The sequence below is a fragment of the Aeromonas sp. QDB34 genome, from assembly GCF_027705405.1.
Taxonomy (GTDB): Bacteria; Pseudomonadota; Gammaproteobacteria; order Enterobacterales; family Aeromonadaceae; genus Aeromonas; species Aeromonas hydrophila.
Genome location: NZ_JAPDBT010000003.1, coordinates 170,006 through 227,078, shown reverse-complemented (window position 1 = coordinate 227,078; position 57,073 = coordinate 170,006). Strand labels below are relative to the sequence as shown.

General features: G+C 62.2%; 52 protein-coding genes and 2 tRNA genes (1 of these 54 only partly in view). 29 read left to right on the top strand and 25 right to left on the bottom strand.

Going from position 1 to position 57,073, the window contains the following annotated elements:
* Positions 1-27: 27 nt before the first annotated feature.
* Both OKC29_RS07020 and lpcA read right to left on the bottom strand, forming a co-directional pair.
* Positions 28-807, bottom strand: coding sequence for a class II glutamine amidotransferase (locus OKC29_RS07020; protein WP_029301368.1), 780 nt, complete (start codon positions 805-807; stop codon positions 28-30).
* Positions 808-946: 139 nt separating this feature from the next.
* Positions 947-1,525 (bottom strand): D-sedoheptulose 7-phosphate isomerase, encoded by a 579-nt coding sequence (gene lpcA / locus OKC29_RS07015; RefSeq protein WP_011705469.1) that lies wholly within the window; start codon positions 1,523-1,525, stop codon positions 947-949.
* Positions 1,526-1,769: 244 nt separating this feature from the next.
* Between lpcA and fadE the strand changes: the two genes are divergently transcribed.
* A complete protein-coding gene (fadE, locus tag OKC29_RS07010) occupies positions 1,770-4,226 on the top strand; it encodes an acyl-CoA dehydrogenase FadE (RefSeq protein WP_073349623.1) in 2,457 nt (818 codons plus the stop codon).
* 166 nt (positions 4,227-4,392) lie between these two features.
* Positions 4,393-5,910, top strand: a complete 1,518-nt coding sequence (locus OKC29_RS07005; protein ID WP_270669111.1) for an HD domain-containing phosphohydrolase — start codon at positions 4,393-4,395, stop codon at positions 5,908-5,910.
* Positions 5,911-5,991: 81 nt separating this feature from the next.
* Here the strand turns inward: OKC29_RS07005 and OKC29_RS07000 are convergent, their stop codons facing one another.
* Positions 5,992-7,257 (bottom strand): TIGR03503 family protein, encoded by a 1,266-nt coding sequence (locus tag OKC29_RS07000; RefSeq protein ID WP_011705466.1) that lies wholly within the window; start codon positions 7,255-7,257, stop codon positions 5,992-5,994.
* Positions 7,254-7,988: a DNA polymerase III subunit epsilon gene (dnaQ, locus tag OKC29_RS06995; RefSeq protein ID WP_011705465.1), complete on the bottom strand. Its 735-nt coding sequence runs from the start codon at positions 7,986-7,988 to the stop codon at positions 7,254-7,256. Before dnaQ ends, OKC29_RS07000 begins: the two co-directional genes overlap by 4 nt.
* Positions 7,989-8,040: 52 nt before the next feature.
* On the opposite strand from dnaQ, the gene rnhA reads away from it, so the two are divergent.
* Positions 8,041-8,505, top strand: a complete 465-nt coding sequence (gene rnhA, locus OKC29_RS06990; protein WP_073349621.1) for a ribonuclease HI — start codon at positions 8,041-8,043, stop codon at positions 8,503-8,505.
* Positions 8,506-8,560: 55 nt separating this feature from the next.
* On the opposite strand, the gene OKC29_RS06985 is transcribed toward rnhA, so the two are convergent.
* Positions 8,561-9,283 carry a class I SAM-dependent methyltransferase gene (locus OKC29_RS06985; RefSeq protein ID WP_016350242.1) on the bottom strand — a complete coding sequence of 241 codons (723 nt, stop codon included), beginning with the start codon at positions 9,281-9,283 and terminating at the stop codon, positions 8,561-8,563.
* A 71-nt stretch (positions 9,284-9,354) separates the two neighbouring features.
* Here OKC29_RS06985 and gloB point away from each other — a divergent pair, with 71 nt between their 5' ends.
* Both gloB and OKC29_RS06970 read left to right on the top strand, forming a co-directional pair.
* Entirely contained in the window at positions 9,355-10,119 is a 765-nt protein-coding gene (gene gloB, locus OKC29_RS06980; RefSeq protein WP_073349620.1) for a hydroxyacylglutathione hydrolase, read from the top strand.
* 70 nt (positions 10,120-10,189) lie between these two features.
* Positions 10,190-11,737 (top strand): LysM peptidoglycan-binding domain-containing protein, encoded by a 1,548-nt coding sequence (locus OKC29_RS06970; RefSeq protein ID WP_011705461.1) that lies wholly within the window; start codon positions 10,190-10,192, stop codon positions 11,735-11,737.
* An 86-nt stretch (positions 11,738-11,823) separates the two neighbouring features.
* Here the strand turns inward: OKC29_RS06970 and OKC29_RS06965 are convergent, their stop codons facing one another.
* Entirely contained in the window at positions 11,824-12,669 is an 846-nt protein-coding gene (locus OKC29_RS06965) for an endonuclease/exonuclease/phosphatase family protein (protein ID WP_016350239.1), read from the bottom strand.
* Positions 12,670-12,780: 111 nt separating this feature from the next.
* Here OKC29_RS06965 and OKC29_RS06960 point away from each other — a divergent pair, with 111 nt between their 5' ends.
* Positions 12,781-13,005: a hypothetical protein gene (locus OKC29_RS06960; protein ID WP_005299261.1), complete on the top strand. Its 225-nt coding sequence runs from the start codon at positions 12,781-12,783 to the stop codon at positions 13,003-13,005.
* A gap of 6 nt (positions 13,006-13,011) precedes the next feature.
* Here OKC29_RS06960 and yciA read toward each other — a convergent pair whose 3' ends face one another.
* The 5 genes from yciA to OKC29_RS06935 form a co-directional block, all read right to left on the bottom strand.
* Entirely contained in the window at positions 13,012-13,407 is a 396-nt protein-coding gene (yciA, locus tag OKC29_RS06955) for an acyl-CoA thioester hydrolase YciA (RefSeq protein WP_005299258.1), read from the bottom strand.
* A gap of 129 nt (positions 13,408-13,536) precedes the next feature.
* Entirely contained in the window at positions 13,537-14,349 is an 813-nt protein-coding gene (locus OKC29_RS06950) for an NAD-dependent epimerase/dehydratase family protein (protein WP_073349618.1), read from the bottom strand.
* Positions 14,350-14,607: 258 nt separating this feature from the next.
* On the bottom strand, positions 14,608-15,606 hold the full coding sequence (locus OKC29_RS06945) for a LacI family DNA-binding transcriptional regulator (protein WP_024943788.1): 999 nt from the start codon (positions 15,604-15,606) through the stop codon (positions 14,608-14,610).
* A 179-nt stretch (positions 15,607-15,785) separates the two neighbouring features.
* Positions 15,786-17,702 (bottom strand): transglycosylase SLT domain-containing protein, encoded by a 1,917-nt coding sequence (locus OKC29_RS06940; protein WP_073349617.1) that lies wholly within the window; start codon positions 17,700-17,702, stop codon positions 15,786-15,788.
* An 84-nt stretch (positions 17,703-17,786) separates the two neighbouring features.
* Positions 17,787-20,303, bottom strand: coding sequence for a putative bifunctional diguanylate cyclase/phosphodiesterase (locus OKC29_RS06935; RefSeq protein WP_073349616.1), 2,517 nt, complete (start codon positions 20,301-20,303; stop codon positions 17,787-17,789).
* Positions 20,304-20,674: 371 nt separating this feature from the next.
* Here OKC29_RS06935 and hpf point away from each other — a divergent pair, with 371 nt between their 5' ends.
* Positions 20,675-21,013 (top strand): ribosome hibernation-promoting factor, HPF/YfiA family, encoded by a 339-nt coding sequence (gene hpf, locus OKC29_RS06930; protein WP_016350234.1) that lies wholly within the window; start codon positions 20,675-20,677, stop codon positions 21,011-21,013.
* Between the two features lie 81 nt (positions 21,014-21,094).
* Here the strand turns inward: hpf and OKC29_RS06925 are convergent, their stop codons facing one another.
* Entirely contained in the window at positions 21,095-21,610 is a 516-nt protein-coding gene (locus OKC29_RS06925; RefSeq protein ID WP_073352387.1) for a VC2046/SO_2500 family protein, read from the bottom strand.
* 125 nt (positions 21,611-21,735) lie between these two features.
* Here OKC29_RS06925 and OKC29_RS06920 point away from each other — a divergent pair.
* Together OKC29_RS06920 and OKC29_RS06915 are read left to right on the top strand one after the other, a co-directional pair.
* Positions 21,736-21,820 (top strand) — tRNA-Tyr (locus tag OKC29_RS06920).
* 51 nt (positions 21,821-21,871) lie between these two features.
* Positions 21,872-21,956: transfer RNA gene (locus OKC29_RS06915), tRNA-Tyr, on the top strand.
* Between the two features lie 126 nt (positions 21,957-22,082).
* Here OKC29_RS06915 and tamB read toward each other — a convergent pair.
* A complete protein-coding gene (gene tamB / locus OKC29_RS06910) occupies positions 22,083-25,868 on the bottom strand; it encodes an autotransporter assembly complex protein TamB (RefSeq protein ID WP_073349615.1) in 3,786 nt (1,261 codons plus the stop codon).
* 144 nt (positions 25,869-26,012) lie between these two features.
* Entirely contained in the window at positions 26,013-27,788 is a 1,776-nt protein-coding gene (gene tamA / locus OKC29_RS06905; protein WP_073349614.1) for an autotransporter assembly complex protein TamA, read from the bottom strand.
* 574 nt (positions 27,789-28,362) lie between these two features.
* Here tamA and OKC29_RS06900 point away from each other — a divergent pair.
* The gene (locus tag OKC29_RS06900) at positions 28,363-28,737 is read left to right on the top strand and encodes a hypothetical protein (protein WP_073349613.1); all 375 of its coding nucleotides are present in this window, start codon (positions 28,363-28,365) and stop codon (positions 28,735-28,737) included.
* Positions 28,738-28,818: 81 nt separating this feature from the next.
* Positions 28,819-29,097: a peptidylprolyl isomerase gene (locus OKC29_RS06895; RefSeq protein ID WP_011705448.1), complete on the top strand. Its 279-nt coding sequence runs from the start codon at positions 28,819-28,821 to the stop codon at positions 29,095-29,097.
* Between the two features lie 14 nt (positions 29,098-29,111).
* Here OKC29_RS06895 and OKC29_RS06890 read toward each other — a convergent pair whose 3' ends face one another.
* A complete protein-coding gene (locus OKC29_RS06890) occupies positions 29,112-29,672 on the bottom strand; it encodes a peptide-methionine (S)-S-oxide reductase (RefSeq protein WP_073349612.1) in 561 nt (186 codons plus the stop codon).
* A gap of 51 nt (positions 29,673-29,723) precedes the next feature.
* On the opposite strand from OKC29_RS06890, the gene OKC29_RS06885 reads away from it, so the two are divergent.
* The 8 genes from OKC29_RS06885 (at position 29,724) to mltB (ending at position 38,503) form a co-directional block, all read left to right on the top strand.
* Entirely contained in the window at positions 29,724-30,398 is a 675-nt protein-coding gene (locus tag OKC29_RS06885; RefSeq protein ID WP_073349611.1) for a DUF1499 domain-containing protein, read from the top strand.
* 11 nt (positions 30,399-30,409) lie between these two features.
* Positions 30,410-30,991, top strand: a complete 582-nt coding sequence (locus OKC29_RS06880; RefSeq protein WP_073349610.1) for a carboxymuconolactone decarboxylase family protein — start codon at positions 30,410-30,412, stop codon at positions 30,989-30,991.
* Complete coding sequence (locus OKC29_RS06875) at positions 30,991-33,144, top strand: FAD-dependent oxidoreductase (RefSeq protein WP_073349609.1); 2,154 nt, start codon at positions 30,991-30,993, stop codon at positions 33,142-33,144. Before OKC29_RS06880 ends, OKC29_RS06875 begins: the two co-directional genes overlap by 1 nt.
* A gap of 20 nt (positions 33,145-33,164) precedes the next feature.
* Complete coding sequence (locus tag OKC29_RS06870) at positions 33,165-34,349, top strand: ABC transporter substrate-binding protein (protein WP_162275651.1); 1,185 nt, start codon at positions 33,165-33,167, stop codon at positions 34,347-34,349.
* On the top strand, positions 34,349-36,019 hold the full coding sequence (locus OKC29_RS06865; protein WP_073349607.1) for an ABC transporter permease: 1,671 nt from the start codon (positions 34,349-34,351) through the stop codon (positions 36,017-36,019). The genes OKC29_RS06870 and OKC29_RS06865 overlap by 1 nt, the downstream gene beginning before the upstream one ends.
* 29 nt (positions 36,020-36,048) lie before the next feature.
* Positions 36,049-36,687, top strand: coding sequence for an ATP-binding cassette domain-containing protein (locus tag OKC29_RS06860; protein ID WP_073349606.1), 639 nt, complete (start codon positions 36,049-36,051; stop codon positions 36,685-36,687).
* A gap of 14 nt (positions 36,688-36,701) precedes the next feature.
* Positions 36,702-37,304: a CDP-alcohol phosphatidyltransferase family protein gene (locus OKC29_RS06855; protein WP_073349605.1), complete on the top strand. Its 603-nt coding sequence runs from the start codon at positions 36,702-36,704 to the stop codon at positions 37,302-37,304.
* A gap of 95 nt (positions 37,305-37,399) precedes the next feature.
* Positions 37,400-38,503, top strand: a complete 1,104-nt coding sequence (gene mltB / locus OKC29_RS06850) for a lytic murein transglycosylase B (protein ID WP_011705439.1) — start codon at positions 37,400-37,402, stop codon at positions 38,501-38,503.
* A 77-nt stretch (positions 38,504-38,580) separates the two neighbouring features.
* Here the strand turns inward: mltB and OKC29_RS06845 are convergent, their stop codons facing one another.
* On the bottom strand, positions 38,581-39,246 hold the full coding sequence (locus OKC29_RS06845) for a peroxiredoxin-like family protein (protein ID WP_073349604.1): 666 nt from the start codon (positions 39,244-39,246) through the stop codon (positions 38,581-38,583).
* A 112-nt stretch (positions 39,247-39,358) separates the two neighbouring features.
* Here OKC29_RS06845 and OKC29_RS06840 point away from each other — a divergent pair, with 112 nt between their 5' ends.
* The gene (locus tag OKC29_RS06840; RefSeq protein ID WP_162275650.1) at positions 39,359-39,949 is read left to right on the top strand and encodes a TetR/AcrR family transcriptional regulator; all 591 of its coding nucleotides are present in this window, start codon (positions 39,359-39,361) and stop codon (positions 39,947-39,949) included.
* Positions 39,950-39,973: 24 nt separating this feature from the next.
* On the opposite strand, the gene OKC29_RS06835 is transcribed toward OKC29_RS06840, so the two are convergent.
* Positions 39,974-40,456 (bottom strand): MarR family winged helix-turn-helix transcriptional regulator, encoded by a 483-nt coding sequence (locus OKC29_RS06835; protein ID WP_011705436.1) that lies wholly within the window; start codon positions 40,454-40,456, stop codon positions 39,974-39,976.
* A gap of 96 nt (positions 40,457-40,552) precedes the next feature.
* Here OKC29_RS06835 and OKC29_RS06830 point away from each other — a divergent pair, with 96 nt between their 5' ends.
* Complete coding sequence (locus OKC29_RS06830; protein WP_073349602.1) at positions 40,553-41,434, top strand: DMT family transporter; 882 nt, start codon at positions 40,553-40,555, stop codon at positions 41,432-41,434.
* 84 nt (positions 41,435-41,518) lie between these two features.
* Here OKC29_RS06830 and pgm read toward each other — a convergent pair whose 3' ends face one another.
* Together pgm and seqA are read right to left on the bottom strand one after the other, a co-directional pair.
* Complete coding sequence (gene pgm / locus OKC29_RS06825) at positions 41,519-43,168, bottom strand: phosphoglucomutase (alpha-D-glucose-1,6-bisphosphate-dependent) (protein ID WP_073349601.1); 1,650 nt, start codon at positions 43,166-43,168, stop codon at positions 41,519-41,521.
* 57 nt (positions 43,169-43,225) lie between these two features.
* Positions 43,226-43,735 carry a replication initiation negative regulator SeqA gene (gene seqA, locus OKC29_RS06820; RefSeq protein WP_073349600.1) on the bottom strand — a complete coding sequence of 170 codons (510 nt, stop codon included), beginning with the start codon at positions 43,733-43,735 and terminating at the stop codon, positions 43,226-43,228.
* A 292-nt stretch (positions 43,736-44,027) separates the two neighbouring features.
* Here seqA and OKC29_RS06815 point away from each other — a divergent pair, with 292 nt between their 5' ends.
* Genes OKC29_RS06815 through fldA form a run of 4 tightly spaced genes read left to right on the top strand, consistent with a single transcriptional unit; the run spans position 44,028 to position 45,950 of the window.
* The gene (locus tag OKC29_RS06815; protein WP_073349599.1) at positions 44,028-44,792 is read left to right on the top strand and encodes an alpha/beta fold hydrolase; all 765 of its coding nucleotides are present in this window, start codon (positions 44,028-44,030) and stop codon (positions 44,790-44,792) included.
* 55 nt (positions 44,793-44,847) lie between these two features.
* A complete protein-coding gene (locus OKC29_RS06810) occupies positions 44,848-45,069 on the top strand; it encodes a DUF2788 domain-containing protein (protein WP_011705431.1) in 222 nt (73 codons plus the stop codon).
* A gap of 20 nt (positions 45,070-45,089) precedes the next feature.
* The gene (gene ybfE, locus OKC29_RS06805; RefSeq protein WP_011705430.1) at positions 45,090-45,386 is read left to right on the top strand and encodes a LexA regulated protein; all 297 of its coding nucleotides are present in this window, start codon (positions 45,090-45,092) and stop codon (positions 45,384-45,386) included.
* A 39-nt stretch (positions 45,387-45,425) separates the two neighbouring features.
* Complete coding sequence (gene fldA, locus OKC29_RS06800) at positions 45,426-45,950, top strand: flavodoxin FldA (RefSeq protein WP_011705429.1); 525 nt, start codon at positions 45,426-45,428, stop codon at positions 45,948-45,950.
* 60 nt (positions 45,951-46,010) lie between these two features.
* On the opposite strand, the gene OKC29_RS06795 is transcribed toward fldA, so the two are convergent.
* Positions 46,011-46,493 carry a DUF4442 domain-containing protein gene (locus tag OKC29_RS06795; protein ID WP_162275649.1) on the bottom strand — a complete coding sequence of 161 codons (483 nt, stop codon included), beginning with the start codon at positions 46,491-46,493 and terminating at the stop codon, positions 46,011-46,013.
* 244 nt (positions 46,494-46,737) lie between these two features.
* Between OKC29_RS06795 and fur the strand changes: the two genes are divergently transcribed.
* Positions 46,738-47,166, top strand: coding sequence for a ferric iron uptake transcriptional regulator (fur, locus tag OKC29_RS06790; protein WP_011705427.1), 429 nt, complete (start codon positions 46,738-46,740; stop codon positions 47,164-47,166).
* Positions 47,167-47,299: 133 nt separating this feature from the next.
* Here the strand turns inward: fur and glnS are convergent, their stop codons facing one another.
* The 4 genes from glnS to nagE all read right to left on the bottom strand — a co-directional run bounded on the left by glnS (position 47,300) and on the right by nagE (position 53,547).
* A complete protein-coding gene (gene glnS / locus OKC29_RS06785) occupies positions 47,300-48,961 on the bottom strand; it encodes a glutamine--tRNA ligase (protein ID WP_073349597.1) in 1,662 nt (553 codons plus the stop codon).
* A gap of 100 nt (positions 48,962-49,061) precedes the next feature.
* Entirely contained in the window at positions 49,062-49,199 is a 138-nt protein-coding gene (locus OKC29_RS23030; protein WP_166445549.1) for an Ada metal-binding domain-containing protein, read from the bottom strand.
* A 107-nt stretch (positions 49,200-49,306) separates the two neighbouring features.
* On the bottom strand, positions 49,307-51,970 hold the full coding sequence (locus OKC29_RS06780; protein WP_011705425.1) for a beta-N-acetylhexosaminidase: 2,664 nt from the start codon (positions 51,968-51,970) through the stop codon (positions 49,307-49,309).
* 122 nt (positions 51,971-52,092) lie between these two features.
* The gene (nagE, locus tag OKC29_RS06775; protein WP_011705424.1) at positions 52,093-53,547 is read right to left on the bottom strand and encodes an N-acetylglucosamine-specific PTS transporter subunit IIBC; all 1,455 of its coding nucleotides are present in this window, start codon (positions 53,545-53,547) and stop codon (positions 52,093-52,095) included.
* Between the two features lie 273 nt (positions 53,548-53,820).
* Between nagE and nagB the strand changes: the two genes are divergently transcribed.
* From nagB to nagC, 3 genes are read left to right on the top strand one after another with little or no spacing between them, the layout of a single operon-like run.
* Positions 53,821-54,621 (top strand): glucosamine-6-phosphate deaminase, encoded by an 801-nt coding sequence (gene nagB / locus OKC29_RS06770; RefSeq protein WP_011705423.1) that lies wholly within the window; start codon positions 53,821-53,823, stop codon positions 54,619-54,621.
* Positions 54,622-54,630: 9 nt separating this feature from the next.
* Positions 54,631-55,776 carry an N-acetylglucosamine-6-phosphate deacetylase gene (nagA, locus tag OKC29_RS06765; RefSeq protein WP_017409813.1) on the top strand — a complete coding sequence of 382 codons (1,146 nt, stop codon included), beginning with the start codon at positions 54,631-54,633 and terminating at the stop codon, positions 55,774-55,776.
* 4 nt (positions 55,777-55,780) lie between these two features.
* Positions 55,781-56,995: a DNA-binding transcriptional regulator NagC gene (gene nagC / locus OKC29_RS06760; RefSeq protein WP_016350209.1), complete on the top strand. Its 1,215-nt coding sequence runs from the start codon at positions 55,781-55,783 to the stop codon at positions 56,993-56,995.
* 69 nt (positions 56,996-57,064) lie between these two features.
* Here the strand turns inward: nagC and OKC29_RS06755 are convergent, their stop codons facing one another.
* On the bottom strand, positions 57,065-57,073 hold the 3' end of the coding sequence (locus tag OKC29_RS06755) for a phosphoethanolamine transferase (RefSeq protein WP_073349596.1). 1,608 nt of this gene lie beyond the right edge of the window; the window shows 9 of its 1,617 coding nt (coding positions 1,609-1,617); its start codon lies beyond the right edge, outside the window; its stop codon occupies positions 57,065-57,067.

Sequence of the window (57,073 nt, the reverse complement as noted above, 5' to 3'; positions counted from 1 at the left end):
TTTTTTTATCTCTGGATCAGTTGATTATCACAGCTGATTGGCACCCACCCGCTCCCCCAGTCGAAACAGACTGAACTCACCCGGCGCCATTTTTACCCAGTCTTCATTACCGGTCAGCGGCCGGGTCGCAATCAGGGTCACCACATCGTCCGGAGTCGTCTCGCTCTGAAAGTCGATGGCGACATCTTCATCCAGCAGACGGGCCTCTCCGAACGGAGCTCGCCGGGTCAGCCAGTAGAGGTTGTTGCTGCAGTAGGTCATCACGAACTCCCCATCCGACAGCAGCATGTTGAATACCCCCAGACCGCGCAGCTCGTCGCACAGGGTCGCCAGGTAGCGAAACATGGCGGGGAAGTTGGCAGGGCGTCGGGGATATTTCTGTTCCAACCGATCGAGCAGCCAGCAGAAGGCGTGTTCGCTGTCGGTGTCGCCCACCGGTCGATGGCGGCCGGTGGCCAACCCTTTGTAACCCGTCAACTGGCCATTGTGGGCAAAGGTCCAGTAACGGCCCCACAGCTCGCGGGTAAAGGGGTGGGTATTCTCCAGCGAGACGCAGCCGCGGTTGGCCTGCCGAATATGACTGACCACGGCGCGGCTCTTGATGGGCAACGCCTGCACCAGCCTGGCAATCGGCGACTGGGCGCTGGGCTCGGGATCCTTGAAGGTACGAAAGCCTTTCCCTTCGTAAAAAGTGATGCCCCAGCCATCCTTGTGAGGCCCGGTCTTGCCGCCGCGCAGCATCAGGCCGGTGAAGCTGAAGCAGATATCGGTCGGCACATTGGCACTCATGCCGAGCAGTTCGCACATAGGCTGCGGGCTCCTTGCTTACTTGACCATCTCATTGCCAATCGGCCGGTTCAGCCTGCGCTGACACCGGCCGCGTGCGCAAGATCCCGCCGGGACACGGCCAGACAAGGCACGACTATCCCGGCTCGAGACCCCTGCCTTACTTGGCCATCTCTTTTTCGACCAGCTGGATCAGGATGTGGATCACCTTGATGTGCACTTCCTGAATACGGTCGGCGTAACCAAAGTGCGGCACCCGGATCTCGACATCGGCCAGACCGGCCATCTTGCCGCCGTCCTTGCCGGTCAGCGCAATCACCTTCATGCCTTTGGCGTGGGCAGCCTCGATGGCTTTCAGGATATTGCCGGAGTTGCCGCTGGTGGAGATGCCGAGCAGCACGTCACCGCGACGGCCGACTGCCTCTACGTAGCGAGAAAAGACGTAGTCATAGCCAAAGTCGTTGGACACACATGAGAGGTGGCTGGGATCGGAGATGGCGATACCGGCATAACCGGGGCGGTTCTCACGATAACGGCCGGTCAGCTCTTCGGCAAAGTGCATGGCGTCGCAGTGGGAGCCACCGTTGCCACAGGAGAGTACCTTGCCTTCCTGCTTGAAGGAGTCAGCGAGCAGCTTGGCGGCCGCTTCGATGTCCTTGAGATTTTGCTCATCTGCCAGGAACGCCTGGAGCACGCTGGCAGCTTCGGTCAATTCATTGCGGATCAGTTCTTGGTACATGATGTCTCTTCCAAAATATGGGCCGCGCCATTGTCGCACAAGCCAATCCCGGAGTCGCCCCCTGCCCGTCAAGAGCCCCTCTGCAGGACGTTATGCCGATCACAGAGCCAAGGTAACAAGCTTGTAAACAGCTTGATAAGTTTGTGCGTATGAATTACAACAGGGACCATATCCAACAGGTCAGACCTCTGGATCAGTTCAACCATATTCACCCAACTTCGGCAACTCATGCAAGGAGCGAAAAATGACGACGACCCTCACTCTGCTCGGAGTGATCCTGGTGATCGGCGCCATGGCTTATCGCCGGGCGTCTCTGTTCACCTCCACGCTTGCCACCGCGGCAGCCCTGATTGTCGGCACCCTCTATGGCCACGTCCCCCTGCTGGTCTGGGCGCTGTTTGCCGTGATCGCCATCCCCCTCAACCTGGTGGATTTTCGTCGCAACCAGCTGACCAAGCCGCTGTTCAAACTCTACAAATCCATCATGCCGGAGATGTCCCGCACCGAGAAAGAGGCCATTGAAGCGGGCACCACCTGGTGGGAAGCAGACCTGTTTGCCGGTAACCCGAACTGGAAGAAGCTGCACGCCATTCCGGTCAGCACGCTGTCTGCCGAAGAGCAGGCGTTTATGGACGGTCCGGTTGAAGAAGTGTGCCGCATGGTCAACGACTGGGAAGTGACCCACGAGCGGGCCGACCTATCTCCCGAAGTGTGGCAATACCTGAAGGACCACAAGTTCTTCGCCATGATCATCAAGAAGAAATATGGCGGGCTGGAATTCTCCGCCTATGCCCAATCCTGCGTGCTGCAAAAACTGTGCGGCGCCAGCGCCGTGCTCGCCTCCACCGTTGGCGTACCCAACTCGCTGGGCCCGGGCGAGCTGCTGCAACACTATGGCACCGACGAACAGAAAGATTACTACCTGCCCCGTCTGGCAGTCGGCAAGGAGATCCCCTGCTTCGCCCTCACCAGTCCGGAAGCGGGTTCCGACGCCGGCTCCATCCCCGACTTCGGCATCATCGCCAAGGGTGAATGGGAAGGAGAAGAAGTGCTCGGCATGCGCCTCACCTGGAACAAGCGCTACATCACCCTGGCCCCCATCGCGACCGTGCTGGGTCTGGCCTTCAAACTGCGCGACCCGGATCACCTGCTGGGTGAAGAAGAAGAGCTCGGCATCACCTGCGCCCTCATTCCGACCCACATCAAGGGAGTCGAAATCGGCCGCCGCCACTTCCCGCTCAACGTACCGTTCCAGAACGGCCCGACCCGCGGCAAGGACGTGTTCGTCCCGCTCGACTTCATCATCGGCGGCCCAGCCATGGCCGGTCAGGGCTGGCGCATGCTGGTGGAGTGCCTCTCGGTCGGGCGCGGCATCACTCTGCCCTCCAACAGCACCGGCGGTGTCAAGATGCTGGCCCTGGCGACCGGTGCCTACAGCCGGATCCGTCGCCAGTTCAAGCTGCCCATCGGCAAAATGGAAGGGATTGAAGAGCCGCTGGCCCGTCTCGGTGGCAACGCCTACATCATGGGGGCCGCCGCCAACCTGACCGTGACCGGCATCGACCTGGGCGAAAAACCCTCGGTCATCTCCGCCATCGTCAAATATCACCTCACCGACCGCGCCCAGAAGTGCATCATTGATGCCATGGACATCCACGGCGGCAAGGCCATCTGCATGGGCCCCAACAACTATCTGGCCCGCGGCTATCAGGGTGCCCCCATCGCCGTCACGGTGGAAGGGGCCAACATTCTGACCCGCAGCATGATCATCTATGGTCAGGGCGCCATCCGCTGCCACCCGTACGTGTTGCCGGAAATGCTGGCCGCCAGCCACCCGGATCAGGAGCAGGCCCTCAAGGACTTCGACAAGGCAATGTTCAGCCACGTCGGCTTTGCCATCAGCAATCTGGTGCGCAGCTTCTGGTTAGGGTTAACCGCGGCTCGCTTCGCCGCCGCGCCGTTCAAGGATCAGACCAAGGGCTACTACCAGCAGCTCTCCCGCCTCTCTGCCAACCTGGCCTTCCTGTCAGACATGGCCATGGGCACCCTGGGTGGCGAGCTCAAGCGCAAGGAGCGGGTCTCCGCCCGTCTCGGTGACGTACTGAGCCAGCTCTATCTGGCCTCCAGCGCCCTCAAACGCTATCAGGATGAGGGTCGTCAACACGCCGATCTGCCGCTGCTGCACTGGGCGCTGCAAGATGCCCTGTTCAAGGCGCAGGAAGCCATCGACGAATTGCTGCGCAACTTCCCGAATCGCTGGATTGGCTTGGCTCTGCGCGTCATCGTGCTGCCGCTGGGTCGCGATCTGAAGCGCCCGAGCGACAAGCTGGACAGCCAGGTCGCCCGCCTGCTGCAGACCCCGAGCGAAACCCGCAGCCGTCTGGCCCAAGGGCAGTATCTCACCCGCGAAGAGGGCAACCCCTTCGGCCTGCTGGAGCAGGCGCTGGACGACGTGCTCTCTGCCGAGCCGCTGTTTGAGAAAGTATGCAAGGCTGACGGCATCAAGCGTCCGTTTATGCAACTGGACAAGGTGGCAGAGATCGGCCTGGCGCAGGGAGTACTCAACCAGACCGAAGCGGACCTGCTGCGCCGCGCCGAAGAGAGCCGCTTGCGCACCATCAACGTCGATGATTTTGATCCCATCGACCTGGTGGCCAACAAGGCGCTGTTCGAGCCATCGGCCTATCACAGAGCCGCCTGACAGACACATTGATAGTCAAACGCCTCCCATGTGGAGGCGTTTTTTTATGGGGCTGGAACAGGATGACGACAAAGAGATTTCACAGATCAAATTTTATTTCTCAATAAGTTTCCTATCCTTAGTGAAGCAGTTAATGTAAGCACAGGATCCCAAACAGGATTGCATGATGGATGACCAAATCCTGATTATTGACGATGACGATCTGCCCCTTCTCGATGACCAGCAGGCTGGATGGAAGGTGATGATTGTGGACGATGAACCCGAGGTTCATCGCATCACCAAGATCACCCTGAGCAAGTTTGAATTCGATAATAGACCCATTGAATTTTTGCATGCTTATTCAGCCGCCCAGGCCAGGGAGTTGCTCGCCAAGACCCCGGACGTAGCACTGTTGCTGCTGGACGTGGTCATGGAGGTCGATCACGCCGGCCTCGATGTGGTCAAATTCGTGCGCGAGGATCTGCAAAACAAGATGGTGCGCATCGTGCTGCGCACCGGCCAACCCGGTCAGGCCCCGGAAGATGACGTGGTCACCAACTACGACATCAACGACTACAAGGACAAGACCGAGCTCACCTCCCAGAAGCTGCGCACCCTGCTGCGGGCCAGTCTGCGTTCATACCGCGACATCCGCACGCTGGAGAGCAATCGCCAGGGGCTGGAAAAAGTCATCGAGGCCTCCAAGGGGATCTTCGAGAAACGGACGCTGCGCCAGTTTGTCGAAGGAGCTCAGGAACAGCTCGGGGCCCTGCTCAGTCTGGAAGAGTCGCAAATCTACGACGTGAAGCAGTTCGCCTACGAAGTGCGGGATCAAATTCTGGAGCCCCTGCTGCCGGGCCACCCGTCACTGCGGCTGGCGGACGCTCCCTCCATCCTGCGCCAGGCCATGGCCAATCGTGCCAACGTCTATGACGGCAACCAGATGGTGCTCTACTGCCAGAACCCCCGTCATCACCTGCTGTTTCATATCGAGACCACTCGTCAGCTCAGCCAGATGGACATGGGGCTGCTCAGCCTGTTTACCGAAAACATCATAGTGGCGCTGGAGAACATCCGGCTCAACGAGGTCATCGCCGACAACCAGCGCGAGATCATCTATCGGATCGGCGAGCTGGTGGAAACCCGCTCCAAGGAGTCCGGCCTGCACGTGAAACGGGTCGCCCTCTACACCGAGCTGTTCTGCCAACTGCTTGGCATGAGCGAGGAACAGAGCGAGCTCATCAAACGCGCCTCCCCGCTGCACGACATCGGCAAGGTGGGCATCCCGGATGCCATCCTCCACAAACCGGGCAAGTTGACCCCCGAGGAGTGGGAGATCATGAAGACCCACGCCCAGCTGGGGCAAGACATGCTCTCCGGCAGCGATCTGGCGCTGTTCCAGATTGGCGCGACCATCGCCGGTAACCACCATGAAAAGTGGAATGGCAGCGGCTATCCCCGTGGCCTCAAAGGTGATGACATTCCATTGGAAGGGCGGGTAGTGGCGCTGGCTGACGTGTTTGATGCGCTCGGCTCGGATCGCTGCTACAAGAAGGCCTGGCCGCTGGACAAGGTACTGGCACTGATCCAGGAGGAGAAAGGTCAGCACTTCGATCCCCAGTTGGTAGAACTGATGCTGGCCAACCTCGACAAGTTCCTCGAGATCCGCGATCAACACAAAGACATCTACGTCGGGGAACATTGATGCTGAAGGGTTGCAGCTAACCCGCTTCCCCACAAATAACAAAGCCGCCTCGATGGGCGGCTTTTTCATGCGGTTACCCGGTTATTGTTCGGGCAGGTTCAGATCCAGCTTGGCTTCCGGCTTGGCGCTTTCGCTCTCGGCTTTCTGCGCCGCCATCGCTTTTTTCAGTGCTCGCCGCTTTTGCAGCAAGATGAAACCGACGCCGCCCAGCAAGACCAGCAGGATGCCGACCCCACCCAGCAACCAGATCAGCCAGCCGCTGCTCTGTTTTTCCTCGAATTTCACCTGGTTGGGCACTGCAGCCGAGGTTTCAGAAGCCGCAGAGGCCGCCGATGGCTCAGCCGCCAGCACCGGGAAGATATTGAACGATTTCACCGGCAGCGTGACCTGGATCTCGCGGCCCAGCCGGGTCGTGCCAAACAGGGTGGCAGTCACCTCATACTGGCCAACCTCCTTGATGGCGGATAGATCCACTTCCACCCGGGGTTCGGTCGCCACCGCATTGAACGCCATGCTGGCTCCCACCGTGTTGGTCGCCTTGCCCTCAATCACCACGGAGGCCGGATCCAGCTCATCGGCATCGATCAGGAAGGAGAGTTTGGCGCCAAACTCCTGCGAGGGAGGCGCCAGGGTATAGCTGACCGGCAACGGGTAGATCAGCACGTCCTGATAGCGAGCGCGGGAGAACACCTGATTGCCCGTGCTGTACATGGCCCGGTATTTTCCCGCAGCCACATCCAGCACCGCCTCGGCGGTCATGATGCCGTCACCCGGCACCTCGTCGAGCCCCTTGCCATCGTCACGATAGTGGCCGAGCACTTCGTCAACGATGGGCTCACCCTCCTGCTTGGCGTCGTTGAAACGCTGCAATCGCACCGTCATGCCAAGGTCGGTGAGGTAATAACCGGCCTTGGGCGGTGCATCGTCGATCAGCAGCCAGGACTTGAGCTTGACCCTTTCTCCCTGATAGAGCTGGGTCGGCAGTTGATCGGTTTCCAGCCTGATGTTCGACAGCAGGCGCACCCGGTTGTCCGGGTCCACCTCGCCGATGGCCTGCCAGGGGCCCGGCATGGGATCGCGGATGGTGATGAGATCCTGATCCTTGAGCGCCAGCCAGCCCACATCGGGGGGCGTCACCTTGCCCACATAGAGCTTGCTGCCGTCCGGACGCACCAGGATCACCGACGGGGTGCCCGGCTTGCGCGTCACGATGAAGGTGATCTCTTTCACCCCGTAATCAATGCGAAAGCGATTGTCGAGCAGGGGAATGTCGGAGGGGGCAAACACCTCGTTGGCCGAGGCAGTCAGCGAGGCCAATAACAGCAGGCCGCTCCATAGCTTGCTCATTGCCGCCACAGGCAGGCTCCTCCTTTTTTCTGCACCAGATCCAGCCGCGCTTCGTGCACCGCCTCAATCTCGGCACTGGCACGGATCACCTTGAGCGGTGGGCGATTGCTCTCCAACCGGCGGATGCTGGTGTCCTGGTTGCTCTCATTTTCACTGCTCTCGGTAGCCAGATTCAACTTGGTCTGGCCACCCGTCATCAGCAGGTAGACGTCCGCCAGGATCTCCGCATCGAGCAAAGCCCCGTGCAGGGTACGGTGCGAGTTGTCGATGCCGTAGCGATCGCACAGCACGTCGAGGTTGTTGCGCTTGCCCGGGAACAGGTCCCGCGCCATCGCCAAGGTATCCGTGATGCCGCAGATGTCGGCAGTCTTGAAATTGAGGCCGAGCTTGCCGAACTCATAGTCCATGAAGCTCACGTCAAACGGCGCGTTGTGGGCAATCAGCTCGGCACCGCGGATGAACTCGATGAACTCGTCGGCGATCTGGCTGAACGACGGCTTGTCACGCAGGAACTCGTCGGTGATGCCGTGCACCTGGATGGCCTCGGGGTCCACCAGCCGATCCGGCTTGATGTAGACGTGGAAGTGGTTACCGGTCAGCTTGCGGTTGATCACCTCCACACAGCCGATCTCGATGATGCGGTGTCCCAGATAGACGGGGCCACCGGCGGTGTTCATACCTGTGGTTTCAGTATCCAGAATGATCTGGCGATTCAGTTGGGGTGTGTTCATGATCCAATCTATGTCAAACTTCGGCTTTACCCGCTAGTTTACCCCAAGACTCATGCTAAAAAAGATCGATTTGTATACGGATGGTTCCTGTCTCGGCAACCCGGGCCCTGGCGGCTATGGTGCCGTCATGGTCTATGGCAAGCACCGCAAGGAGCTCGCCGGCGGTTTTCGCCTCACCACCAACAACCGGATGGAGCTGATGGCCGCCATCATGGGGCTGCGCACCCTGAACGAGCCCTGCCAGGTCAGACTCACCACCGACAGCCAGTATGTGCGCCAGGGGATCACCCAGTGGATCATCGGCTGGAAGAAGAAAGGATGGGTGACTACCAGCCGCCAGCCGGTCAAGAACGTCGATCTCTGGCAGGCGCTGGATGCGGAAGTGGCGCGCCATCAGATCGAATGGCTCTGGGTCAAGGGGCACTCCGGTCATCCGGAAAACGAACGCTGTGACGAGCTGGCCCGCGAGGCCGCCAGCGGCAAGCAGCTGGCCGAGGATACAGGCTACCAGCCCTGATCCAAGGCTGCCTCACCCGTCAGGACCGCTCGCCAGCCAGGGCGCCCGAGACTGGCTACCAGCCCTGACGCGCCATGCCCGGCGTCGCAATCGACTCGGGCAAGCGCCAGCGGCGGCGTACCGGCGTCAGCGGAAAGCGCCGCTTGCGCGCCGCTATCACGTAGACTGACGCAAACGGCCTGCAATAATCCCGCCCCACACTCTCCCGCCACCAGCCTATTCGGCTCTGCTTGCCCATGAACGAGTAGCCAAAGCGTTCGTCAAACATCACTTCACACCCGAGCAGCTGCAGCCAGTCGGTGACCCGCGCCGGAGTAAACATGCGAGCCGACCAGGGCAGATGTTGACGCAGGAAAGGCAGGCAGTGGCCGATGCCGACCAGGCTGAGCGGATTGTAGCCGCTGACGATGAGCCAGCCATCGTCGGTCAGCACCCGCTCCGCCTCGCGCAGCACCTGGTGGGGGTCTGGCGAAAAGTCGAGACAGTGAGCCAGCAGGCAGGCATCCACGCTGCCGGTGCGCACCGGCAAGGCCAGTGGATCGCCCTTGAGATCCAGCAGTCTGCCACTGGGAGCGACCCCTATCTGGTGGCGAATGGAAGAGCAGCCGCAGGAGAGTTCGGCGCTCAGCGCCCCGACTTTAAGCAGATGATAACCAAACAGATGTGGGCACCAGCTGTCGAGCCGCTCCTGGATCTCGGCCGCTACCCAGTCCCCCATGGGCAGTGCCGACCAGCTGGTCGGGATCTCGATTTGTTGTTCGGTACGTGCCACCTGCATAATAGGGCTCAACTTGGGGTTCGAACGCCATCCAGTTATATAAGATACCCTCCATAAAGAGAAGCAGACTCATGTATCCAGTGATCACAGTTCCTGCCTTTAACGACAACTACATCTGGTTGATCCGACACGAAAATCACTGCCTGGTCGTCGACCCGGGCGATGCTGAACCCGTGCTGGAGCGACTGGCCTCACTGGAGCTGCAGCTCGACGCGATCCTGCTGACCCATCACCACCACGATCATGTGGGAGGCGTCACCGCCCTGCTCGGCCATTTCCCCCACGCCAGGCTCTATGGTCCCAAACTTGACCCCATGCCCGCTCATCACGGCCAGTGGCTCGATGACGGGGATCAGATCAACTGGCATGGCCTGAGTCTTGAGGTGATCCATGTGCCCGGTCATACCCATGGCCACATCGCCTATTACGGCCACGGCATGCTGTTTTGTGGCGATACCCTCTTCAGTGCCGGTTGCGGCCGTCTGTTCGAAGGTACCCCGGCCCAGATGCACGCCTCATTGCAGCGGCTCGCCGCCCTGCCCGACGACACCCTCATTTATTGTGCCCATGAGTACACTCTCTCCAACCTGCGTTTCGCCTACGCGGTCGAGCCGGACAACCAGGCGATCCAGCAGCGGATCGGGCTGATCAGCAAGCTGCGCCAGCAGGGTCTGCCGAGTCTGCCCTCACGGCTGGGGGATGAGCGGGAGTTCAACGTTTTTCTGCGATGTGAACAGGATTCCGTGAAATTTTCTGCTGAGAAACACGCCTTAAAATGCTTGGAAAATCCAGAGGATACCTTCACCGTGCTGCGATCCTGGAAGGACGTTTTTTGAACAAACCTTGATCAGGGGGCCATTGCCCCTTATGATGCGAGCTGTTTTTCCTAAAGATGACCTGAGCGAGATGAAGGTACGAACGGCCTTATTGGCGGCGCTGTTTCTCAGCGGCTGCCAAAACCTGAGCCATCAGGATGACCGGGCGCTAACGGCAATCGAGCCGATCAAGTCCCCCCAAGTCAACAAAAAAGCGTATAAAAAACATTCGGCGCGCTTCCTGTTCGGAGACGAACAGATCGACGAACTGGATGACACCGATAACCTGTGGGTGCGTATCAGCGATGATATGCAGTTTGATCCGCAGGAGAACGACCGTGTCCGCCAGCAGCGTGATTGGTTGTTGCGCAATGATAAGCATCTGGCGACCATTGCCAGCCGGGCTGAGCCCTACCTGTATCTGATGGTAGAGGAAATCGAACGGCGTGAGCTGCCAATGGAGCTTATTACCATCCCCATGATCGAGAGCATGTTCGATCCCCACGCCCGTTCCCGCAGCAATGCGGTGGGTCTGTGGCAGTTCGTTCCTGCGACCGGCAAGAACTTCGGCCTGCGCCACGACAACTGGTACGACGGCCGCCGCGATGTACTGGCCTCCACCAATGCCGCGCTGGATTATCTGGAGTACCTGAACCGTTTCTTCGACGGCGACTGGCTGCAGACGCTGGCGGCTTACAATGCCGGTGAAGGACGGGTGCGCAACGCCATCACCCGCAATCAGAAGGCAGGCCGACCGACCGACTACTGGTCACTCGATCTGCCCCGCGAAACCCGGATGTATGTGCCCAAGATCCTGGCCATGGCCGACATGATCCGCAATGCGGACAAGTACAATGTCACCTTGCCGGTACTGGCCAACAAGCCTCAGCTGCGGGTGGTCAACACCGGCGGCCAGATCGATCTGAACGTGGCAGCCCAGCTGGCAGGCCTGCGTCCTGCCCAGCTGAAAGAGGTCAATCCGGCCCTGACGCGCTGGTCGACCTCACCCAAGGGGCCCTATCGCCTGCTGGTACCGGTCGAGTATGCCGATACCCTGGAGCTGGCCCTGGCCGATCTGCCCCAGAGCGAGCGCATCCGCACCCGCTCCTATCAGGTCACCAGCGGCGACACCCTCTCTCGCATCGCCCAGAATCACGGGGTGAGCGTGCAGCAGCTCAAACTGGCCAACAACCTGAGTGGCAACCACCTGCGCCGTGGCCAGACCCTGATGATCCCGACCAGCGGCAGCAAGCCGGTGGTCAGTCAGAGCGCCCAGAGCAAGCCACAGCAGCTCGCCAGCCGCAGTGCCGGCAAGATCCAGTACAAGGTGCGTGCCGGTGACAATCTGTGGAGCATCAGCCAGGCGCACGGGGTAACCCATGACGAGCTGGCCAAGTGGAACGGTCTCAACGCCAAGTCGGCCTTGAAGCCGGGCATGAAGCTGGTGGTCTGGCCCAAGCAGGGCAAGAGCAGCAACAAGTCCATGGTCTATCAGGTACGCCGCGGTGATTCCCTCTCCTCCATCGCCGCCCGTTTTCAGGTTGCCGTGATGGATGTGATGCGCTGGAATCAGCTGGGCAAGAGCGATTACCTCAAACCGGGTCAGGAGCTGACCCTGTTCGTGAAGAACAACAGCTGATCGTTCATCACTGCATAAAAAAATACCCCGCCTCTGGCGGGGTATTTTTTTATCTGGCACAGGCCACCCTGGTGGCCTGTGCGGATTCAGGGGGTGATGGCCTGGGCCGCGAAACGGGCCATGATGGGGTTGTGATCCGAGGCATCGGTCGCCGGGCTGCTCACTTCCACTAGGTCAAGGTTGCGGTAGTAGAGGTGATCGAGCGGCCGGCCGAAAGCGGTCCGGCGCAGATCCGGCACCGGGATCGCCTCCTGCAGCCCCAGTTCGCCCACCAGCTTGTTCAGCCAGAATTCGCGCTTGTCGCTCCAGGTGTTGAAATCCCCGGCCAGAATGACCGGGCCCTGATGGCGATGGATGAGGGCGGTCAGATCGTTGAGCTGCTCGCGAAAGGTCGCCATCCCCAGCTCGAAATTCACCGCATGCAGGTTCACCACCAGCACGCCGTCAGGATCCCCCTGCAAGGGGTAGAGGCTGACCAGACCGGATTTGGGGATGCGCAGCAGCGGCTCGGGGGAGCGCACGCCGCACACGAACGCCTGTGGCGTCTTGGCGACCGTCATCACGCCGAAGGAGACGCCGCCCTGGGTAAAGGCTTGCAATTGCTGCCACTGGAAATCACCGGCCTTCAGCCATTCCAGCATGTCGGGGCGGGTCGCCGACTCCTGCAGCAGTACCAGATCCTGGGATTTGGCATACTCGTCCAGCCCCTCGCGCCAGTTTTTACGCTGACCCTTGTAGAGATTCCAGACGGTAATGCCAAACTCGCGTGGCAAGGCGGTGGAGGCCAGCGCCACCAGCGGCGGCTTCTGGCAGTTGGCGCCGGGAATGATGCCCTGCGCCGTGACCAGGTGATCCTGATCCGGCACCTCGAAACAGCCGACCAGTCCCAACGTCAGCAGCGACGTCCCCAGAATGCGATAACTATTTTTCATTGGCTAACAACCACCTGCCTCTGCATTGTGTCCTGACCATCACAAATATCATCGCTGCCGACTAGGCTGATAGCTCGTGTCCGGCCCGGCTCATCCAGAAGGAATTCAACGATGGCGAGACAGCACCAGTACCGCGTGACATTTTATGATCAACAAGGAAATTGTCATCAAGTGGAGCTTTCCACCGTCTATCAGATCAGACGGGATCCCCAGTGCGATCTCTGCCTGTTCGACACCCAGCAGTGCGTCGGCTCGGAAGAGATGCTGGAACGCATGATACGGCAAAAAACCGGGTTTGAGCAGGAAATATCCATCATCAACGCCCGGCTTATCTGAGCCGGATCAGACCGGTACCGGACGGGATTTTCCCTGTTCGTCGATGGCGACATAGGTGAAGATCCCTTCGGTCACACAGTAGCGCTGGGCCTCGTTTTCACGTAGCACCGGCTTGACCCACACCTCCAGCTTCAGCCGCATGGAGCTGCGACCGATCTTCAGGCAGCGCCCGTAACAGCACACCACGTCACCCACCTTGACCGGGCTGTGAAAGGTCATGCCCTCGACGGATACGGTACAAATACGTCCTTTTGCCAGCTCCTTGGCCATGATGCCCCCACCTATATCCATCTGGGACATGATCCAGCCCCCAAAGATATCGCCATTGGGGTTGGTATCGGCTGGCATTGCCAGGGTTCTCAGCAACAGTTCCCCATCGGGGTGACGTCTTGTATCTACCATCTTTACCGCTCTCTCTTTATGGATGGCGGCATGATAGGGGGCGAGCCCCCCCTTGGCAAACCTCAATTGCCCGCCGCACCACACCATTGGCGCCGCCTGCGCCCCACTTCGCACCCCACTCTATAATGCTCAGTGACCCCGGGCCGCCAGTTCGGCAAACCAGTGCGCCGGATCGGGCCAGCGATAGACAAAGCCGAGCTGCTCGCAGATGCGCAGCCCCTCGACGGGGACAAACCGGCCGGCCGGTTCGATGAAGACCGGGGCCGGCAGGTCCAGCTGGCGCGCAGCAAAGGGGTAGAACTGCTCCCGGCGCGGGTGCACCGGCGCACTCAGGTTGTAGGCATCGCCATCCTTTCCCTGCGCCAGCAGCAGCTGACAGGCTGCCACCACGTCATCCAGGTGCACCAGGTTCACCGCCTGGCCGCCCCCCTCCAGGGTCTTGCCCGCCAGGAAGCGGCCGGGATGGCGCTGTGGCCCGTACAGCCCGGCCGGGCGCAGCACCATGGCACAGGGAATGCCGGCCCCCATCGCCGCCTGCTCGGCAGCCAGCATCCGCATCCCGCGCTCGTGGGCAGGCATGGGGTATTCATCCTCCCCCTGCCCCGGCGCCCAGACCGAGGTGGCACTCACGAACAGCAGCCGCTGCACGCCGGCGGCCTGCGCCAGCTCGGCCACCCGCCCGATGGCGGCCGGGTAATCCTCGACCTTGCTCGGCGGCACGCAGATCACCAGCTCGCGGCAGCGAAACGGCAGGGCGGTCAGCCCGGTGCCCAGTTGCAGCGGCCAGGCCTGCAGCCCCTCCGCATTCAGCTGCGCGGCTTTCTGGGCCGAGCTGACCGTCACCGCCACCTGGCGACCCTCGGCCTGTAGTGCCCGGGCCAGCGGCAACCCCAGCCAGCCAGCGCCCACGATCCCCGTCTGGTATTCACTCTCTGTTGTCATGACAAAATCCTGGCAAAAAAAAACGGCCATCCATGATGACCGTCGAAAGTAACGAAGGAAATAGCTGGATTAACCAGTTACCTCCCACAGCGGGAAAATCGGGAGCGCAGGCTCCTAATTCGTGGGGCCTATGCTAGTGGCAGGCAGTCCAAAAAGCTTTGAAGCGGATCACAGTTGAAAAGGATTTCTGAAAACGCTTTCAATTTTTCCGCAAAATAGGGAAGCAACATTGGCCCATTCAGGGCCAATGTCGGCTACTCAGGCGACGGATTCCCGTCTGACCAGCTCGGCCTCGAACTTGAGCTCCAGCCCCTCGGCCGGCTTGTGATCCAGCAGGCTCAGCGCCAGCTCGGCAGCCCGGCCGCCCATCTCCTCGATGGGGTAGCGCACCGTGGTGAGCTTGGGATAGATGTAGCGGGCATAGGGAATGTCATCGAAACCCACCACCGAGATCTGCTGCGGGATCTTGTATCCCCGCTCCAGCAGACAGGAGATGGCCCCCGCCACCATGGCGTCGTTGAAACCGAGCACGGCGGTAAACTCAACCCCCCGATCCAGCAGCTCGCCCATCGCCACGTAACCGCCGTTCTCGTCGGCAAAGGCGCGGCCGATGAGGGCAGGATCAAGAGCGATGCCGGCCCGCTGCAGGGCGTGATGATACCCCGCCATCCGCTGCTGGCCATCGACGAACTCTTCATCGTCCGAGGTGACGAAGGCAATCTTGCGATGGCCCGCATCCAGCAGGTGCTGGCAGGCGGTGGTGATGCCGGCCTGGTTGTCCAGCCAGACGCAGCGATCTTCGGCACCCGGCACCTGGCGGTTGATGAAGACCACCGGGGTGCTGCCCGCCACCAGCTCGCTCAGCTCCTCGTCGGGCAGCGCCTTGCTGTGCAGGATCAGCGCATCGCACTGGCGCTGCAGCAGCGCCTGAATGGCGTGACGCTCGCGTACCTCGTCGTGATTGCCGGACATGACGATGGTGAACTTGTCCGCCTTGTCCACCACGCTCTCGATGCCGCGCATCATCTGGGCGAAGAAGGGGCCACCACACAGATCCCCCACCAGCACACCGATGCAGTTGGAGCGCTTGCTGACCAGCGCCTGGGCAAAGCTGTTGGGACGAAAATTGAGTTCCTTCATGGCCGCCATGACGGCCTCACGCTTTTCTGGTGCCACCTGCGCCGTATTGTTGATGACTCGCGACACAGTTGAAATGGACACATTAGCCAACCGGGAAACGTCTTTAATCGTTGCCACTATCAATTCCTTTGTTGGGGGAGCCTGTCTGTGTTGAACGGGCGATTATAACGAACCTGCCAGACCAAGAGATGGCGCCCGATCACCTGGCAGGTTTCCTTTTGTAACAAAACCTTATGGGATAATAACCATTTTGGGGAGGGAATGGGAATCCGGCTGCCGCCAGGGCGGCAGCCGTCTCAATAAGCGTGACTCAGCTCGCGCTCGGACATGAAGCGCAGCGGCTGCTGCAGCTTGTGCTGATAGATGAGATCGAACGACAGCACGTTCTGCACATAGTTGCGCGTCTCCTTGTAAGGGATGCTCTCGACCCAGACATCCATCGGCTTGTCCGCACTCTGATCGCGCCAGCGTTTCACCCGGCCGGGGCCGGCATTGTAGGCCGCAGCCGCCAGGATCCGGTTGCCGTCGTACACATCCAGCAGCCGTTTGAGATAGGCGCTGCCAAGACGGATGTTCATGGCGGGATCAAACAACTGCTGCTCGTTGCGATAGGGCACCCCCAGCTTGCTGGCCGTCTCCTTGGCGGTGGTCGGCATCAGCTGCATCAGTCCCCTCGCCCCGACCGGCGACTGTGCCAGCGGGTAGAGCGCGCTCTCCTGACGGGAAATGGCGTAGAGCAGGCTGGTGTTCATGGTCCGCTCCTGCGCCATCTGGGAGAAGGTGTGCTTGAGCGGCAGCGGGAAGCGCAAATCGAGGGCATCCCAGGCCTCAGCCCGGATGCTGGCCAGAATGGCCAGTTCATGCCAGCCCTGGTTGAGGGCGATGTGGCCGAACTCGAGGCGCTGGGCCACCGGATTGCGATCCATGTTGTGGATCCACTCCGCCCGCGCCGCCGTGATCTCGTTCATGTCGAGCAACTCGCGCACCCGCAGCAGGAAGGGCCAGCGGCTGCTGGCGGTGCGCCAGTCCGGCACCTTCTTCGCCACGCTCTGATTCTTCATCCGATAGGGCACGCCGCTGCGCTGCGCCGCCATGAAACCATAGAAGCCGCGCAGATTGGCGGTCTCCAGATAGAGATCCCGCGCCGGTTTCTGCTGACCCTGTACCTCCAGCGAACGCGCCAGCCAGTAGCGCCAGCGATCCTCCTTCTGCAGACCCATGGGCATGCGCTTGACCCAGCCGGAGAGCCCTTTCCAGTCCTGCTCCCAGATGGCGAGCCGGGCCCGCAGCTCCAGCAGATCCGGGTCGGCCTGGCGCACCACGGTCGCATCCAGCCAGTTGCGCTGGGCGGTTGAGCGATCCAGCAGCAGCCGTCTGGCCACCGCCCGTTCCACCGGTTTGAGCTCGGCGGTGCTCAGCGCGAAACGCGAGCGCAGATAGCCGAGCTGCCCCAGCACCGCTTCCGGCTGCTGGTTGGCATAGCGGGCCAGCCCCAGCAACAGCAACTTTTTGGAGGGGGCGGCGGTAGTGAAATAGGCCGTGTTCATCGCCTTGGCGGGCTGCTCGAACAGGGTAATCATCTGATCCCCGTACGCCTTCATGCCGCTGCCAAGCTGAGCGCCGAGGTGGCGGATAAGGTTCGGGTTCTCCGCCTCGAAGGCCAAGGTCATGCGGGTCCAGATCTTCTCCTGGGTGCGCAAGCCGGCCTGTTGCCATAGCTGGAACAGGGGATCGCAGGCATCGGGGCGAGACTGCCCGCTCAGCCAGAGCTTGCCCGCCTCCTGCAGTGCCTGGCTCTGCTGGCCGGTGTAGTAGCGCGCCTGATAGTGCATGCAGAGCAGATCGGTGGAGTTCGGCTTGGCCGGATAGAAGCGCAGGAACTGGGACCACTGCTGGCTCTGGGCCAGATAGGTGAGGTAACTGCGCTCCAGCCGGTTGGATTGGGGGGTGTCGCCGTGCTCGCGGATAAAGCGGGTCACGTCGTCATACTCCGCCGCCCCGGGCCGAAAGGCCAACTGGTAGTAATCGAGATAGGGCAGCAGCGGATAATGGGTCAAACGGGCGCGAATTTGCTGAAAACGGGCCTGATCGTCGGCCCGCACCGCGTCATAAGCCTGGCGATAGAGAGATTGTTCCAGGGTCTGCGCCGCAACCTGCGTCAGCAGCCCCGGCACGCACAGCGCCGATAAAATGATTCCCTGCACGGCTTTCACGAGAGACGTCTCCATTGAGAGGCAATGCCACCGCCCGTTGGCGGTGGTGTCATATTCCCTCATTCTACCCGTTAACCCGAGGGGCTACAGCTCGCCGGCGAGACTATTTTTACTCCCGGCCAGCGGGCTTTCGCTGCGGGCAAGACGCTGCACGTAGCGCTCCAGATAGGGCACCGGCAGCGGCTTGGAAGCCAGGTAGCCCTGGTAGAAGTGGCAGCCTTGGGCCTGCAGAAACTCCAGCTGCTGACGCGACTCCACCCCTTCCGCCGTCACGTTGAAGCCCATGTGGCGCGCCATGGCGATCACCGCCTCTACGATGGCCATGTTGTCGCCATCGCGCGGGATGTCCTGGATGAAGGAGCGATCGATCTTGAGCTCGTCCGCCGGCAACCGCTTGAGGTAGCTCAGGGAGGAGTAACCGGCGCCGAAGTCATCGATGGCAAAGCTGATGCCAAGCGCCTTGAGCTCGCTCATCTTGCTGATGGTGTCTTCCGCATGACCCAGCACCACGGACTCGGTGATCTCCAGATTCAGGCTGGCGGGATCCATGCCGGTGGAGGCCAGCACGTCGTGGATCCGGTCGACGAAATCGGTGGCGTGAAACTGCTTGGCACTGACGTTCACCGACAGCTGCGGGATGTGAATGCCGTTCTCCTCCCAGCGCACGTACTGGGCGCAGGCTTCGTACAACACCCAGTTGCCGATGTCGACGATAAGGTCCGTCTCCTCGGCGATGGGAATGAACTCGGCGGGCGACACCAGGGCCCGGCCAGGCGGCTGCCAGCGGATCAGCGCCTCGACGCCGATGATGTCGCCCCCCTCCACCATGTGTTGGGGCTGGTAGTAGAGGGTCAGCTCCTGCTGGTTAAGGGCGCTGCGCAGTTCGTTGTGGATGAGCAGCCGGCGATCCGCCTGCAACTGCATGGAGGCATCGAAGAAGCGCCGGGTCTTGCGACCGGCCGACTTGGCCTGATACATGGCGGTGTCCGCCTGCTTGAGCAGATCGTCCACCCCCTGCTCCCGGCCGGGGAAGAGGGTGATGCCGACGCTGGCGCCAATATGCAGCACCTGGCCCGCATGGTTGTAGGGGGCCGCAATCTCGCTGATGAGCCGTTCGGCGATAAGGTCGGCCTGCATCTCCGCCTGGGGGGGGCTGGCCGAAAGCGAGGGCAACAGCAGCACGAACTCGTCGCCGCCGAGCCGCGCCAGACAATCCCCCTGCCGTACCAGCCGCTTGAGCCGACTGGCGACCTCCTTGAGCAGCCAGTCGCCGGTGGCGTGGCCGAGGGAGTCGTTGATGGTCTTGAAGTGATCCAGATCGATGAACAGCAGGGCGCCGATCAGATAGTCGCGGCTCGCCTCGCCAAAGGCGTGGGCCAGGGTCTCGTGCAGCTGGCGGCGGTTGGGCAGGCCGGTCAGCTCGTCGTAATAGGCGAGATCCTGGATGCGGCGCTCGGCCTCCTTGCGCTCGGAGATATCCTCGAAGCAGATGACGAAGTGGCTGATCTCCCCCCTGTCATCCTGCACCGGGGTGACTATTTCCCACTGCGGATAGGGGTAGCCGTCCGCGTGCAGCCGTTGGGTCTCCCCCTGCCAGCGGCTCAGGGTGCCGAGCTCGTAGCCAAGTCCCCCCAGCCCGCACCAGAGATCGTTGCCCAGATGCAGGCCGATCACCCGCTGGCTGTCAAAGCCGGTGATCTGGCTGAAGGCGTGGTTGACCCGCAAAATCTTGAAATCGGGGTCGGTGATGATGATCCCTTCATGGGTTTCAAACGCTACGGCCGAGAGGCGCAGCTGGGCATCGCTCTGCAGCCGTTCCAGCTCCGCCACCATCCGCATGGAGAAGGTGGTCAGCACCGACCCCAGATTGGGGATCGCGCTCTGATCGGAGAAAAGCAGCGCCAGGTGGCCCAGGATCTGGCCATTGCGATCACACAGCGGCAGGCCGTAGTAGCCCTGCCCCGCCTTGAAACCGGTATAGGAGGGCTGATCGTTCGCCAGGGGAATGACGCAGGCCTCCCCCGCCAGATAGACCTGCTGGCAGGGCATGCCGTCGAGTTCGTACTCCTTGAGGTCGATGCCGTGGCAGGCCAGCACCTTGAGCCGTCCGCTGCCGGTGCGCTCCGCCAGCCAGACCGCGTCCGCCACCAGGATGTGGGCCAGCTGGTTGACCAGGGTATTGAAGAAATCGAGCCCGGTCCGGGCAGAGAGCGCCTGGGCCAGCTGGGTCAACAAGGGGTCTTGCAGCAGCGGCAGCTGCTGGGAGAGATCGGCAGGCAGCTGGGTGCTGCGGGTAGTGTCGAGCGGCGCAATCCAGCCGCAGCACATCTGCTGGGCTGGCACGTACTGGCCGCTCCAGAGCACATGGCGCACCTCGCCCCCCTCCTCGCAAAGGTGACCGATGAACTGGGCCGGTTGCTGTGAGTGGTAAAGTCTGGCGAGAAAGTCGGCAAAGCCGGCCTCGTCATCTGGCGCCAATTGCCCGAACCAGGGGTGAGGCCCCTCTCCTTGCCAGAGCTGGTAGGAGGCATGATCGGACAGACTCCACTGGGCGTGTTGCCGATCATAAAACCACATCATCTGAGTGGCCTGCTGTTTCATGTACTACTCCAACACCACAACAACCACGTTCAAGTCCCTGACGACTTGGCAGCGCCCACATTCACAGCGCGCACGTCGGCAAGGGCGGTGCGGGGAGAAAGTGCAAAAGATGCGAGACTAAGCGGTGAAAACCGGACATGAGGTCGACATGCGGCGCTGCCACGAAGGGACAGAAACGATCCAAGTTTCTCCATACTGCCTGCCAGTTTCGTGGAGCTCAAGCGCTTTTTGGTGCAGAACGGGAAAAGATCACAATTTATTCCTCCCCTCGGAAGCAAGGCCACACTTCGTGACGCAGATCACATTTTAATGTTCAGCCATGAGTAATCTGAAGGTGAAGACACAAGCAAGACGACCCGAAGGGGGCCAATATGAAAATCGAAATTACCAGCAAAATCATCGACATCACCCCGGCTATCCGCGAGCGCATTGAATCCCGTTTTGACAAGCTCGAGCGTCTTCAGGTGCCTCTTATCACACCCCATGTGATTGTCTCCAAAGAGCGTCTGATGTTTATCGTTGAAGCCACTGCTGGCATCCCCAACGGCAAGCTGTTTGCCCAGGCAGAACATGAGGACTTGTACGCCGCCATCACCGAACTGGGGCAAAAGCTGGAGCGCCAGATCAACCGCCACACCGAAAAACCCATCGCCCGTCGCGCCGCAGCGGCTGGCAAGGAAGTGCCGCAAGAGGATGAAGCCGACGCATAAACTGCACCACGGCACAGCCAACAACGACAAAGGCGGGATCTTCCCGCCTTTTTGCTGCCCGAATGCCGGCGCTTGCCGCCTTCAGCAACCACTGAGCCAGTGCAGCCTGGCATCCACCCCCGCCTTGAGCGTATCGAGGATCGGCAGCATCAGCAGGGGATCGTCGCGTCTGGGCTGATCCGCCAACTTGCTCTGCCAGCGCTCCCGTCCAAGCGGCGAGAGGTTGTCATAGACGGCGGGCTCCAGCACCGGCGGGACGCCAAGCAGCGGCGGTGAGCGCAGCGCCAGCCAGAGCCGCACATCCACCATGGAGCCCCCCTGTTGCAGCCGCTCGTTGAGCAAAGCGGCCTCTTCATCTTCCGCACTGCCCTGCAGGGGCGTGGCTGGCGGCAGCTCAAAGCGGCTGCGCCAGACCCGGCTCTCACCCTTTGTTTGCTGCCTCGGGTCGAACCAGGGCTGCTCTTCCACCGCATCGGTCAGCAGGGCCAAATGCAGGCGAAAGTCAGCCCTGTCTCCGTGCTGGAGATCCTGGTTGAGACGTTGCCCCAGCTGGGCCTCGTCCACCAGCCACTGCTCACGAATGGCGCTGGGTAGCATGAGATAACTCTTGGAAACGGTGGTTTCATCCTTTATCGGCCGCAAATCCGATCCTTTAAGCAGGAAAAATCCCGCCAAGGGGTTCACAACCCCGGCAGATCTGTTAGTATGCGCCTCGCACTTGTGGAGGGGTTCCCGAGTGGCCAAAGGGATCAGACTGTAAATCTGACGGCTCTGCCTTCGAAGGTTCGAATCCTTCTCCCTCCACCATTTCAAGTGCAGTCACGGCACCTGCCGTGAACAAAATTGGCAATACCCCGTGGAGGGGTTCCCGAGCGGCCAAAGGGATCAGACTGTAAATCTGACGGCTCTGCCTTCGAAGGTTCGAATCCTTCTCCCTCCACCATCATTCAAGAAAACCCGGCCTAGCGCCGGGTTTTCGCTTTTCAGCCCCCCCTATGTTCATCAGCAGCATAAATATCGCCAATAAAAACGGGAGGCTTGCGCCTCCCGTTTTTGTCTCTTCCTGCCGCTACAGGGTGAAGCGATAGAAGATATCCACCGCCTGGGCCACCCCGCTCATGGCCTGCAGGTAGAGCCTGGGCATCAGCTCGTAGCGCAGCTTGAACTCGGCGATGGGGCTGAACACCCCGACCCCATACTGGAACTGCAGCCCCGGCAGCAGATAGGCCGACAAGGTCACCTGGGTGTTGTCACCACTGCCGGCGGTATCGAGGGCCACGTCGCTCATGCCGAGGGATTCCCCCAGACTGGAGACCACACCGTTGGCCTGGCTGACCGCGCCCGCCACCAACAGGCCGTTGAAGCCGCCATCCTCGCCGCTGGTTTGCAGCCCCTTGCCGCGCAGCAAGTAGGAGAGCTGCTCGGACTGGGCCAGCTGCGGCTCCGAGTAGACGGTGATCTTGGGCTTGCTGGCCGGCCCGGTCACCCGCACCCCCACCGTCACCTTGTCTTCTATGGTATCGGGATCCCGATACGCCTCTATGTTGAGGAACGGCTGATCGAGGGGGCCGGAGAAGAGGATGCGGCCATCCTTGATGATGAGGTTCTGGCCATAGGCCTTGAAGCGCCCGTCGTTGAGCACCAGCTGGCCGTTGCCCGCCAGCGGCCGCGAGGGATCCTGGCGGATGTTGATGCCGCCCCCCACCTTGGTCTTGAGCCCCATCGCCTCCAGCCGCACGTCGTCACCCAACCGGATGGCCAGCTTGATCGCCATCGGCAGCGGCGCCGCCTTGGGCACCGGCGGCAGATCGTCGTAGACCACGGTCACGTCGTCCGACACCGCCACCGCACTCTCGGGCAGGCTCTTGACCAGGATCCTCGCCCAGGGGATGTCGACCTGACCGGTGATCCGGGTCTCCTCCCCCAGCGAGATGGCGATGTCCGGGGAGACCCGCACCCGGCCCATGCCAGGATACTGGGCTTCCAGCTCCTTGCCCTGGATGGTGAGGCTGCCGGTGACCGGCAGTTGCGCCCAGCTCAGCCAGCCCCCCAGTGCCAGCGGCCCCTTGCCCACCAGCATGGTGCCGTCGAGCTCGGCCCGGTTGCCTTCAATCTTGAGGCGGGTCACCAGCTTGGACAGGGTCACCATGTCGGAGTGGGTCTGCACTTCCCCATCCAGCAGGTTGAGCTGGCCAAACAGCAGCGGCGAGGCCAGGGTACCGTCGAAACGGGCATCGGCCGAGATGACTCCTTGCAGGGAGCGCACCTCGGGGATGAGCGGGGCGAAGGTGGTCAGCTTGAGGTCGTCAAACTTGAGCTGGCCGGAGAGATTGCCGCGACCGGACGGATCCCGGATATAGAGCTTGGTGTCGATGTTGCCGATCTGCTCGGAGACAAAGTCGAGCCGGATGGCCGCCTGCTGGCGCTCGAAGTCCACCCCGAGCTCGAGGCGCTGGTAGTCGGTCTTGAGCTCGTCGGCCACGAAGGTGCCCGGCGTGGTGCGCACGGTGGCGTGCAGGGTCGGCTGATTGCCGCGCCAGCTGGCCCGCCCGTCGGCGGAGAGCACCGCCTGCCAGCGGAAGTTGTCCGGCAGCCAGGGCCGCAGGCGCTTGAGGTCAAACTGGTTGAGGGCAAACTCCAGGCTGCCCTGCTGGGCCGACACCTGACTGCCCTTGACACAGAGACTGGCCCCCTGGGAGCCAAGGCAGAGATCCCCCATGGTCAGCCGCTGACGCGGCAGATCGAGGTCCAGGGCCCAGGGCGCGTTCAACTCCCAGCGCCGCAGCGGCGTCTTCAACTTGAGCTCGCTGAGGGCGCCGCGCCAGCGCTCCCCGCGCAGACCGCCGCTCAGCTTGAGGTTGGCCGCCACCGGGTCGCCCTTCATGGTCAGCGACAGGGCATGCTGGTTGAGATCGCCGCTCAGGTTGAGCGCCAGCTGGCTGAGGCTGGTCGCCCCCTGCACCAGGCTGGCCACCGTCAGGGCCACTTCCCCTGCCGGCTTGTCACCGACCAGGGCATTGCCCTTGATGGCGATCCCCTTCAGATCGGTGCCGGCATAATAGAGACGGCTGGCAGCCAGCTCGGTAGTGACCCGCGGCGCTTGCTGATTGCCGGTCAGGCGCACCTGCCCCTTGATGTCCCCCTTGAGCCCGGGGTAAAGCCCGGCCAGGTTGGGGGCGTTGAGATCCGCATCCAGCTTCCACGCCTGCTGGCTCAGGCTGCCCTTGGCCTGCAGCTGGTTGGGGCCGCTTTGCAGCGTCAGCGCCGGGATGGTCCACTCCATCTTGTCGTTGCCGCTCGCGCTGCCCTTGATGGCCAGCGGATACTGGTTGAGCTTGCCGTCCACCTTCAGCTCGGGCAGTTGCAGTTGCCAGTGGCCTGCCTCATCGAGCTCGAAACGGCTGGCAATCTTGCCCGCCAGCGCCCCCTTGAGCTCGGGCACCAGCTCGGCCGGGTTGATCCCCTTGAATTCCGTGGTGCCCTGCCAGCGTACCCCCTTGTCCCAGGCGAGCTTGCCGTCCAGCTTGAGCTCCCCCTTGAGGGCGTTGAGCAGCAGGTTGATCTGGTTCAGCTGCGTCAGATCCCCCTTGCCCGTCAGCGCCAACTTGAAGGGGGGCACGTCCGTGCCCTTGCCGGCGGTATTCAAGACAAACTGGTAGCCGGAAAGCTTGCCCTTGGCACTCAAACTGCCCTTGTCCAGCCGGTAGCTGGGCTCATCTTTGGCAGGCTTGTGCAGCGGCCACCCCAGGCTCTTCCACTCCAGCCCCGCATCAAAGGGCAAGTCGGGGTCGAGGGCCGCCAAGGACCCCTTGAGGCTGGCGGCCACCGGCCCCTTGGCCTGCAGCGACAATGCCAGCTTGCCCACCGAACCGCCGAGGGTCAGGCAGGCCTGTTGCCCCTGCAGCTCGCCATCCAGCAGCCCCTTGCGGGCCTTGGCATCCAGAGTCAGGGCGAGCGGGTAATCGTCTTTGAGCTGGATCTTGCCCTTGAGCGCCAGATCCGCCATGGCGTGGCGCAGGGAGAGCTCGCGCAGCGCGATGTCGCTGCCCTCGGCACTGGCCGACAGCAGCAGCTTGTCGAGCCCTTCAATCAATTCACCTTGCTGATAGCGAAACGCCGTGACCTGCAATCCCTCCAGCTGGATGGGGAAAGGCAGCCGGATGGCGGGCAGCTCGATGGGGGCTGCCTTGGTTGCCTGCTGCGCCTTGCTCCCATCCGCCGGCTTCGCCTTGGCGGTGACCGGCGACTTGGCCGCAGCCTTGTCTTGGGAGCTTGCCTTGGGGTTGGCCGGTTTGGCAGCCTCGGTGGCCTGCGTCTCGGCCAGGGTCACCTTGAGGCCATCCAGCACGGGCCCCTGCACAATGAGCCCCTTGCGGCTGAGGGTGGCGCCGATGTCGAGGGACTTGAGGCTCACTCCCACCCCGGGCACCGTCACATCGAGATCCGCCACCTGGAGGCTGTCGACCTGAATTTTCAGGGGCAGCGGGTGCCAGACGAAGGGCTCTGACGGCTCTTCCGGGGTCGGCTCGGAGTCGGCCACCTTGACCACCGGGTGGGTGACGTTAAGGGATTTGATCCAGAGCTTGCCCTGCAGCAGCTTGCCCAGATCCCAGTCCAGCACGGCGCGATCCACAGTAACGTCCACCAGCTCGTCCTGCCAGCCGACCCCTTCCAGGGTCCAGCCATAGCCAAGCTGGCCCGCCACCAGCTCCCCCTTGAGGGAAGGCAGGGCGGCCCTGGCCTGCTGCCACAGCCACTTGTTGCCCTGATGGGTGAAGCCCAGCAGGCTGACACCGATGAGCAGCAGGAAGATGAGCCCCATCAGCCAGAGAAAAATACGTTTTACCCAGATCACAGTGCAGACCCCCGCGAAAGACGCAGCCGCAGCGGCCAGAGAAAGATGCGTTTTACCCAGATCACAGCGCAGACCCCCGCGAAAGATGCAGCCGCAGCGGCCGGTCAGAAGAACAGAAGATAAGAGGAGTGGAGCCTGGCCGGATCATAGTTCAGGCCCCAGCGCGAAGTGGAGTCGCAGCGGCTTCTCCTCCTCGGAAATGCCCACCGCCAGATCGAGCCTGACCTGACCGATGGGGGTCACCCAGCGCACGCCGACCCCGGTGCCTATCTTCCAGGCCTCGCTGTAGTCGACCGTGGCGGTACCGCTGTCGACGAACAGGGCCCCCAGCCACTTGTCGCTGAAGCGGTAGTTGTACTCGGCACTGGCGACGCTCACATAGCGGCCCCCCAGCAGCTTGCCGTCGCTGCCGCGCGGCGAGATGGTCTCGTAGCCGTAGCCGCGCACCGTCTGGTCACCACCGGTAAAGAAGCGCAGCGAAGGCGGCACCAGCGAGAAGCTGTCCCCTATGATGGCCCCCTGTTCGGCCCGCAGCAGGAAGCGGTGATCCTCCCCCAAAGTGCGCAGCCACTTGCTGCGCCCCCACACCCGCACGAAGCTGATGTCGGAGCCCCAATAGGGATCGGAAAACTCCAGGGTGAGCTGTTGGCGATCGCCCCAGTCGGGCACCAGACCACCGCGCACCCGCAGCCGCGACCAGGAGACGCCGGGGATCAGCAGCAAGCTGTTGCCCTCGTCGGCGCCCTGGGTATAGATCTCGTTCTCCAGCCGGATGAACACGTCCCGGTCCCAGCTCTCCGGCCGCCGCTTCCAGCGGTGCACGCTGAGGGTGGTCAGGTCGGAGCGGGTATCGTTGTTGTCCTTGTACTGATAACCAGCCTGCAGCGAGTAGTAGTCCCGCAGCGGATTACCCACCGGGATCTGGTAGTCGAAGCTGAGCTCGGCCTCGGGCTGGGAGACCTTGGCGGTGGCGTTGAGCCGGTGACCGTAGCGGTTGACCCAGGGCTTCTCCCAGGTGGCGCTCATGCGCGGCCCCACGTCGGTGGCATAGCCGATACCCGTTTCAATCTCGTGATCGACCCGGTTGGAGAGGGTCACCTGCACCGGCACCCGGTTGCCCTCGGCCTGGCTGATGAGCGGCTTGATGTCCACCTGCTTGAACAGCTTGGTGGAAGAGACATCCTGCGACATCTCCGCCAGCCGGATCGCCAGATAGGGGTCACCGCTCTTGATGTTGATGAGCGGGCGGATGAGGCGCAGCGCCTCCGGCGTGGCATCGTAGTGGATCTCGCCGAAGTGGTAGCGCGGGCCGGAGCGAAACAGGATGTAGATCTCGGCGGTGCCCTGATCCGGGAACACCTTGACCTGGCTCTTGCTGATTTTGGCGTCGAAGTAGCCGCGGGCCAGCCCCAGACTGCCCAGATCCGCCTTGATGGATTCGTATTTGCCGTGGTTGAGGGGATCCCCCTCTTTCAGGGGCAGCTTGTCCAACAGCTCGCTGTAGAGCTCGTCGCTGCTGGCATCCCCTTCCAGCAGGATGTCGAGACGAGAGATGATGACCGGCTTGCCCGGCTCCACCTCGATGATCACTTTGGCAGGCGCCTTCTTGTCGCGGCTCAGGGTGATCTTGGGCTGGTAGTAGCCATAGACCTGCAGCGCCTTTTGCACGCTCTCGGTGATCTTGACGCGGGCCGGACGGTACTGGCGCTCCTGATAGACCGGCAGGGCATTGAGGTAGGCCTCGACGTTGTCCTTGTTCTCCCCCTTCAGTCCCTTGATCTGATAGGTGAGTTTGGCCGCCATGGCAGGCGTGACGAACAGCAGCAGACAGAGGCTCAGTCCCAGCGCGCGAAGCCCACGACGAAAGGCCCGTGCGGGCGGTGAGATCCCTGCAGGCAGGGGCGGATTGCATCCTGTCAAACGTCAATTTCCCCGAAGAACATGATTAAAATAATGCGATATTCAGAACGAATATGAGGCTCACTCGATCGCAAACGCGCCTCATCCTAGCATATCCCCGGCCCGACATCAGAGCGGGGTGACACCGAATTTCGCCATATTATTGAAGCCTTTGCCCGCGCAGGCCGCGCATTTTCCACACTTTCCCCCGCAGACTTATGCCACTGCGGGCCAAAAAGGGCAATCCATGACCAGCACGGCCATGCCATATGGCCCCTGGCGGCCCATCCGGCCCGGTATCGCGCCATCCCTTGTTGGCCGATAGGCGCGACATCAACTGTCGGCAACTGGTCAAGATAGCGGCAATCGTCTCTCTCGCCGGGCCCACCAGCCACATCCTGGCTGCCACTGGGCCGCCCGCCTTGCCCCGCTCCCGCAGGATCAGTGCATTTTATCTCGCAGGATCAAGCAGTTGCCATCGCCCAATCAAAGCCTCGTTCAACCCAATCGATTTATCCCGCTGCCCCCCTGCTCACTTCTCGCCCACACTGGGCTTATTGCACCAAGGCTCGCATCTCACCAGAGGAGACACCGTATGCACGCACGCAGCGAACAGATGGCGGACTACATCGCCGACCGACTCGAATTCATCACCTTTCTCGCCTGTTGCAGCGCCCTGCTGGCCCTGCTGACCGGCATGAACGGCCAGCAGGCGCTGGCCTTCACCGCGCTGAACCTGCCGTTCGGGCTCGCCATCCTGCTGGGCATGGCCATGCTGGCGCCGCTGCCAACCCACTGGCGCCTGCCGGGCATCACCTTGCTGCTGGCGGGCAGCGCCCTGGCGACCCTGCAACTGGGGGGCAACTGGCTCAATCCGCTGGCAATCTGGAGCCTGCACGCCCTGCTCGGGCTGGAGATCCTCTGGCAGGCACGGCCCAGAACCCGGCTTGCTGCCTGTGCCCGCAGCTGAATTTGCCATGACGGCTGACGCGCGGCAGGAATTGGAGTACTCTTTGCGCCCCCGATTTGCCCACCGCCGAGGAGCGTCCCGATGAGAAAAGCCTGTGCCCAGCACATCCTGGTCAAGACCGAGAAAGAGTGTCTGGAGATCAAGGAGAAGATTGCCAAGGGAGCCGACTTCGGCCAGATGGCCAAGCGCTTCTCCACCTGCGCCTCCAGCAAGCGCTTCGGCGATCTGGGGGAGTTTTCGAAGGGCGACATGGTCAAGGCGTTTGACGATGCCGTGTTCAAGGGCGAGCTGCTGACCGTGCTCGGCCCGGTGCGCACCAAGTTCGGCTTTCACCTTATCAAGGTGCTCTACCGCAACTGAGTTTAGGGCCCGGTTCAGGGTTCTGGGTTCAACTCCACCGGCCAGCCGCCGCAGCGGCGGGCATAGAAGCCAAAACGCCAGGGGTGGCGCGCCGCCCAGTCCTCCATCTCCGGCGCCGGGGTGAACCGGCTCTGCGGCCAGAGCGCGACCCGGCTCGGCCGCCCGTGCAGCGCCTGCCAGCGTGTCAGGCTCACCTGGGCCAAGCGCCACTGATAGTCATCCTTTGGCAGCAGGACCGGCGCAAATGCCAGGCCCCGATTGCAATACTGGCCGTCGCCATCGCGCCCATCCACCAGTTGCCAGAACACGTTGAGCAGATCGCCGTACCCCACTTTGACCGGGTCATAGTCGATGCGCACCGCCTGGCGCCGCGGTGGCACTTCCCGCCAGCTCGACCCCGTCGCCACCAGCTGGCTGACGTAGCCCGGCTCCACCCGGCTGACCCCGGGCAGGGTCTCGTAGACGGCTTCGGCGCGCCACATGTCCCCCGCCGCCAGCACGGCACTGTCCGCCCACAGCGGAACGCTTGGGAAAAGCAGCAGGATTGAGATAAATTTACTAACGTTATCAGTCAATTAAGTTTATCCTTCTGGGCACTTGTCCATCATAACCAGTGGATCCCCGTTATGCCCAGATATTTGTGGTGGCCGCTTCTGGCCTGGTTGCTGCCGCTTGCCGGCGCCCTCGGCAGCCGTGTTCACCTCTGGCCCTGGTGGCTGGGGTTCGCCATCTGCCTGCTCGGGGCCCTCGTCTCCCTCGTCTTGCTGATACGCCTGCCCTGGTCTCGCAGCCGCTGCGCCAATGGCTGGGGCGCCGCGCCACTGCTGTTGCCCCTGGCCTTTGTGGTGCAGGCGCTGCGCACGCCGCTGGTCAACGATGTGAGCACGGATCCCAACAACCCGCCCCAGCTGCACTGGGCCGGCGAACTCAGAACGGCGCAGGATCTGCCGATTAATCCGGCTCCGTTGAAAGCATCTGAGGGTAAACCCGGTCCTCTCTTTACCAGCGCCTCCCCGGTCGAGGTGATCACCGAGGCCCACGCCCTGATGGAGCAGCTCGGCTGGCAGGTGCGGCCAAGCCCGGAAGGACTCGAGGCAGTGGTCACCACCGGCTGGTTCGGTTTTCAGGATGACGTGGCGCTGCGGGTCTTTGCCGGGCCCAAGGAGACCCGCATCGACATGCGCTCCGCCTCCCGTCAGGGGCAGAGCGACCTGGGCACCAACCGGGCCCGCATAGAGGAGTTTCTGATCCGCCTCAACGAGCGGCTGGGTCAGGCCTACAAACCCAATTTGAAGCAATAAGAAGGTCATCCATGCGCGTCGAGGTCAAGCCCGATCGGGAATATGCCTGGTTCATCCGCCCCTTTTTCTGGCTGCAAAAACGCAACTACGGTCAGGTGCTCATTCCGGGCAAGTGCTGGGGCCGCTCGCCACGCCTGTTTGCCGCCGTCGCCACCCTCTATGGCGTCATCAACCGCAAGCGCTCTCCCATCGATCCCGTGCTGCGCTCCCTGGTGACGGTGCGGGTCTCCCAGCTCAACTGGTGCCGCTTTTGCGTCGACATCAACGCCATGACCCTCATCAAGCGGGCGGGCTCCAGCGAGAAGGTGGAGGCGCTCGCCAACTGGCGCGAAAGCCCCTTGTTCGATGAGCGTGAGCAGGCCGTGCTCGACTACACCGAGGCGATGACGGGGCTGGATGGAGTCAACGATGAGCAGGCCGCCCGCCTCAAGCCCTGGTTCGACGACGACGCCATGGTGGAGCTCACCGGCCTCATCGCCTTCCAGAACATGTCGGCCAAGTTCAACGCCGCCCTCGATATTGCGCCGCAGGGCTTCTGCCAGCTGCCGGTGCAGCCAGTGCGTCCGGCCCAACCGGATAACAAGGACGCCTGATGAGAGGCTCCCGCCTGCTGCTGGTGCTGGTGATGGGTTGCCTCATCGGCGCCTTTTTCGCCTTCGACCTTGGTCACTACCTGAGCCTGCCCCAGCTGCAGGCCCGTCAGGCCGAGCTGGCCGCCCTGGTCGACCGCCATTTCGTCAGCGCCGCCCTGCTGTTTGTCGTCGTCTACGTGGTGAGCACCGCCCTCTCCCTGCCCGGCGCCAGCCTGCTCACCCTGGCCGGCAGCGCCGTGTTCGGTGTTGCCTGGGGGCTGCTGCTGGTCTCCTTTGCCAGCAGCATTGGCGCGACCCTGGCCTTTCTCAGTGCCCGCTTTCTGCTGCGCGACTGGGTCGAGCGGCGCTTTGGCGACAAGCTGGCCAGCTTGCAGGCCGGCATGAAGAAGGAAGGGGCGCTTTATCTGCTGAGCCTGCGCCTCATCCCCATCTTCCCCTTCTTTCTGGTCAACCTGCTGATGGGGCTCACCCCCATCAGAGTCAGCACCTACTACTGGGTGAGCCAGCTTGGCATGCTGCCCGGTACTTTCGTCTACGTGCTGGCAGGCAGCGAGCTCGCCAACCTCACCAGCACCGGCAATATCCTCTCCCCCGGCCTGATGGTGGCGCTGACCCTGCTCGGACTGATGCCGATGCTGCTCAAGGGCCTGCAGCGGCGCCTCGCCCTGCATCGGTTGCACGCCCCCTACCGCAAGCCGACCCGCTATGACTACAACCTGCTGGTGATTGGTGCCGGGGCCGGCGGCCTCGTGACCAGCTATATCGCTGCAGCGGTGAAGGCCAAGGTAGCGCTCATCGAGAAGCACAAGATGGGGGGCGATTGCCTCAACAGCGGCTGCGTCCCCTCCAAGGCGCTGATCCGAAGCGCCCGCTTTGCCGCCGAGCAGCGTCGGGCCAATGAACTGGGCTTTAACCCAAGCCAGGCCAGCGCCGATTTCGCTGCCGTGATGGAGCGGGTCGCCCGCGTCATCAAGGAGGTCGAACCCCACGACTCCATCGAGCGCTATCAGGGGCTGGGGGTGGAATGTATCGAAGGGGAGGCGCGGCTGGTCTCCCCCTGGGAGGTGGAGGTGAACGGCCAGCGCCTTGCCAGCCGCCATATCGTGCTCGCCACCGGCGCCCGGCCGCTGGTGCCCACGCTGCCGGGCCTTGAGCAGGTGCCTTGGCTCACCTCCGACACCCTCTGGCAACTGCGCACCGCGCCGCGCCAGCTGCTGGTGCTGGGCGGCGGCCCCATCGGCTGCGAGCTGGCCCAGAGTTTTGCCCTGCTTGGGGTGCCCGTTACCTTGGTGGAACTCTCGGATCAGCTGCTGCCCCGCGAAGAGCGGGAAGTGGCCGAGCTGCTGGCGGAACAGCTGGCCCGCGATGGCGTGCGGGTGCTCACCGGCTGGCGCGCCGAACGAGTCGACTATCTGCCAGCGGCCGCGGGGGATCTCCCCATCCGGCTGCAACTGCGCCGGGGCGATGATACGTTGGTGGTGGAAGGGGATCAGCTGCTGCTGGCGCTGGGCCGGGTCGCCAACGTCAGCGGCTTCGGGCTCGAAGCGCTGGGAGTGGAGCTGACCCCACGCGGCACGGTGGCGGTCGATGGCTTCCTCGCTACCAACTACCCCAGCATTCTGGCGGTGGGGGACTTAGCGGGCCCTTACCAGCTCACCCATGCCGCCGCCCATCAGGGCTGGTACGCCGCAATCAACGCCCTGTTCAGCCCGTTCAAGCGCTTTCGGGCCGACTATCGGATCATGCCGGCGGCCATCTACACCACCCCCGAAATCGCCCGGGTCGGCCTCAATCAGAAAGAGGCCAGGGCGCAGGGCATCCCCTTCGAGCTGACCCGCTTCGCGCTGGCCGAGCTGGACAGAGCCATCGCCGACGGCGAGCGTCAGGGCTTTATCGAGGTGCTCACCGTACCCGGCAAGGATCAGATCCTGGGTGCCACCATAGTGGGCACTCACGCCGGCGAGCGGATCGCCGAGTTCGTGCTCGCCATGCGCCACCGCCTCGGCCTTGGCAAGATCCTCGCCACCATTCACGCCTACCCCACCCTGATGGAGGGGAACAAGTATCTGGCGGGCGAGTGGCGACGGGCCCGTCAGCCCGCCACCCTGCTGGCGCTGCTGACCCGTTATCACCGCTGGCGCCGCGGCGCCTGACCCAACTCCAGGTAACCCAGATGCGACATTTATTGCCCTCGTTCACACAGCTGCTGCGTGCCCTGCCCCTGCTGGCAGGCAGCCTCCTCTTCACCCAGGCCAACGCCGCCGACAACCCGCAGTGGCAGCAGACCCTTGATGAGGCCAAGGGGCAGACCGTCTACTTCAACGCCTGGGGCGGCAGCCCGGAGATCAACGCCTATCTGGTGTGGGCAGGCCAGGAGCTGGCGCGTGAATACCAGGTCAAGCTGGTGCTGGTGAAGGTGGATGACATCGCCCAGAGCGTCAGCCAGCTGCTGGCCAACAAGCAGGCCGGCAAGCTCAGTGGCGGCCCCATCGACCTGCTCTGGGTCAACGGCGAGAACTTCAAGGCGCTCAAGGAGCAGGGGCTGCTCGGCGCCCCCTTTACCCGGGAGCTGCCCAACATGGCGCTGGTAGACAAGACGCTGCCGGTGAGTGAGGACTTCACCGTGCCGGTGGAGGGGCTGGAAGCCCCCTGGGGCATCGGCCAGCTCAACCTGATGGTCAACGGCGAAGAGGTCAAACAGCTGCCCACCTCGGCGGCTGCCCTGCTCGCCTGGACCAAGGCCCACCCCGGCCGCTTCACCTATCCCAAGCCACCCCAGTTTCACGGTTCCAGCTTTCTCAAGCAGATCTTGCTGGAGCTGACGCCGGACCCCACCCCCCTCTATCGGGAGGCGACCGATGCCGAATTCATCAGAGTCACCGCACCGCTCTGGGCCTGGCTGGATGAGCTGCACCCGACGCTCTGGCGCAAGGGCAAGCTGTTCCCCACCAGCGCCGCCGAGACCCGCCAGCTGCTCGATGACGGCGAGCTGGCGATGGCCATCAGCTTCAACCCGCAAGAGGCGCAGAGCGCGGTGCAAAACGGCACCCTGCCCCCCAGCGTTGTGGCGGTAGCCATGGCGAAAGGGGCGCTCACCAACAGCCACTTCCTCGCCATCCCCTTCAACGCCAACGCCCGCGCCGGCGCCAAGGTGGTGGCCAACTTCCTGCTGAGCCCCGCCGCCCAGGCGCGCAAGGCCGAGCCCGCCTTCTGGGGCGATCCCAGCGTGCTGCGGGCCGATGCCCTGCCCGCCCCCCAGCAGCCGGTGCCGGCACTGCGCTTCAAATCGGTGGCCGAACCGCACCCCAGCTGGCAGCTCAGGCTGGAAGCGGCCTGGGCCGAGCGCTACGGTCACTGATGAGCCGGTTCGGCCACTCTTTGCTTGATTGGCGCCCCCTGTTCGCCGCCGGGTGCGCCCTGGTTTTTGGCCTGCCGCTGCTGGCGGGGGGCTGGCAACTGTTGGCTGAGGGATTGACCCGACCCCACCTGCAATTGCTGCTGGCCCAGCCGGGCGTGTGGCACTCGGCGCTGCTGAGCCTGTGGATTGGCGCCGCCTCGACCTTGGTCAGCCTGCTGCTGACCGCCCTGCTGCTGGCCCACAGCGACAGCCGGGCCGTCGGCTGGCTGCGCCGGCTGCTCTCGCCCTTGCTGGCGCTGCCTCACGTCGCCTTTGCCATCGGCTTTGCCTTTCTGCTCGCCCCCTCCGGCTGGCTGCTGCGTCTGCTCTCGCCGACCCTCACCGGGTTCGAGCTGCCCCCCGACTGGCAGACCCTGCGCGATCCCGCCGGGCTCGGGCTCATTCTCGCCTTGACCCTCAAGGAGACCCCCTTCCTGCTGCTGATGGCGCTCGGCGCGCAAGACCCCGCCAGGATGGCGCGCCAGCAGTGGCTGGGGGCCAGCCTTGGCTTTAGCGCCCCCCAGATCTGGTGGCGCCTGCTGCTGCCGGCGCTGTGGCCTGCCCTGCGTCTGCCCCTCTATGCAGTGGCCGCCTACGGGGTGGCGGTGGTGGATCTGGCCCAGTTGCTCGGACCCGATGCCCCCGCTCCGCTGGCTGTGCGCCTATGGCTCTGGTATCAGGACCCGGATCTGGTCTGGCGCGGCGCCACCGCCAGCGGCGCCCTGCTGCTGCTCGCCATCACGGCGCTGCTGCTGGCCCTGCTGCGGTTGCTGGAGCTGGCCCATCGAACCCTTGGCAAACCCGGCTGGCTCGATGGCAGGCGAGCCAACCCAAGCGCTTTTGGCCGCACCCTTGCCACCGGCAGCGTGGCGACCCTGATTGCCCTCAATCTGGCGGTGCTGGCCGCCCTGCTGCTCTGGTCGCTGGCCCGGCGCTGGCCCTTTCCCGCCCTCTGGCCGAGCCAGTGGAGCGGCCGCTATTGGCTCGAACTGCTGCCGACCCTGTCGCCGCTGCTGACCACCAGCATCCTGCTGGCGCTGGCGAGCGGGGCGATAGCGCTGGTGATGGCGGTGCTGAGTCTGGAAGCCCAAGCAGGCCGCCGCCCCTGGCCGCTCTGGCTTATCTGCCTGCCGCTGCTGCTGCCGCAGGCCAGCCTGCTGTTCGGAATTCGCCTCGGGGTGGACTGGTTCAGCTTCACATGGGGGGGCAATGGCATCGGCTGGGGCTGGGTGCTCTGGAGCCAGCTGCTGTATGTCTTTCCCTACGTTTATTTGTGCCTGCACGGCCCCTATCGCCAGTTCGACGCGCGGATCACCCAGAGCGCCCTGCTGCTGGGGGCAACCCCGTGGCGAGCCTGGTGGCAGGTGAAAGGGCCGCTGCTGGCCCGTCCGCTGCTGTTTGCCTTCGGCGTCGGAGCAGCAGTGAGTCTGGCCCAATACCTGCCGACCCTGCTGTTTGGCGCAGGCCGGGTGGTCACCATCACCACCGAGGCGGTGGCCATCGGTAGCGGCCTCAACCGGCGGCTGGCGGGGCTCTACGGCCTGTTGCAACTGCTGCTGCCACTCGTTGTCTATCTGCTGGCACTCTGGCTGCCGGCCCGACTCAATCCGGCGCTCAAGGGCGCCCGCTGACGATGGACTGTGACCATGGAAACAGCATCATGCTGAACACCACCCCCCTTCGCCTCTATCTGGATGAAAATCTGCTGCTCTCGCTGCCCACCCTGCAGGTGGCCCCCGGCGAGGTGTTGACCCTGATGGGGCCCAGCGGCTGTGGCAAAAGCTCGCTGCTGGCGGCGCTGGCGGGGGTATTGCCCGCAAGCGGCCCCATCCGGCTGGAGGGGGAAGTGACCCTCGGCGCGCGCCGGCTCACCCAGCTGCCGCCCCAGGCCCGGCGCATCGGCATGCTGTTTCAGGATGATCTGCTGTTCGACCATCTGACGGTGGCCGAGAACCTGATGTTCGGCATGCCGGCCAGCCTGAAGGGGCACAGGGCACGGCGGGAAAAGGCAGTGGCCGCGCTGGCGCAGGTGGATCTGACAAATCAGGCGGACAAGCTGCCGGGGGCGCTCTCCGGCGGCCAGAAGGCTCGCGTCAGCCTGCTGCGGGCGCTGCTGGCCGAGCCCGAGGCATTGTTGTTGGACGAGCCCTTCTCCCGCCTCGACAAGCCGCTGCGGGCCGCCTTTCGCGAACTGGTGTTCGCGCAGATCAAGGCATTGGCCATCCCCGCCATTTTGGTGACCCACGACGAAGACGACGCGCCGGGCACCATACTCCAGCTCACCGAATCCCGTTTTTGACCGAGGAGTTCACCTTGTTTGACCGCCACCTGATCCCCGTTATCCGCAGCCCCCTCACCCGGCTCGCCAGACCGCTCTGCCGCGCCGGGATCAGCGCCAACCAGATAAGCCTCACCGGCTTTACCATCGGCATGCTGGCGTTGCCGCTGCTGGCCTTTGGCTGCTATCAATGGGCGCTGGCGGCCATCCTGCTCAACCGGCTGCTGGACGGGCTCGATGGCGCCGTGGCGCGGGAAACCGGCATCACCGACTGCGGCGGCTTTCTCGACATCACGCTCGATTTCATCTTCTACGCCGCCGTGGTGCTGGGCTTTGCCCTCGCCGTCCCCGCCAATGCGCTGCCCGCCGCCACCCTGCTGTTTGCCTTCATGGGCACCGGCTCGAGCTTTCTGGCGTTTGCCATCATGGCGGGCAAGAGGGGGATCGACAATCCGGTCTACCACCACAAGTCCCTCTACTATCTGGGCGGCCTCACCGAGGGGAGCGAGACCATCGCCCTGTTCGTACTGATGTGCCTGTGGCCCGCCGCCTTCGCCCCGCTCGCCTACGGCTTTGCCCTGCTCTGCGCCATCACCACCCTGACCCGGCTCTGGAGCGGTTACCACACCCTGCGTTGAGGCCAAACGGCGGGAAGGGCCCGCTACGGAACACTTGCGCATGGACGACAATGTTTTACCATGGCGACACTCTTTTTCAGGCTCATGAGAACCTTATGCGTCGCCTTGTCTCCGTGCTCACCCTCTCCCTGTTTCCCATGCTCTATGGCTGCAGCAGCACGCCAGCTGCCAAGCCCGTGGTCAAGCCCCAGCCCAACAGCGCCTTCATCAACCAGACGCCGCCGAGCAAACCCTTCTACGGGCAGGTGAGCCAGCCGGGTGTCAGCAAGGGGGACTTCGCCAATCGCGCCAACGTGGACAACTTCGTACAGCGGATGGTGCAAAAGCACGGCTTCGACGGCGCCGAGCTGCACCGGGTGCTGGCCCAGGCCGAGCGCTATGACTGGATCATCCGCCTGATGGATGCCCAGGCCCCCACCACCACGCCGCCCACCGGCCCGACCGGCGCCTGGAATCGCTACCGTGCCAAGTTCATCACCCCGGACAACGTACAGAACGGCGTCAGCTTCTGGCGTGAGTACGAGAACGAGCTCAACCGCGCCCAGCAGGTCTATGGGGTGCCGCCGGAGATCATCGTCGGCATCATCGGCGTGGAGACCCGCTGGGGCCGGGTGATGGGCAAGACCCGCATCCTGGATGCGCTGGCGACCCTGGCGTTCGACTACCCGCGCCGGGCCGAATTCTTCACCAGCGAGCTGGAATCCTTCCTGGTGATGACCCGCGACGAGGGGATGGATCCCACCGAACCCAAGGGCTCCTACGCCGGCGCCATGGGCTACGGCCAGTTCATGCCCTCCAGCTTCCAGCGCTACGCGGTGGACTTCAACGGCAACGGCCACACCAACCTGTGGGATCCGGTGGATGCCATCGGCAGCGTGGCCAACTACTTCAAGGCCCACGGCTGGGAGAAGGGGCAACCGGTGGCGGTACGCGGTCAGGGCCAGCTACCCGGCTACGAACACGGCTTCCAGACCCGCTACCCGGTCGCCTCCCTGCGCCGCGCCGGGCTGACCCCCACCAGTACCCTTGGCAACCACAGCGAGGCGAGCCTGCTGCGCCTCGATGTGGGCACCGGCTATCAGTACTGGTACGGCCTGCCCAACTTCTACACCATCACCCGCTACAACCACAGCACCCACTACGCCATGGCGGTGTGGCAGCTGGGGCTGGCGGTGAAAGATGCCCGCGGCGGTTACTGAGCCTGCCGGATAAAAAAGGCGGCTCTCTAGGCCGCCTCGCCAACCATCCACACTGCGCCTTCGGGCGCAGTGTGCGTTTACAGTGCCCCCGCCTTCGCCAGACGATCCAGCTCGGCAAGCAGGGCGGCTGGCTCGACCCGACGGGTGTAATCGGCGTTGATGAAGTGGTAGAGCACGGTGCGGTCCTGACCGATGATGTAGCTGGCCGGCACCGGCAGAGTGAAGCTCTCGTCGCCGTTGCTCGCCGGGATGTCGATGCCAAAGCCGGCATAGATGGGCCTGAGCGCCTCCGGCAGTTCGAACACCAGTCCCAGTGCTGCCGAAACCCGGTTGCCCTCGTCGCTCAGCACGGTGATCGCCAGCCCGTTGGCGGTGAGGGTATCCTGCGCCGAACTGGGGGTTTCCGGCGTCATGCCGATGAGGTTCACGCCGCGCTCGCGCAGCGCCGGCAACACGGCGTTGAGCGCCTGCATCTCCATGTTGCAGTAGGGGCACCAGCCACCGCGATAGACGTTGAGCAGCACCGGCCCCTCCGCCAGATAGTGGGAGAGCGGGCGCACTACTCCGTGCTGATCCGGCAGGGCGAAATCGGGCATCAGCTCTCCGCGCCCCAGCGCCCCCTGCTCCAACCCGCTTTTCTGCAGGCTGCGGGTCGCCTCCTCCATCAAGGCCAGTACCGGGGCCGGTACCTGACGCTGCTTCTGCTCATCGTACGCTTTGATTTTTTGCTCGAGTGTGTGCATCATGACCATCCTTTTTGTAGTGGTCGCTACAATATCAAGCGGACCACGCCCCATGGTCAAGTTGTTTTTTAGCGATCACTCCAAAATAGAGTTTCACAAGGCAGGAATCGAGATGGCAAGACCCGCATCATTTGACAGAGAACAGGTACTGGAAATCGCCCTCAACGCCTTCTGGGATACCGGCTTCAGCAACACCGGCATTGCCGCGCTGGTCGAACGGATGGGACTCAAGCCCAGCAGCCTGTACGGCGCCTTCGGCTCAAAGGAGGGGTTGTTCATGGAGGTGCTGCAGCGCTATTCGGCGCAGAGCCTGGCGCAGATCGAGCAGATCCTGGGCTCGGCAGCCTCCCCCCTGGCGGGCGTGCAGGCCCTGCTTGATGCAGTGGCCCGGGATGCCATCGCCAGCGAGGCGCACCGTGGCTGCCTGCTGGTCAACACCTTGCTGGAGATCGGCCGCCACCACCCGCTCATTCAGGAGACCGCCAGCAGCCACCTCGCCGAGGTCGAGCTGCGGGTCAGCGCAGCCCTGCGCCAGGCGCAGGTGGCAGGGGAGCTGGCCGCCGGGCGCGACGTCGACGCCACCGCCGCCTTGCTGATGACCATGGTGTGGGGATTGCGCGTACTGGGCCGCACCCATCCGCCCGCCGCCAAGGTGAACGCGGTGCTGGCCCAGATGCAGGCCATCCTGTCTGCGGACGCATGACGATCGCTCACCAGGCTGCGGGGTTCACTCGTTTTCCAGCAGCCAGCGCTTGAGCAGGGCGGCCAGCTGCTCCTGCTCGGCCAGGGTCAATGGTGCCAGCAGGCGCCGCTCGTTGGCCACGTGCCGCTCCACCGCCCGGTCAACCAGTTCCCGGCCCGCGTCGGTCAGGCAGACCAGCAGGCTGCGCCGATCGCTCGGGGCGGCCTGGCGTTCGATCAAGCCTCGCTCTGCCAGTTTGTCGAGGCGGGCGGTCATGGCCCCCGAGCTCAACATGGCGGATTGATAGAGCACGGTCGGGGTGAGCGGTTCGCCGGCCCGACGCAGGGTCGCCAGAATGTCGAAGTCGCTGCCGAGCAGGCCGCACTCCTTGAGCTCCTCGCTCACCTCCCGTCCGGCGATCGCCGCCATTCGCGCCACCCGTCCCAGCACGCCCATGGGAGAGCAGTCGAGATCCGGTCGCTGCCGGGCCCACTGGGCCAGCAGCAGGTCTACATGATCTGATTCCATCTTCGGCCACTTATCTTTTTATCGAGATACTTGATGGTAAACCAATTTGAGGCTAATTTATCTTTACTTAAAGATACTTCATAAAGAGACAAGTTCATGCCCATGCTGATCGCCCTGCTGGCCCCCCTGCTCTGGGGCAGCACCTATGCCGTCGTCAGCCTCTCTCTGACCGACTACTCCCCCTACTGGGTGGCGGTGTGGCGGGCGTTGCCGGCCGGCCTGCTCCTGTTGCTGGTACGCCCGCGTCTGCCGCCCCTGCCCTGGGGCAAGCAGTGCCTGCTGGCGTTTTGCAACATCGCCGCGTTTTTTGCTCTGCTGTTCGTGGCCGCCTTCCGGCTGCCCGGGGCCGTGGCGGGCACCTTGGGTGCCACCCTGCCGCTGGTCCTGATGTTGCTGGCCTGGTTGCAAGATGGCGTCAGACCGTCCCTGAAATGGCTGCTGCTGGGCCTGATGGGGCTGGGCGGAGTCTTGCTGCTGCTCAATCCTTCCGCCAATCTGGATCCTGTCGGCGTGACCTGCGCTCTGCTGGCTACCCTGCTCATCGGCCAGTCCAGCCGCTGGATGCAGCGCTGGCCAGTCAGCGATCTCCTGGCGCTGACCGCCTGGCAGCTGCTGCTGGGCGGCCTGATGCTGATCCCGCTCGCCTGGTGGCTGGCCGGTCCCATGCCGCTGCCGCAGCCGGCAAGCGCTCCCGGCCTGCTCTGGCTGATCCTGCTCAACACGGCGCTGGCCTACTGGGCCTGGCTGTGGGGGCTCAAGCGCCACGGCCCGGAGGTGATGGGCATGCTGGCCCTCACCAACCCCATGGTGGCGGTCTCCTGCGGCGTGCTGATGGTGGGAGAAACGCTGGACGCTCGCCAATGGCTCGGCATCGGGGTGATCCTGCTCTCTCTGTTCCTGATGAAGCTGCCCGCCCGCCCCTTCTTCAAACGCTGGCAGGCCCGCCGGGCGAGCACAGGCCAGTGCGGCAGGCAGTGAGCACGAACCATCCAGCTCAAGCGCAATAAAAAAGAGGAGCCATCAAGGCTCCTCTTTCACATTCCGCGAGTGTTTGAGCCGAACTCAGACCCCGGCCTTGGCCAGGGCTGCGGAGACGATCTGCTGGGCTTCCTGCTGGATGAGGTCCAGGTGCGCCTCGCCCTTGAAACTCTCCATGTAGATCTTGTAGATGGATTCGGTACCGGAGGGGCGCGCCGCGAACCAGCCGTTTTCGGTCACCACCTTGAGGCCGCCGATGGCGGCATCGTTACCCGGAGCCTTGGTCAGCTTGGCGACGATGGGCTCGCCGGCCAGGGTAGAGGCTTCCACCAGCGCCGGATCCAGCTTGGAGAGCACCGCCTTCTGGGCGCTGTTGGCCGGTGCATCGATGCGGCGGTAGCTGGAGCGACCGAACTTGGCTTCCAGTGCGTCGTAGTGGGCCTGCGGATCCTTGCCGGTCACCGCCAGAATTTCCGCTGCCAGCAGCGCCAGGATGAAGCCATCCTTGTCGGTGGTCCAGACGGTGCCGTCTTTGCGCAGGAAGGAGGCGCCCGCGCTCTCCTCGCCGCCAAAGCCGAACTCGCCGCTGTAGAGGCCATCCACAAACCACTTGAAGCCGACCGGCACCTCTTTGAGGGTGCGGCCAATCTCGCCGGCCACCCGGTCGATCATGGAGGAAGAGACCAGCGTCTTGCCGACCGCAGACTCTTTGGACCAGCCGGTACGATGGGTAAACAGATACTGGATCGCCACCGTCAGATAGTGGTTCGGGTTCATCAGGCCCGACTTGGTGACTATGCCGTGACGGTCGTAGTCAGGGTCGTTGCCAAGGGCGATGTCGAACTTGTCCTTGAGGGCAATCAGGCTGGCCATGGCGAACGGGCTGGAGCAGTCCATCCGGATCTTGCCGTCTTTATCCAGGGTCATGAAGGAGAAGGTCGGGTCGACCTTGTAGTTCACCACCTCGATGTTCAGACCATAGGTCTTGGCGATGACGTCCCAGTAGGCGACGCCGGAGCCGCCCAGCGGATCGACACCGATCTTGATGCCCGCGTTCTTGATGGCGTCCATGTCCAGCACGTTCTTCAGGTCATCCACATAAGGGGTGACATAGTCGTGCGCCACCACGAACGGGCTCTTGAGGGCATCGCTAAACGGCATCCGTTTCACGCCGGCCAGACCCGCTTCCAGAATGGCGTTGGCACGGTCTTCCACCCACTTGGTGATCTCCCCTTCCGCGGGGCCACCGTGGGGCGGGTTGTACTTGAAGCCACCATCTTCCGGCGGGTTGTGAGACGGGGTGATCACCACGCCGTCCGCACGGGCAGCCGGTTTGCCTGCATTGTGGCGCAGGATGGCGTGAGAGATGACCGGGGTCGGGGTAAAGCCGAGGCCGGCCTGAATGCGGGTCTCGACGCCGTTGGCCGCCAGCACCTCGACCGCGCTGGCAAAGGCGGATTCAGACAGGGCGTGGGTATCCATGCCGACAAACAGCGGGCCCGTGATGCCGGCCTGCTGGCGATACTCCACCAGTGCCTGGGTCACCGCCAGGATGTGGGATTCGGTGAAGGCGTTGTGCAGGGCGCTGCCGCGGTGACCGGAGGTGCCGAAGGCAACTCGCTGCTCGGGGCGGCTCATGTCGGGCTTGTTGAGGTAGTAGGCGCTGACCAGACGGGGGATGTTGGTCAGGTCGCTCAAACGGGCCGGCTGACCGGCGTGGGAATGCTGTGCCATGGCGTTGTCCTTGCTTGATGGCGGCCTTGCCCGGCAAGGCCTGAGTCTGATGAAGCGTTAAATTGCGCCGCACACCCGGGCGATCACCTCGTCGCCATACCCCATGCTGGTCATCAGCTGGGCCACCATGTTCTGCTTGCGACTGGTGTTGGTATTGGTGATCACCCAGAACGGGGTCTCCGGCACCGGCTTTGGCTTGGTGGTGCTGCCGCTGGCGCGCAGGGCATCGGGATCCCGCGAGAAATAGACGCGCTTGCGCCCCTTGATTTCGGTGGCCTGGGTAAACCCGACCGGGTCATCCCGGTAGAGGGTACTGAGCACCTGCATGAAGCGGTTGATGGACTTCTCTTCTTTTTGCAGCTCGCCGGAGTCGAGCAGCGCCTCCAGCCCCATGGCATCGGCCACGGCGTGCGGCTGGGCCGTCGTCACCGGCTCGGATACCGGGGCTGCCTGGTTGGCGGGCTGTTCCAGCAGGCGGCGCAGGATATCGGAGGCACTCTCGCCGATGTGCCGGGTCTGGCTGGCGATATAGAAGTAGAGATCGTCATCAAGCTCGATGGTTTTCATAGGGATGCGCTGGACTCGTCGAAATTCGGATGCGGCGATTATACATAGGCAAACCCGGCAGCCCAAGCAAGGGGCGGACAGATGTGCATGAATCTCATCGAGAATACGGCATAATAGCGGGCCAAGTGTGTGATCCGTCGCACTGATAGCCGATCTGGCAGACTTTTTTTAGAAAAAAAACCACACTTTTTTGCTCCACAATGAGTGAAATCCTTTTCTTTCCAGTGTGTTAAATCACAACGAATAACGCACTCACGACCGACAAGGTGTCATTTTGCAACAAAACCCATTATTGAACTTCAAGGAGCAGGGCCAGGGCCAGCCCGTCGTGCTGATCCACGGGCTGTTTGGCAGTCTGGACAACCTCGGCCTGCTGGCGCGCCCGCTGAGCGAACAATACCGGGTCATCAGCATCGATCTGCGCAACCACGGCGCCTCCTTTCACTCCGACGAGATGAGCTACCCGGCCCAGGCCGCCGATCTGCTCTCCCTGCTGGATCGGCTCGGGCTTGAGCAGGTGGCCATCGTGGGTCACTCCATGGGGGGCAAGGTGGGCATGCAGCTGGCGAAGCTCGCGCCAACGCGCGTTGCCAAGCTGGTGGTGGCCGATATCGCGCCGGTCGCCTACCCCCACGCCCGCCACCAGAATGTGTTCGCCGGCCTCAACGCCACCCTCCAACTCGCTCCGCAAAGCCGCAGCGAGGCGGAAGCCATCCTGGCGCAGCACATCGAGATCGCCGGCGTACGCCAGTTCCTGCTCAAGTCGTTTGCCAAAGCCGGGCACGGCTGGGGCTGGCGCTTCAACGTCCCGGCCCTTGAGCGCAACTACGCCAACATCATGGGCTGGCCCGATGCTCGGAGCCGTTTCGATGGCCCCGCGCTCTTCATCAAGGGGGGGGATTCCGACTACATGCAGCCTGAACATACCGAGACGGTGATGGCGCAATTCCCCGCCGCCAAGGCCCGGGTCATCGCCGGTACCGGTCACTGGCTGCACGCGGAAAAGCCGGTTTTGTTCAACAAACTGGTTGTGGATTTCCTGTCGACAGGCGGTTAACAGTTTCAAATCCTTTGTGATATAGTGCGCCCGTCATAAGGAGTGTGCGCAATCCATGCTAAGTGAACATATCGACCTGATTGAGAGTCTGGGCCTGAAGTTATTCTTTGTGGCCATTTTCGTATTGATTGGCCTGGCCATTCAGGACGTGCTCAAACGCGGCAACGTGCCCCGTTTCGGCCGACTCATCGTCTGGTTGGTACTCTTCCTGGGTTGTGCAGGTTTTGTCGCCAAGGGGCTGATCGAACTGGGCTGGGAAGGCTCAGGCATCGGCTAACTTATTTTCATCTGTGATGTATGGCCAAACAGCAAACTGATCGAACAACACTGGATCTGTTCGCAAATGAGAAGCGCCCCGGCAGGCCAAAGACCAACCCACTCCCCCGCGAGACCCAGCTCAAGATCAACAAGCGCAACCAGCTCAAGCGCGATCGGGAGAACGGTTTGAAGCGGGTAGAGTTAAAGGTGGAGGCCGAGTTGCTGGAACGCCTGAACCAACTTGCGTTACAACAGAACGTCAGCCGAGCCGAGCTGATCCAATCTATCCTGAAGCAACAGATTGAGTCTGCACATGCTGCAGGCATCACAATCTGACCGTTAAGCATTAACACCAGATACGGGTAACTAAACACTATGGCTAGTGTAGGTCTGTTTTTCGGCAGCGATACCGGTAATACCGAAGCTGTCGCCAAGATGATCCAGAAAGAACTGGGCAAACAACTGATTGAAGTCCGTGACATTGCCAAGAGCAGCAAGGCCGACATCGACAGCTTCGATCTGCTGATGTTCGGTATCCCGACTTGGTACTATGGCGAAGCCCAGGCCGACTGGGACGACTTCTTCCCCGAGCTGGAAGAGATCGACTTCACCAACAAGCTGGTCGCCATTTTCGGTTGCGGCGATCAGGAAGACTATGCCGAATACTTCCTCGACGCCATGGGCACCCTGCGTGACATCGTCGAAGCCAAAGGCGCCATCGTCATCGGCAACTGGCCAACCGCCGGCTACGAATTCGAAGCCTCCAAGGCACTGGTGGACGACAAGCACTTCGTGGGTCTGGGCATCGACGAAGATCGCCAGCCAGAGCTGACCGCCGAGCGCGTCAAGGGCTGGTGCAAGCAGCTGCACGAAGAGATGTGCCTGGCCGAACTGGAGTGATCCAGGCTCGCCAGCCTCTCTGACAACAAGGGCCCCGCGGGGCCCTTGTTGTTTTCTGGCTCATGCTTTTTCGCCACTTCGGTGCTCCGGTTTGGCCCGCACATAGAGGGTGCGCCTGACCTGGGCCACCAGCTCGCCGCTCTGATCCTGCACCGTCACCTCGAACTCGGGGAAGTGCTTGTCTCCCCCATCGGTCGCCGCCACGATGGCAGCCAGCTTGCCGTCGGTCAGGTTGAATTCGGCCACCAGCTTGCCCTTGCCCGGCTTGATGTAATTGATGCTGCCCGCCTTGTCCCAGACGTAATAGCGGTTCTTGAAATAGCCCATCAGCATCAGCGGATAGATGGGATCGGTCATCGCAAACATGCTGCCGCCAAACTGGGTACGGTTGGCGTTCTTGTTCCACCAGCGGGACTTGAGGGTGACCCGGCAGAAGCGAAAATCATCGCTCAATGTCTCTATCTTGATGCCGGCGCCCCAGAAGGGGGGCCAGGCGTTGAGGGCGCGGCGCACCCAGGCCGCATTGTCAAAAAGCCAATCCATGGATCTCATCCGACCAGACAGTGAAGAAGGTTACATTTTATCAACATTCACCAAACGAGCAAGCCGTCACGAGAATCCGTCCAATTCCACCGGATGGTGCCATCTGCGCTAAAGCCCTTGAATTACTGGGTTTATTTTTAGGTGAGCTACGACCTATAATGACAGGCCAAGCGAGTTCGTGGTTGCCATTCCAGCGGCAGTCAATCAGAATAACCACACCTTCGAGAATGCGAATAAATAGAATATGGCAGACAACAACCAAGCGTTAAAAAAGGCCGGGCTCAAGATCACCTTGCCCCGTGTCAAAATCCTGGAAATCCTGCAACAGCCGGACTGCCAGCACACCAGTGCGGAAGATCTGTACAAACGACTGATCGACCAGGGTGAAGAGATTGGTCTCGCTACCGTATATCGCGTTCTCAATCAGTTTGATGATGCCGGTATTGTTACCCGTCACCACTTCGAAGGGGGCAAGTCGGTGTTCGAACTGGCCACCCAGGAACACCACGACCACCTGGTCTGCCTCGACTGCGGCAAGGTGATCGAGTTCTCCGACGAGGTGATCGAGCAGCGCCAGCGCGATATCGCCCAGCAGCACAACATCCGGCTGACCAATCACAGTCTCTATCTGTACGGCCACTGCGCCGCCGGCGAGTGCAAGCACGAAGATTGACCCGCCAGGCAGAGACAATAAAAAAGCCAGCGTGATGCTGGCTTTTTTGTGTCCGTTATTTAGAACCCGTTTACGCTCTTGCTCTGAGGTCGTGATCAAGAAAGGGCAGGGTCTCCCCTGCCCTCTTCTGTTATCAGGCCTCGGCCTTGCCCCACACGTCGCGCAGGGCCACGGTGCGGTTGAACACCAGATGATCCGGGCTGGAGAGCTTGTTGTCGGCGCAGAAGTAACCCTCACGCTCGAACTGGTAAGCCTGCTCCGGCTTGGCGTTCTTCAGGGAGGCCTCGACACGGGCACCCTCGATGATCACCAGGGAGTCCGGGTTCAGGGCCGCTTCGAAGTCCTCTTCGGCGCCCGGGTTCGGCACCTTGAACAGGCGGTCGTAGAGGCGCACTTCGGCCGGCAGGGAGTGAGTGGCGCTGACCCAGTGGATCACCCCTTTCACCTTGCGACCATCGGCCGGATCCTTGCCCAGGGTCTCGGGATCGTAGGAGCAGTAGATGCAGGTGACCTTGCCATCGGCATCTTTCTCGACCCGCTCGGCCTTGATGACGTAGGCATTGCGCAGGCGCACTTCCTTGCCCAGCACCAGTCGCTTGAACTGCTTGTTGGCTTCTTCTTTGAAGTCCGCTTCATCGATGAGGATCTCGCGGGTGAAGTTCAGCTCGCGGGTACCCATCTCGGCGTTGTTCGGGTGAGCCGGGGCGGTCAGCACTTCGTCGGCGGCCAGGTTCTCGATCACCACCTTGACCGGGTGCAGCACGGCCATGGCACGCGGGGCGTTCTCGTTGAGATCTTCGCGGATGCAGGCTTCCAGCATGCTCATCTCGACGATGTTGTCCTGCTTGGTCACGCCGATGCGCTTGCAGAACTCGCGGATGGAGGCCGGGGTATAGCCACGACGACGCAGACCGGAGACGGTCAGCATGCGCGGATCGTCCCAACCGTCCACGTGCTTCTCGGTCACCAGCAGGTTCAGCTTGCGCTTGGACATGACGGTGTATTCGAGGTTCAGCCGGGAGAACTCGTACTGACGGGGGTGGCAGTCGATGGTGATGTTGTCCAGCACCCAGTCGTACAGGCGACGGTTGTCCTGGAACTCCAGCGTACAGATGGAGTGGGTGATCCCTTCCAGGGCGTCCGAGATGCAGTGAGTGAAGTCATACATCGGGTAGATGCACCACTTGTCACCGGTCTGGTGGTGGTGGGCAAACTTGATGCGATAGATGACGGGATCGCGCATCACCATGAAGGGGGATGCCATGTCGATCTTGGCGCGCAGGCAGGCGGCGCCTTCGGCAAACTCGCCGTTCTTCATCTTCTCGAACAGGGCCAGGTTCTCGGCCACCGAACGATCGCGGAACGGGCTGTTCTTGCCCGGCGCAGTCAGGGTGCCACGGTATTCGCGCATCTGCTCGGCAGAGAGCTCGTCCACGTAGGCCAGGCCCTTCTCGATAAGCTCGATGGCATAGCCGTGCAGCTTGTCGAAATAGTCGGAGGAGTAGCAGATCTCGCCGTTCCACTGGAAGCCGAGCCACTGCACGTCCTGCTTGATGGACTCAACGTACTCGATATCTTCCTTCACCGGGTTGGTGTCGTCGAAGCGCAGGTTGCACTGGCCCTGGTAGTCGCGGGCGATGCCGAAGTTCAGGCAGATGGACTTGGCGTGACCGATATGGAGATAACCGTTCGGCTCGGGCGGAAAACGGGTATGCACGCTGCTGTGCTTACCGCTGACCAGATCTTCATCAATGATCTGACGAATAAAGTTAGTTGGGCTGTTCGCCTGACTCATGGCTCACCTCAAAAATGCGTCACTGGCGGAAGTTGTGCCGGCTGGCACCCTCATACCCCCGCCGTCAAGCCGGATATGATCCCTCATTACGCGCCCTGTCTCAACCTGAATTTGCCCGTTTCGGGGTACTGGCGCCGCAAAACGCCCTGCACTGGTGGCCGGTTTGACTGACTGACGAAAAAAAGACCCCGCGCGAGGCGGGGTTCAAGGTGATGAAAAACAAAAACAGACAATACACACACAACAAAGGCTCACACGCACAGTCAACCTTTCCCAAGCCCGATGGCCATCGCCCTTGGGAAAGGCGGGTCTTGCGACCCACCTTGCGTTATGGATTGAGGACTATCAGTTCAGCTCGGTGACGCGGCTGGTGCGCTTGCCATCGAAGCTGGTGGTACGCAGGTAGACCTTGCCATCCACGGTCGGCTTGGCGGCAGCGTCGTAGGCGCTCCAGCTCTTGCCATCCAGGCTGTACTGGATGGGCAGACCCGGCAGATCCACGTTCGCTTCCAGCACGCCGTTCACCACTTTGGCGCCCGGTACGGAGAGGCGGTATTCCACCCCGGCCTGGTCCAGTTTCGGCAGCACCCGCTGACCCAGTACATTGGCGAACTGGTTCCACTCCTTGTTCAGGGTGGCCTTGTTGACGAACTTGGTGGTGCCGGAGAACTCGCGGTTCTTCACGTAGTCCAGCTCGAAGCCGCCCTTGTGCCAGGCACGCTCGGCCATGGAGAAGATGCGCGGGTAGACCATGTACTCGTATTGCGCGTCGGTACGCACGGTTTCACTCCACTGCTGACCGGAGATCCCCTTGAACTTGACCGGATCCTGGTCACCCTTGGCCACGAAGGCGTTGCCGTCGCGGTCAACCGAGGTCTCGGCGTTCTGCGGCAGGTTTTCCGGGGCGAAGGCGAACACCTTGCGGGTGTCGTTGAAGCGGGTGGCCCAGTAGTAGCCGCGCTCGGCCGGGTGTACCTCGTTCGGGAAGTCGAAGTAGAGGTAATCCGGGTTGGAGAGCACCACGTCATAGCCCTTGTGCGCCCACTTCATCGCTTCGTTGAAGCCACCCCAGTAGAGGGTTTCCCAGAAGTTGACCCGGGTCTTGTCGGTGGCGAACACGCTGGCATCCTTGGCGTACTTCAGACCATCTTCCCACGCCTGCAGGGTAGAGAAGCCGTGGCCCTTGACCATTTCGCTCACTTCCTTGGCGAAGTAAACCGGCAGCTCGGCCACGTCCTTGATCTTGCCATCATCGATCATCTTCTGGCACATCGGCGACTTGCCGAACGGCTTGTCCTGCTTGCTGGAGTCGACGTTGCCCTTCCAGGCGACCAGCTCTTCTTTCTTGGTGACGGCCGGATCCTGGTAACCACCGCCCTGCATGATGTTCTTCGCCTCATCACCACCGTAGTGCCAGGCTGTCAGCGGCTGGCCGGCGGCCTGATGCATCTGGGCCACTTCGTCCATCACCTTGGCCACGAAGGTAGCGGCGCCCGGCTGGCAGGGGTTGATGAAGGACATCTTGTCGTAGAACTGCACCGAAGTGACGTTGGAGGTATCAGCCGGGTCGGTCAGACGGAACTGGTTGGCTTCGGTCTCTTTACCTTCAGCCATCAGGCGCTTGTAACGCGCTTCCATGGAGACCACGGCAGCACGGGCGTGCGCCGGCATGTTGATCTCGGGGATCACGGTCACGCCGCGGGCCTTGGCATAGCGTACCAGATCGATGTAGTCGGCCTTGCTGTAGAAACCGGAACCCTGGTTGTCGCTGGTCGGGCCGGAGCCCAGCTGCGGCATCAGGCACTTGGTTTCGGACTCGTCGTGGCAACGCTGGCTGCCGACGTCGGTCAGCTCCGGCAGACCCGGGATCTCCAGACGCCAGCCTTCATCGTTGGTCAGCCCCAAGTGCAGCACGTTGAGCTTCATGGCGGACATCTGATCCACCAACTTTTTCAGGGTTTCTGGGCTTCTGAAGTGACGGGCCACGTCGGTCTGCATGCCACGGTATTCAAAGCGCGGCGCATCCTCGACGTGCATCTGGCTGACCAGCTTGTCGTTGACCCCCAGGAGGGAGATCAGGGACTGGGCCCCCCAGAAGGCGCCTTCGATGTCGTGACCCTGCACCACAGTGCCTTTCTGGCCGATGGTCATGTCGTAGCCTTCGGCCTGCTTGAGCTTGCTGCCGAGCTTGATGGTCACTGGATAGCCGGTGTCGGAGAGGGTAACACCCAGCTTGGTCAGTTGAGCCTTCAGGGCTTCGGCGCGATCGCTCGGCAGGTCCAGGGCATTGAGCTTGATGGTGGAGAAGTCGACCTGCGGGCCGGCCTTGACCACCTGCTTCATCGGGGTCGGCAGGATCTGGTTGTCGACCTTGCCAGCCGGCAGCAAGCTGCTGGTCTGGTTGGCGGCGAAACGGGTTTCGCTGTTCATCAGGATGTTGTTGTCATCCTTGGTGCGCTTCCAGCCGTCGGCCGGCATCGGCTTCTCGTAGGTGGTGGCATCGTCGATGTTGCTCATGCTGGCCAGCACTTTCGGCTCGGCCCCTTCGCTGGCGACATACCAGTTCGGCATGATGTCAGATTCGAACAATACCCAATACTCCACCACCAGCGGTACTTCGACCGTGGCATCCTTGGCAAAGCCCTGGAACTTCTCGGTCGGCGTCAAACGATAAAGGTCGCCGGTCAGGTGGGTGATGGTGAACTGGTCGTTGTCCACCCGCTGGATGCGGCGGATGGAGGAGACATAGATGCTCCAGTCTTTGGAGGTGACGTCAGCACCGGTATTGGTCAGGTGCAGCTTAGCAACGCCACAGCTCGCCCACTCGGAGCCCAACGCCTGGCAGTCGAGGCCGGCGCCGGCACCGTCGTTGGTGACGACTTCGTACTTGACGACGAGGTTGCTGGCGAGGGCGTCGACCACGGCTTGCTTGGCGGCATCGGCTGCCTGTACCTGGCTGACGAAAACGGTAGACATGGCAATGGCTAACAGAGAATGTTTCAAGTTCATAACTGCTGCTCTCATTTGAAGTAAAGGTTGGATTTTCTTGGCTTTTTTTATATGGGGCCCCGAGGCGGGGCCCTTAGTTATGTCAACAATGGACTTAGACTTGAGGCGAGCTTGGCGCCCGATTAACGCAGGGCCTTCATCTCACCGGCGATGATTTCGGCCAATGGGCCCAGAATCACCTGCAGGTTCTGCTCACCGAGCTTGACCACACCGGCCGCGCCCAGGGCTTTGAGCTTACGCTCGTCAACGATACTGCGGTCTTTCAGGGTCAGACGCAGACGGGTGATGCAGGCATCGATGGTCACCAGGTTCTCCTGACCGCCCAGCACTTCCAGATACTGGCGTGCCAGTTCGGTACGGTCGGTAGTCTGAGCCTGTGCCGGTACTGCTTCGTCATCTTCACGACCCGGGGTTTTCAGGTTGAACTTGACGATGACGGCGCGGAACACCACGTAGTAGAGACCGAAGAACACCAGGCCTTGCACCAGCAGCATGTACCAGTGGGTCGCCAGCGGGTTGCGGCTGGAGAGCACCATATCCACCAGACCGGCACTGAAGCCGAAGCCGGCAATCCACTGCATGGAGGCAGCGATGAACACGGACAGACCGGTCAGCAGGGCGTGGATGACGTACAGCACCGGTGCCACGAACATGAAGGAGAACTCGAGCGGCTCGGTCACCCCGGTGAAGAAGGCGGCAAAGGCGGCTGCGATCATGATGGACGCAACTTTCTCTTTGTTCTCTTTCTTGGCGGAGTGGTAGATGGCCAGCGCGGCACCCGGCAGACCGAACATCATGATCGGGAAGAAGCCAGCCTGATACATGCCTGTCACACCCACGATGCCCTTGCCGGCGTCGATGGAGGACTGGCCGCCCAGGAAGTTCGGGATGTCGTTGATGCCGGCCACGTCGAACCAGAACACGGAGTTCAGGGCGTGGTGCAGACCGACAGGGATCAGCAGGCGGTTGAAGAAGGCGTAGATACCGGCGCCGGTGGAACCCAGGCTGACGATGGATTCACCAAAGCTCACCAGACCACCGTAAATGACCGGCCAAACGGCCATCAGGATGAAGGAGACGACGATCATCACCACGGAGGTTACGATCGGCACCAAACGGCGGCCGGAGAAGAAGGCCAGCGCCTTGTGCAGTTCCACGCTGCTGAAGCGGTTGTAGAGCTCAGCGGCGATGACACCACACAGGATACCGACGAACTGGTTGCTGATCTTGGCAAAGGCAGCCGGGACCTGATCGGCCGGGATACCCTTGATCTGGGCAACGGCGCCCGGGCTCAGCAGAGTGGTCACCACCAGGAAACCGACCAGACCGGCCAGCGCGGCAGAACCGTCTTTGTCTTTGGACATACCATAGGCAACACCGACAGCGAACAGCACGGGCATGCTGTCGATGATGGCTGCGCCGGCCTTGATCAGGAACGCGGCGACAGGACTGCCACCACCCCAACCATTCGGGTCAATCCAGTAGCCAATCCCCATCAGGATCGCGGCGGCAGGCAATACCGCTACCGGCACCATCAGGGCACGGCCGATCTTTTGCAAATAACCGAGAATGTTCACGGTTCCTCTCCTTAGTTAATGTTTTTCTAGAAATTAAGTGCTTATCACGTTTGACGCATAAGCCATCAAGGCTTGATTGGCAGTCTAGGGCTTTTATTTCGCTGCGCAAATTAATAAACCTATAATCGTGATCATTATCACCCAAACGAGATAAAGGTGGCGGATAGATGTGGCTTAGTTCGCAATCTTTATTTACGCTATAAAACAACTTGAATCCGTCCTAGTCTATTTGCCGCCGACATCCCGGCAGCAACCCGTACAGAGGTATCTACAATGCGCCTGATCCCGTTGAAATCTGCCAGCCAAGTGGGCCTGTGGTCTGCCCGTTACATCGTTGACCGTATCAATGGGTTCAAACCCACTGCCGAGCGCCCCTTCGTACTGGGCCTGCCCACTGGCGGCACCCCGCTCAACACTTACAAGCGCCTGATTGAACTGCATAAAGCCGGTGAAGTGAGCTTCCAGAACGTGGTCACTTTCAACATGGACGAGTACGTCGGCCTGCCGGAAGATCACCCCGAGAGCTACCACAGCTTCATGCACAACAACTTCTTCAGCCACATCGACATTCGCCCCGAGAACATCAACATCCTCAACGGCAACGCGCCGGATCTGGTGGCCGAGTGCAAGCGCTACGAAGACAAAATCAAGTCCTACGGCAAGATCCACCTGTTCATGGGCGGTGTTGGCAACGACGGCCACATCGCGTTCAACGAACCGGCCTCCTCCCTCTCCTCCCGCACCCGGGTCAAGACCCTGACCGAAGACACCCGCATCGCCAACTCCCGCTTCTTTGGCGGCGACATGGAGCAGGTGCCCAAGCTGGCGCTGACCGTGGGTGTCGGCACCCTGATGGATGCCGAGGAGATCATGATCCTGGTGACCGGTCACGGCAAGGCTCAGGCCCTGCAGGCCGCAGTGGAAGGCAGCGTCAACCACATGTGGACCATCTCCACCCTGCAACTGCATCCGAAGGGAATGATGGTGTGTGACGAGCCCTCCACCATGGAGCTCAAGGTCAAGACAGTGCGTTACTTCCAGCAGCTCGAAGCCGCCAACATCGGCCGTCTGTAAGGAGTCACCATGTACGCATTGACCAACTGCACCCTCTACACCGGCAGCTGCGTGCTGACCGGTTACGGGGTGGTCATCGAGGGCGACAAGATTGTCGCCATCTCCCGCCTGGCCGAACTGCCGGCCGGCATCGAACGCATTGATCTCAAGGGTGCCAACCTGAGTGCCGGTTTTATCGACGTCCAGCTCAACGGCTGTGGCGGCGTCATGTTCAACGGCCACATCACCACCCAGACCCTGGCGACCATGCAGGCCGCCAACCTGAAATCCGGTACCACCAGCTTCCTGCCGACCCTGATCACCAGTCCGGACGCAGACATGAAGCAGGCCGTCGCCGTCACCCGCGACTACATGGCTGCGCACCCCAACGAAGTACTGGGCGTCCATCTGGAAGGACCCTACACCAACCTCAAGCGCAAGGGGATCCACCCGGCCGAGCAGATCCGCCAGCCCGCCGACGAGATGATCGACTTCTTCTGCGCCAACGCGGATGCCATCGCCAAGATCACCCTGGCGCCGGAGCGCAACAAGCCGGAGCACATCCGCCGGCTGGTGGAGGCCGGCATTCTGGTCTCCGCGGGCCATACCGCCGCCAACTATGACCAGGCCATGGCCGGGTTCGACAACGGCATCCGCTTTGCCACCCACCTCTACAACGCCATGACTCCGACCGTGAACGGCCGCGAGCCGGGCGTGGTCGGTGCCATCTACGATCGCAAGGATGTCTACGCCGGCGTCATCGTCGACGGCCATCACGTGCACTGGGCCAACGTGCGCCTTGCGCACAAGATGCTGGGAGAGCGACTGGTGCTGGTCACCGACGCGACCGCACCGGCAGGGGCACCGGAAGGCTTTGAGAAGTTTGATTTTTGTGGCGCAACCGTCTATTTCCGCGATGGTCAGTGCGTCGACGAGAATGGTACACTCGGCGGCTCTGCCCTCACCATGATTGAGGGGGTGGAGAATCTGGTCAAACAGGTCGGATTACCGCTCGATGAAGCACTGAGAATGGCCACCCTTTACCCTGCTCGCGCCATTGGATGGGACTCACGTCTCGGTAGTATCCAGGTCGGAAAAATAGCCAACCTGACTGTCTTTGATCAGGCCTTCACGGTCTGCGGGACCGTGGTTAACGGACACTACACAACACAGTGACACTATGACTGGCGGACAAATAGCAAACGTAGATCTTATCAAGCAGGTCAACAGTGCAGCCGTGTATCGGCTCATCGACCTGCAGGGGCCCATCTCGCGGGTCAAAATTGCCGAGTTGAGTCAGCTGGCCCCGGCCAGCGTGACCAAAATAACCCGGCAACTGATCGAGCATGGCCTGATCAAGGAGACCTCGCCGCAAGCCTCCACCGGCGGCCGGCGCGCCATCTCCCTGACCACCATCAAGCATCGCTTCCAGTTTGTGTCCGCCAAGCTCGGCCGCGGCTACCTGCAGCTCGCCCTGTATGACCTCGACGGCAAGGAGCTCGATCAGCACATCACCCAGGTGACCGAGATCGAGCAACAGCCGGTGGTCGACATGCTGCTGCGGGAGATCGGTGCTTTCATCGACTCCCAGCAGGATCGCAGCCGCAACCTCATCAGCATCGCGCTGACCATGCCGGGTCTGGTCAATCCGGAATCGGGCATGGTCATCTACACCCCCAAGTACCAGATCCGCAATCTGGCACTGGCCAAGCTGTTGGAAAACCACTTCAACCTGCCCTGCTACGTGGGCAACGACACCCGCTCGCTGGCACTGGCCGAACACTTCTTCGGCGAGTCCCGCGACTGCATGGACTCCATCCTGGTGAGCGTCCACCAGGGGGCGGGCTCGGGCATCATCACCAAGGGCAAGGTGTTCCTCGGTCAGAACCGCAACGTCGGCGAGATCGGCCACATCCAGGTCGAGCCGCTCGGCAAGCGCTGCCACTGCGGCAACTTCGGCTGCCTGGAGACCATCGCCTCCAACGAGGCCATCGTCGACAAGGTGAAGGAACTCATCAGCCGCGGCCACCTGAGCTCGCTGCAAGAGAAGCACATCACCATCCAGGAGGTGTGCAAGGCGGCCATGGCCGGTGACGAGCTGGCCCGCAGCGTGATCGAGAACGTGGGTGAGCATCTGGGACGGGCGGTGGCCATCACGGTCAACCTGTTCAACCCGCAGAAGGTGCTGATCGCGGGCGAAATCACCGCCGCCGAAGAGATCCTGTTCCCGGCCATCCGCCGCTGCGTGGAGCACCAGTCGCTGCCGAGCTTCCATCGCGGCCTGCCCATCGTGAAGGCACGCTTCCAGAATCAGCCCACCGTCGGTGGTTTCGCGCTGGTGAAGCGGGCCCTGCTGGAAGGGGATCTGCTGCAGATCATCATGGAACAGAAGTAAGGCCGCGGCCTTGCGAAATAAAAAACGGCAGCCAGTGGCTGCCGTTTTTTATTGGTCACTTTCGCCGGTTCACCCCGC

Coding starts and splice junctions, on each gene's coding strand:
- OKC29_RS07020 (WP_029301368.1), bottom strand. CDS start 807: ATGTGCGAACTGCTCGGCATGAGTGCCAATGTGCCGACCGATATCTGC.
- fadE (WP_073349623.1), top strand. CDS start 1,770: ATGACGACGACCCTCACTCTGCTCGGAGTGATCCTGGTGATCGGCGCC.
- OKC29_RS06845 (WP_073349604.1), bottom strand. CDS start 39,246: ATGCACACACTCGAGCAAAAAATCAAAGCGTACGATGAGCAGAAGCAG.
- nagA (WP_017409813.1), top strand. CDS start 54,631: ATGTACGCATTGACCAACTGCACCCTCTACACCGGCAGCTGCGTGCTG.
- fur (WP_011705427.1), top strand. CDS start 46,738: ATGGCAGACAACAACCAAGCGTTAAAAAAGGCCGGGCTCAAGATCACC.
- OKC29_RS06950 (WP_073349618.1), bottom strand. CDS start 14,349: ATGACAACAGAGAGTGAATACCAGACGGGGATCGTGGGCGCTGGCTGG.
- OKC29_RS06835 (WP_011705436.1), bottom strand. CDS start 40,456: ATGGAATCAGATCATGTAGACCTGCTGCTGGCCCAGTGGGCCCGGCAG.
- OKC29_RS06965 (WP_016350239.1), bottom strand. CDS start 12,669: ATGAAAAATAGTTATCGCATTCTGGGGACGTCGCTGCTGACGTTGGGA.
- lpcA (WP_011705469.1), bottom strand. CDS start 1,525: ATGTACCAAGAACTGATCCGCAATGAATTGACCGAAGCTGCCAGCGTG.
- OKC29_RS06900 (WP_073349613.1), top strand. CDS start 28,363: ATGCACGCACGCAGCGAACAGATGGCGGACTACATCGCCGACCGACTC.
- OKC29_RS07000 (WP_011705466.1), bottom strand. CDS start 7,257: ATGAGCAAGCTATGGAGCGGCCTGCTGTTATTGGCCTCGCTGACTGCC.
- OKC29_RS06840 (WP_162275650.1), top strand. CDS start 39,359: ATGGCAAGACCCGCATCATTTGACAGAGAACAGGTACTGGAAATCGCC.
- OKC29_RS06780 (WP_011705425.1), bottom strand. CDS start 51,970: ATGAACTTGAAACATTCTCTGTTAGCCATTGCCATGTCTACCGTTTTC.
- OKC29_RS06830 (WP_073349602.1), top strand. CDS start 40,553: ATGCCCATGCTGATCGCCCTGCTGGCCCCCCTGCTCTGGGGCAGCACC.
- glnS (WP_073349597.1), bottom strand. CDS start 48,961: ATGAGTCAGGCGAACAGCCCAACTAACTTTATTCGTCAGATCATTGAT.
- OKC29_RS06970 (WP_011705461.1), top strand. CDS start 10,190: ATGAAGGTACGAACGGCCTTATTGGCGGCGCTGTTTCTCAGCGGCTGC.
- pgm (WP_073349601.1), bottom strand. CDS start 43,168: ATGGCACAGCATTCCCACGCCGGTCAGCCGGCCCGTTTGAGCGACCTG.
- hpf (WP_016350234.1), top strand. CDS start 20,675: ATGAAAATCGAAATTACCAGCAAAATCATCGACATCACCCCGGCTATC.
- OKC29_RS06875 (WP_073349609.1), top strand. CDS start 30,991: ATGAGAGGCTCCCGCCTGCTGCTGGTGCTGGTGATGGGTTGCCTCATC.
- fldA (WP_011705429.1), top strand. CDS start 45,426: ATGGCTAGTGTAGGTCTGTTTTTCGGCAGCGATACCGGTAATACCGAA.
- rnhA (WP_073349621.1), top strand. CDS start 8,041: ATGCTAAAAAAGATCGATTTGTATACGGATGGTTCCTGTCTCGGCAAC.
- seqA (WP_073349600.1), bottom strand. CDS start 43,735: ATGAAAACCATCGAGCTTGATGACGATCTCTACTTCTATATCGCCAGC.
- OKC29_RS06810 (WP_011705431.1), top strand. CDS start 44,848: ATGCTAAGTGAACATATCGACCTGATTGAGAGTCTGGGCCTGAAGTTA.
- OKC29_RS06895 (WP_011705448.1), top strand. CDS start 28,819: ATGAGAAAAGCCTGTGCCCAGCACATCCTGGTCAAGACCGAGAAAGAG.
- nagB (WP_011705423.1), top strand. CDS start 53,821: ATGCGCCTGATCCCGTTGAAATCTGCCAGCCAAGTGGGCCTGTGGTCT.
- OKC29_RS06865 (WP_073349607.1), top strand. CDS start 34,349: ATGAGCCGGTTCGGCCACTCTTTGCTTGATTGGCGCCCCCTGTTCGCC.
- yciA (WP_005299258.1), bottom strand. CDS start 13,407: ATGGTAGATACAAGACGTCACCCCGATGGGGAACTGTTGCTGAGAACC.
- OKC29_RS06880 (WP_073349610.1), top strand. CDS start 30,410: ATGCGCGTCGAGGTCAAGCCCGATCGGGAATATGCCTGGTTCATCCGC.
- mltB (WP_011705439.1), top strand. CDS start 37,400: ATGCGTCGCCTTGTCTCCGTGCTCACCCTCTCCCTGTTTCCCATGCTC.
- OKC29_RS06860 (WP_073349606.1), top strand. CDS start 36,049: ATGCTGAACACCACCCCCCTTCGCCTCTATCTGGATGAAAATCTGCTG.
- OKC29_RS06795 (WP_162275649.1), bottom strand. CDS start 46,493: ATGGATTGGCTTTTTGACAATGCGGCCTGGGTGCGCCGCGCCCTCAAC.
- OKC29_RS07005 (WP_270669111.1), top strand. CDS start 4,393: ATGGATGACCAAATCCTGATTATTGACGATGACGATCTGCCCCTTCTC.
- OKC29_RS06960 (WP_005299261.1), top strand. CDS start 12,781: ATGGCGAGACAGCACCAGTACCGCGTGACATTTTATGATCAACAAGGA.
- ybfE (WP_011705430.1), top strand. CDS start 45,090: ATGGCCAAACAGCAAACTGATCGAACAACACTGGATCTGTTCGCAAAT.
- dnaQ (WP_011705465.1), bottom strand. CDS start 7,988: ATGAACACACCCCAACTGAATCGCCAGATCATTCTGGATACTGAAACC.
- gloB (WP_073349620.1), top strand. CDS start 9,355: ATGTATCCAGTGATCACAGTTCCTGCCTTTAACGACAACTACATCTGG.
- OKC29_RS06870 (WP_162275651.1), top strand. CDS start 33,165: ATGCGACATTTATTGCCCTCGTTCACACAGCTGCTGCGTGCCCTGCCC.
- OKC29_RS06885 (WP_073349611.1), top strand. CDS start 29,724: ATGCCCAGATATTTGTGGTGGCCGCTTCTGGCCTGGTTGCTGCCGCTT.
- OKC29_RS06935 (WP_073349616.1), bottom strand. CDS start 20,303: ATGAAACAGCAGGCCACTCAGATGATGTGGTTTTATGATCGGCAACAC.
- OKC29_RS06925 (WP_073352387.1), bottom strand. CDS start 21,610: ATGCTACCCAGCGCCATTCGTGAGCAGTGGCTGGTGGACGAGGCCCAG.
- nagC (WP_016350209.1), top strand. CDS start 55,781: ATGACTGGCGGACAAATAGCAAACGTAGATCTTATCAAGCAGGTCAAC.
- OKC29_RS06985 (WP_016350242.1), bottom strand. CDS start 9,283: ATGCAGGTGGCACGTACCGAACAACAAATCGAGATCCCGACCAGCTGG.